The organism is Streptomyces sp. KMM 9044 (assembly GCF_024701375.2).
Taxonomy (GTDB): domain Bacteria; phylum Actinomycetota; class Actinomycetes; order Streptomycetales; family Streptomycetaceae; genus Streptomyces.
Window position 1 is genome coordinate 4304948 of sequence record NZ_CP113910.1, and the last position, 57671, is coordinate 4362618.

Annotated in this window: 50 protein-coding genes, 2 tRNA genes and 2 pseudogenes; 30 read left to right on the forward strand and 24 right to left on the reverse strand. The window is 70.1% G+C overall.

Annotated elements, in window-relative coordinates:
- Positions 1-83: 83 nt before the first annotated feature.
- From HUV60_RS19455 to HUV60_RS19470, 4 genes are all read right to left on the reverse strand, one after another.
- On the reverse strand, positions 84-1580 hold the full coding sequence (locus HUV60_RS19455) for a hypothetical protein (RefSeq protein ID WP_255239916.1): 1497 nt from the start codon (positions 1578-1580) through the stop codon (positions 84-86).
- A gap of 89 nt (positions 1581-1669) precedes the next feature.
- Entirely contained in the window at positions 1670-3646 is a 1977-nt protein-coding gene (locus HUV60_RS19460; RefSeq protein WP_331462050.1) for an AAA domain-containing protein, read from the reverse strand.
- A 148-nt stretch (positions 3647-3794) separates the two neighbouring features.
- Complete coding sequence (locus HUV60_RS19465; protein ID WP_257848532.1) at positions 3795-5450, reverse strand: serine/threonine-protein kinase; 1656 nt, start codon at positions 5448-5450, stop codon at positions 3795-3797.
- Between the two features lie 86 nt (positions 5451-5536).
- Positions 5537-5866, reverse strand: coding sequence for a transposase (locus tag HUV60_RS19470; RefSeq protein WP_257848533.1), 330 nt, complete (start codon positions 5864-5866; stop codon positions 5537-5539).
- A gap of 320 nt (positions 5867-6186) precedes the next feature.
- Here HUV60_RS19470 and HUV60_RS19475 point away from each other — a divergent pair, with 320 nt between their 5' ends.
- The 10 genes from HUV60_RS19475 (at position 6187) to HUV60_RS19520 (ending at position 14079) form a co-directional block, all read left to right on the forward strand.
- Entirely contained in the window at positions 6187-6840 is a 654-nt protein-coding gene (locus HUV60_RS19475) for an HAD family hydrolase (protein ID WP_257848534.1), read from the forward strand.
- 88 nt (positions 6841-6928) lie between these two features.
- Positions 6929-8131 carry a helix-turn-helix domain-containing protein gene (locus HUV60_RS19480; protein WP_257848535.1) on the forward strand — a complete coding sequence of 401 codons (1203 nt, stop codon included), beginning with the start codon at positions 6929-6931 and terminating at the stop codon, positions 8129-8131.
- Positions 8132-8325: 194 nt separating this feature from the next.
- Complete coding sequence (locus HUV60_RS19485; protein WP_257848536.1) at positions 8326-8772, forward strand: hypothetical protein; 447 nt, start codon at positions 8326-8328, stop codon at positions 8770-8772.
- Entirely contained in the window at positions 8769-8963 is a 195-nt protein-coding gene (locus HUV60_RS19490; protein ID WP_257848537.1) for a hypothetical protein, read from the forward strand. Before HUV60_RS19485 ends, HUV60_RS19490 begins: the two co-directional genes overlap by 4 nt.
- 65 nt (positions 8964-9028) lie before the next feature.
- Complete coding sequence (locus HUV60_RS19495) at positions 9029-9916, forward strand: glycosyltransferase family 8 protein (RefSeq protein ID WP_257848538.1); 888 nt, start codon at positions 9029-9031, stop codon at positions 9914-9916.
- Complete coding sequence (locus HUV60_RS19500; RefSeq protein WP_269441208.1) at positions 9913-10791, forward strand: phosphotransferase; 879 nt, start codon at positions 9913-9915, stop codon at positions 10789-10791. Before HUV60_RS19495 ends, HUV60_RS19500 begins: the two co-directional genes overlap by 4 nt.
- Positions 10791-11522 carry a glycosyltransferase gene (locus tag HUV60_RS19505; protein ID WP_257848539.1) on the forward strand — a complete coding sequence of 244 codons (732 nt, stop codon included), beginning with the start codon at positions 10791-10793 and terminating at the stop codon, positions 11520-11522. The genes HUV60_RS19500 and HUV60_RS19505 overlap by 1 nt, the downstream gene beginning before the upstream one ends.
- Positions 11519-12433, forward strand: coding sequence for a PIG-L deacetylase family protein (locus HUV60_RS19510; protein WP_257848541.1), 915 nt, complete (start codon positions 11519-11521; stop codon positions 12431-12433). Before HUV60_RS19505 ends, HUV60_RS19510 begins: the two co-directional genes overlap by 4 nt.
- Positions 12427-13041 carry a hypothetical protein gene (locus HUV60_RS19515; protein ID WP_257848543.1) on the forward strand — a complete coding sequence of 205 codons (615 nt, stop codon included), beginning with the start codon at positions 12427-12429 and terminating at the stop codon, positions 13039-13041. The genes HUV60_RS19510 and HUV60_RS19515 overlap by 7 nt, the downstream gene beginning before the upstream one ends.
- Positions 13042-13047: 6 nt before the next feature.
- Positions 13048-14079 carry a glycosyltransferase gene (locus HUV60_RS19520; protein WP_257848544.1) on the forward strand — a complete coding sequence of 344 codons (1032 nt, stop codon included), beginning with the start codon at positions 13048-13050 and terminating at the stop codon, positions 14077-14079.
- On the opposite strand, the gene HUV60_RS19525 is transcribed toward HUV60_RS19520, so the two are convergent.
- The 6 genes from HUV60_RS19525 to HUV60_RS19550 form a co-directional block, all read right to left on the reverse strand.
- Positions 14076-15161 carry a phosphotransferase gene (locus tag HUV60_RS19525; protein WP_257848545.1) on the reverse strand — a complete coding sequence of 362 codons (1086 nt, stop codon included), beginning with the start codon at positions 15159-15161 and terminating at the stop codon, positions 14076-14078. The genes HUV60_RS19520 and HUV60_RS19525 overlap by 4 nt on opposite strands.
- A gap of 106 nt (positions 15162-15267) precedes the next feature.
- A complete protein-coding gene (locus HUV60_RS19530) occupies positions 15268-16971 on the reverse strand; it encodes a relaxase/mobilization nuclease domain-containing protein (RefSeq protein ID WP_257848546.1) in 1704 nt (567 codons plus the stop codon).
- 4 nt (positions 16972-16975) lie between these two features.
- Positions 16976-17362: a MobC family plasmid mobilization relaxosome protein gene (locus HUV60_RS19535; RefSeq protein WP_257848547.1), complete on the reverse strand. Its 387-nt coding sequence runs from the start codon at positions 17360-17362 to the stop codon at positions 16976-16978.
- 295 nt (positions 17363-17657) lie between these two features.
- Positions 17658-18590, reverse strand: a complete 933-nt coding sequence (locus tag HUV60_RS19540; protein WP_257848548.1) for a DUF2637 domain-containing protein — start codon at positions 18588-18590, stop codon at positions 17658-17660.
- A 357-nt stretch (positions 18591-18947) separates the two neighbouring features.
- Positions 18948-20234, reverse strand: coding sequence for a DUF3631 domain-containing protein (locus HUV60_RS19545; protein WP_443047351.1), 1287 nt, complete (start codon positions 20232-20234; stop codon positions 18948-18950).
- A 233-nt stretch (positions 20235-20467) separates the two neighbouring features.
- Positions 20468-20662: a hypothetical protein gene (locus HUV60_RS19550; protein ID WP_189285151.1), complete on the reverse strand. Its 195-nt coding sequence runs from the start codon at positions 20660-20662 to the stop codon at positions 20468-20470.
- A 146-nt stretch (positions 20663-20808) separates the two neighbouring features.
- On the opposite strand from HUV60_RS19550, the gene HUV60_RS19555 reads away from it, so the two are divergent.
- Positions 20809-21474 (forward strand): helix-turn-helix domain-containing protein, encoded by a 666-nt coding sequence (locus HUV60_RS19555; protein WP_257848549.1) that lies wholly within the window; start codon positions 20809-20811, stop codon positions 21472-21474.
- Positions 21475-21814: 340 nt separating this feature from the next.
- Positions 21815-23152, forward strand: coding sequence for a site-specific integrase (locus tag HUV60_RS19560; RefSeq protein ID WP_257848550.1), 1338 nt, complete (start codon positions 21815-21817; stop codon positions 23150-23152).
- Between the two features lie 39 nt (positions 23153-23191).
- On the opposite strand, the gene HUV60_RS19565 is transcribed toward HUV60_RS19560, so the two are convergent.
- From HUV60_RS19565 to HUV60_RS19575, 3 genes are all read right to left on the reverse strand, one after another.
- Positions 23192-23989 carry a hypothetical protein gene (locus HUV60_RS19565; RefSeq protein ID WP_257848551.1) on the reverse strand — a complete coding sequence of 266 codons (798 nt, stop codon included), beginning with the start codon at positions 23987-23989 and terminating at the stop codon, positions 23192-23194.
- A gap of 1248 nt (positions 23990-25237) precedes the next feature.
- Positions 25238-25313, reverse strand: a tRNA-Arg gene (locus tag HUV60_RS19570).
- 180 nt (positions 25314-25493) lie between these two features.
- Positions 25494-26846 (reverse strand): M6 family metalloprotease domain-containing protein, encoded by a 1353-nt coding sequence (locus HUV60_RS19575; protein ID WP_257848552.1) that lies wholly within the window; start codon positions 26844-26846, stop codon positions 25494-25496.
- 271 nt (positions 26847-27117) lie between these two features.
- Between HUV60_RS19575 and HUV60_RS19580 the strand changes: the two genes are divergently transcribed.
- Positions 27118-27786, forward strand: coding sequence for a TetR/AcrR family transcriptional regulator (locus HUV60_RS19580; RefSeq protein WP_443047352.1), 669 nt, complete (start codon positions 27118-27120; stop codon positions 27784-27786).
- Positions 27787-27962: 176 nt separating this feature from the next.
- The gene (locus HUV60_RS19585; RefSeq protein WP_257848553.1) at positions 27963-29519 is read left to right on the forward strand and encodes an MFS transporter; all 1557 of its coding nucleotides are present in this window, start codon (positions 27963-27965) and stop codon (positions 29517-29519) included.
- A 90-nt stretch (positions 29520-29609) separates the two neighbouring features.
- On the opposite strand, the gene HUV60_RS19590 is transcribed toward HUV60_RS19585, so the two are convergent.
- Positions 29610-30155 (reverse strand): MarR family winged helix-turn-helix transcriptional regulator, encoded by a 546-nt coding sequence (locus HUV60_RS19590; protein WP_257848554.1) that lies wholly within the window; start codon positions 30153-30155, stop codon positions 29610-29612.
- A 139-nt stretch (positions 30156-30294) separates the two neighbouring features.
- Here HUV60_RS19590 and HUV60_RS19595 point away from each other — a divergent pair, with 139 nt between their 5' ends.
- On the forward strand, positions 30295-31080 hold the full coding sequence (locus tag HUV60_RS19595) for a dioxygenase family protein (RefSeq protein WP_257848555.1): 786 nt from the start codon (positions 30295-30297) through the stop codon (positions 31078-31080).
- A gap of 47 nt (positions 31081-31127) precedes the next feature.
- On the opposite strand, the pseudogene HUV60_RS19600 reads toward HUV60_RS19595, so the two are convergent.
- Positions 31128-31700, reverse strand: a pseudogene (locus tag HUV60_RS19600) (GNAT family N-acetyltransferase).
- A 203-nt stretch (positions 31701-31903) separates the two neighbouring features.
- On the opposite strand from HUV60_RS19600, the gene HUV60_RS19605 reads away from it, so the two are divergent.
- The 6 genes and pseudogenes from HUV60_RS19605 to HUV60_RS19630 all read left to right on the forward strand — a co-directional run bounded on the left by HUV60_RS19605 (position 31904) and on the right by HUV60_RS19630 (position 39265).
- Positions 31904-32902, forward strand: coding sequence for a sigma-70 family RNA polymerase sigma factor (locus HUV60_RS19605; protein WP_257848556.1), 999 nt, complete (start codon positions 31904-31906; stop codon positions 32900-32902).
- A 607-nt stretch (positions 32903-33509) separates the two neighbouring features.
- A pseudogene (locus HUV60_RS19610) lies at positions 33510-34150 on the forward strand (TetR/AcrR family transcriptional regulator).
- A 330-nt stretch (positions 34151-34480) separates the two neighbouring features.
- On the forward strand, positions 34481-35242 hold the full coding sequence (locus tag HUV60_RS19615; protein ID WP_257848557.1) for a DeoR/GlpR family DNA-binding transcription regulator: 762 nt from the start codon (positions 34481-34483) through the stop codon (positions 35240-35242).
- Complete coding sequence (gene pfkB, locus HUV60_RS19620; RefSeq protein ID WP_257848558.1) at positions 35239-36186, forward strand: 1-phosphofructokinase; 948 nt, start codon at positions 35239-35241, stop codon at positions 36184-36186. The genes HUV60_RS19615 and pfkB overlap by 4 nt, the downstream gene beginning before the upstream one ends.
- Before the next feature lie 190 nt (positions 36187-36376).
- Complete coding sequence (locus HUV60_RS19625; protein WP_257848559.1) at positions 36377-38668, forward strand: PTS fructose transporter subunit IIABC; 2292 nt, start codon at positions 36377-36379, stop codon at positions 38666-38668.
- A gap of 198 nt (positions 38669-38866) precedes the next feature.
- Positions 38867-39265 carry a hypothetical protein gene (locus HUV60_RS19630; RefSeq protein ID WP_257848560.1) on the forward strand — a complete coding sequence of 133 codons (399 nt, stop codon included), beginning with the start codon at positions 38867-38869 and terminating at the stop codon, positions 39263-39265.
- Between the two features lie 43 nt (positions 39266-39308).
- Here the strand turns inward: HUV60_RS19630 and HUV60_RS19635 are convergent, their stop codons facing one another.
- Together HUV60_RS19635 and HUV60_RS19640 are read right to left on the reverse strand one after the other, a co-directional pair.
- Positions 39309-40064 carry a DUF6227 family protein gene (locus tag HUV60_RS19635; protein WP_257848561.1) on the reverse strand — a complete coding sequence of 252 codons (756 nt, stop codon included), beginning with the start codon at positions 40062-40064 and terminating at the stop codon, positions 39309-39311.
- A 370-nt stretch (positions 40065-40434) separates the two neighbouring features.
- A complete protein-coding gene (locus HUV60_RS19640) occupies positions 40435-41460 on the reverse strand; it encodes a P1 family peptidase (protein WP_257848562.1) in 1026 nt (341 codons plus the stop codon).
- 175 nt (positions 41461-41635) lie between these two features.
- Here HUV60_RS19640 and HUV60_RS19645 point away from each other — a divergent pair, with 175 nt between their 5' ends.
- The gene (locus HUV60_RS19645) at positions 41636-41812 is read left to right on the forward strand and encodes a hypothetical protein (RefSeq protein WP_257848563.1); all 177 of its coding nucleotides are present in this window, start codon (positions 41636-41638) and stop codon (positions 41810-41812) included.
- 27 nt (positions 41813-41839) lie between these two features.
- Here the strand turns inward: HUV60_RS19645 and mscL are convergent, their stop codons facing one another.
- From mscL to HUV60_RS19675, 6 genes are all read right to left on the reverse strand, one after another.
- Positions 41840-42346 (reverse strand): large conductance mechanosensitive channel protein MscL, encoded by a 507-nt coding sequence (mscL, locus tag HUV60_RS19650; protein WP_257848564.1) that lies wholly within the window; start codon positions 42344-42346, stop codon positions 41840-41842.
- 141 nt (positions 42347-42487) lie between these two features.
- Entirely contained in the window at positions 42488-42991 is a 504-nt protein-coding gene (locus tag HUV60_RS19655) for a hypothetical protein (RefSeq protein ID WP_257848565.1), read from the reverse strand.
- Between the two features lie 279 nt (positions 42992-43270).
- On the reverse strand, positions 43271-44113 hold the full coding sequence (locus tag HUV60_RS19660) for an S-methyl-5'-thioadenosine phosphorylase (protein ID WP_257848566.1): 843 nt from the start codon (positions 44111-44113) through the stop codon (positions 43271-43273).
- Positions 44114-44218: 105 nt separating this feature from the next.
- Complete coding sequence (locus HUV60_RS19665; RefSeq protein ID WP_257848567.1) at positions 44219-44587, reverse strand: FmdB family zinc ribbon protein; 369 nt, start codon at positions 44585-44587, stop codon at positions 44219-44221.
- Positions 44588-44885: 298 nt separating this feature from the next.
- On the reverse strand, positions 44886-46178 hold the full coding sequence (locus HUV60_RS19670; RefSeq protein WP_257848568.1) for an MFS transporter: 1293 nt from the start codon (positions 46176-46178) through the stop codon (positions 44886-44888).
- A 310-nt stretch (positions 46179-46488) separates the two neighbouring features.
- Positions 46489-48039 carry a potassium/proton antiporter gene (locus HUV60_RS19675; protein ID WP_257848569.1) on the reverse strand — a complete coding sequence of 517 codons (1551 nt, stop codon included), beginning with the start codon at positions 48037-48039 and terminating at the stop codon, positions 46489-46491.
- A 246-nt stretch (positions 48040-48285) separates the two neighbouring features.
- Here HUV60_RS19675 and HUV60_RS19680 point away from each other — a divergent pair, with 246 nt between their 5' ends.
- Positions 48286-51162 (forward strand): penicillin acylase family protein, encoded by a 2877-nt coding sequence (locus HUV60_RS19680; protein ID WP_257848570.1) that lies wholly within the window; start codon positions 48286-48288, stop codon positions 51160-51162.
- A 76-nt stretch (positions 51163-51238) separates the two neighbouring features.
- Here the strand turns inward: HUV60_RS19680 and HUV60_RS19685 are convergent, their stop codons facing one another.
- Positions 51239-51856 carry a 5-formyltetrahydrofolate cyclo-ligase gene (locus HUV60_RS19685; RefSeq protein WP_257848571.1) on the reverse strand — a complete coding sequence of 206 codons (618 nt, stop codon included), beginning with the start codon at positions 51854-51856 and terminating at the stop codon, positions 51239-51241.
- Positions 51857-51948: 92 nt separating this feature from the next.
- On the opposite strand from HUV60_RS19685, the gene galU reads away from it, so the two are divergent.
- The 7 genes from galU to HUV60_RS19720 all read left to right on the forward strand — a co-directional run bounded on the left by galU (position 51949) and on the right by HUV60_RS19720 (position 57659).
- A complete protein-coding gene (gene galU, locus HUV60_RS19690) occupies positions 51949-52860 on the forward strand; it encodes a UTP--glucose-1-phosphate uridylyltransferase GalU (RefSeq protein ID WP_257848572.1) in 912 nt (303 codons plus the stop codon).
- Positions 52857-54179 (forward strand): molybdotransferase-like divisome protein Glp, encoded by a 1323-nt coding sequence (gene glp, locus HUV60_RS19695; RefSeq protein WP_257848573.1) that lies wholly within the window; start codon positions 52857-52859, stop codon positions 54177-54179. Before galU ends, glp begins: the two co-directional genes overlap by 4 nt.
- A gap of 84 nt (positions 54180-54263) precedes the next feature.
- A complete protein-coding gene (gene moaC, locus HUV60_RS19700) occupies positions 54264-54794 on the forward strand; it encodes a cyclic pyranopterin monophosphate synthase MoaC (protein WP_257848574.1) in 531 nt (176 codons plus the stop codon).
- On the forward strand, positions 54791-55336 hold the full coding sequence (locus HUV60_RS19705; protein ID WP_257848575.1) for a MogA/MoaB family molybdenum cofactor biosynthesis protein: 546 nt from the start codon (positions 54791-54793) through the stop codon (positions 55334-55336). Before moaC ends, HUV60_RS19705 begins: the two co-directional genes overlap by 4 nt.
- Before the next feature lie 17 nt (positions 55337-55353).
- Positions 55354-56004: a GNAT family N-acetyltransferase gene (locus HUV60_RS19710; RefSeq protein ID WP_257848576.1), complete on the forward strand. Its 651-nt coding sequence runs from the start codon at positions 55354-55356 to the stop codon at positions 56002-56004.
- A 191-nt stretch (positions 56005-56195) separates the two neighbouring features.
- Positions 56196-57500 (forward strand): divisome protein SepX/GlpR, encoded by a 1305-nt coding sequence (sepX, locus tag HUV60_RS19715; protein WP_257848577.1) that lies wholly within the window; start codon positions 56196-56198, stop codon positions 57498-57500.
- An 82-nt stretch (positions 57501-57582) separates the two neighbouring features.
- Positions 57583-57659, forward strand: a tRNA-Ala gene (locus HUV60_RS19720).
- Positions 57660-57671: the final 12 nt, after the last annotated feature.

Consider the following 57671-nt stretch of genomic DNA (forward strand, 5'->3'; position numbering starts at 1 on the left):
GGGTCGTCATATCGAATGAGCCCGGGAGCGGTGCACCCGCGTCGCACCCGCGGCAGGCGAATGCACCGCCTCGAGGTAGGGCCCTACGCAGGGTGATAGCCGCGCAGGCACAACGCCACGGCGCCCCGGAGGGCCACCGAATCATCGTGTCCCAGCTTGCCCTCGCTGTTGGCACTAAGGGACCGGTAGGCGCGGAGAATCACATCCTGTCCCGCTGCCGGCGTGACGGATTCGGCGTCCAGCACCGCGCAGTCGGCGTCGAGGACCACCCGCGCCGAGGTGCAGCCCTCTGGGGCGCTCACCCGATCGGCACGCTGAGCTGTGAGGTGATGGCCGAGGGGGGATCTCGTGCTCTCGTCCCAACGGGACGCCAGGCTCCGCCACCGATCGATCGCCGCCGAGAACTCCTGCCCCGGAGTCTCCGCCCACCACCCGGCAGCCGCGCGCGCGAGTTGTGCGATGACTCCCGGGTCGGACGTGAGCAGCCCGGGAAGTAGGCAATCCGCTGGTTCTTGTGAGTTCAGCACAGGGAGGCCACCCAAGACGGCCGTGCAGTTACTGTTGCCGTGCTCGGCCTTGTTGTCCGCTATGACGATGCGGCTCATCGTTCTGGCGGGCCGGTCGTTGAAACGTAGAGACCTGACAGAACCATGTGCAGTTTGTGAAGCAATGCGCTTCAGGTTAGCCAGCGCATCTCCGTTATCAGTCTGCGTGGTTCCCCAGAGCACGTCGATGCGCACACCTCGTTCCAACGCGGCTCTGAGCCGGGGCTCCCATGTTCTCACGCCTACCGAGTCGATCTCGGGGGTCATGATGAGGATGGAGGTCTCGGCTTGCTCGACGGCTCGGTGCATGGCTGTTAGGAAGTCGTCCGTGCTCTGAAGCAGGGTCGTGCTCCCCGGCAGCAGAGCGAGCTCAGCGCTCGGCGAAGTGGGACTGCGCTTCGGCTTAGCATTGGGCTGACGGGAGATCAGCCGTGAGATCTCGTCGTGCGAGAACTCACGCATCTCCTCGATCCGCTCCTCGGCTTCACGTAGTAGTGCGTCAGACAACAGCGGCTCCCAGGACCTAGGCAGGCCGGTCACATTGCGTGAAGGGAGATCAACGGCGACTGGCACGAACTCGTTGGCCTTGGTGCGCATCTGAGGCTCGGCTACCCATCGGATCCACTCGCCTGCCCGATGCGGCAACAGTCCTTGGGCCTGTCCAATGGACAAGCTGTTGCGGGGGTTGCGTACGGTCACCAGGGAACGCTCCAGGTCAGTAGGGCTCATCACGGACCTAAGGTCCCGCAGTGTCCGCACATTGAGCCTGGACTGCGTTTCGCGTTCCAGGAACCCGCACACGCGCTCCATGTAGAGGCTCGTGTGCGCCTTGCGTACGACTGTACTGTGCGGTCTGCCTCCTTCACTGAGGGTTTGCCGACCCTGTTCTGTGACAACGAGCCCCACCCCGAGATCCATCGCCACCCAACCGGCGCGGACGAGGGTGACCGCGCTCTCGATCAGGAGGCGATCGTGGACCTGGAACGTCTCACGCAACTGAGTCAGCGTGACCGGCTGGTCGGCTTCGGCGATCAAGCGGCATACGAGTTCCTCGAGTCTCGAATAAGGTCGCCCGACACCCACCTCATAAGTGACATGGAAGCGGCTTACCGGAACGAGCAGAATCACTGTGCACTCCCGTGGCGGTTGCCGAGCACTTCCCGAATAGTGGGTTCTTGATACCCTCGCAGATCAGCAGGGAGTCGCAACATTCGCCCGTCCGCCTCCCATGCTTCTAGTGTAGTCAGCACCTTTTTCCAGTGCCAAAGCTCTTTTTCTTGCTCATCCAGCTCGATCAGCTCTGTTTGCTTCTGGAAGAAATTCCAAGAACCGACAAGTACGAGCAGTCGTTCTGCTCTCGAGAGAAGAACATTGAGGCGAGGTGCATCCTGCAGGAACCCCATCCCCTGACCTCGGAGATGCCCGGGGGCCTGATTGTTTCGGACCAGGCTGACGGCGATGATGTCTGACTGATCACCTTGGAACGAGTCCACGGTGAAAGCACCTGAGCGAGGTCGCCCACCACCTCGTCGGGCCCGCTCCGCAAACCGTACCCCGGCAGGGAGCTGGCATGACGACAGATTGCGCTCCAAGTAGCCGACCTGCTGGCTGTAGGGCGAGAGCACCGTGACCTTGAGAGCCTCCTTCACAACAGCAGCCGGGTCGACATTCAGCTCTTCGAGGAAACGGAATAGCGCATGGGCTTCCGCCGGGTTGATGTACCGGGGTACCTGCTTGCCTCCGGTGGGTGCTCCCCACTCGCCCGCGCCCTCGCCTGCGGTACTCCAGGGGGTGTCGATCCACACGATCGCCTTTCCAGCGATCCCGGCGGGTGTGATGAACGGGTGGTCCAGTTCGCCGGTCTGACCCGACGTGCGTTTTGTCCTGTCGGCGTTGGTCAGCTCGCCGTCATAATATGCTTCCGAGATTAGTGTGCCGATGTCCGAGTGCATCCGGTGCTGTACCGCGAGCATGCCCGCCATGGCGGCGTCCTGCTCAGTCTTACCGGTCAATACAGGCTCATGCTCCCCTCGGCCGCCTTGTGCATAGGCGCAGTTCTCGAAGATCGTCTTGAAGACTTTGAGCCATTCCCGGGAGTAGGCGATGAATTCATCGCGATCGGCCTCGTCCCATTCCCGCCACATTCGCACGAACTCACGGTCCAGTAGACGTGCTCCGCCGTCGGGTAGAGAGTCCAGCGCATCGACGACCCGATCCAGGTGGTTAACTGCATCGAGGTAGTCCTTGTCGCGATACGGAGGAAGTTGCTTCTGATCGCCGATCAGTAGCCACCGGTGGCCTGCTTGAAGGGGGAGTGCCAGGTCGAATCCATGGACCTTCCCGGATTCCTCGACGATTGACCAGTCGAAGCTCAACTCCGACGAGAGCCCCTCCAGCTCTCCAGCACTCGTAGTGCAGAAGGTCAGGTTTGCTCCCCGCTTGACGAGCTGACGAAAGTCTGGGAGAAGGGTTCCTGGCTCGGGTACAGCCAGCTCGGCCTGCATGTCACGGCATGCGGTCAGCCAATCGCTCTGTACGGCGCTGCGGTCTGGCGCCATCAGAAGGCGACGGACCGCGCTGCTCAAGGTCTTGCCGACGACCTCGTCGACTGAGCCCTCCTGCTCCGTGGCTCCTTCTACTGACCTACGTCCCAGCCGAACCGCCAGCGGTTGGCGCTCCTCGCGGACGTCACGGAACGCTTCCTCCTTGACCTTCGACCACAGCACATCGACGGCTCCATGAGCTTGGGCCGTAATAAGGATCTGTGCGACTGGATCTTCGTCGAGAATCTGCCGCAGCAGCCAGGCCACCATGGTGGTCTTCCCTGTTCCGGGAGGCCCCTGGAGCGCGTAGATGGGGCGGACCCGGAGGATGTCCTGGATGACAGATCGTTTGGACTGATCGAGCTTGGCGGGATCGAGGGCAACCGGTGACTTTACGTCGCCCGTGTCCATAAAGACCTCGCCAGGGTTGGCCAGGCTGCGCAATAGGTATGTGTGACTGGGGAGTCGGTCAATGGCCTCCTTGCGCCGCTTGATTAGCTTGATCTGCCCCTCCATGCCGTGGCTGCGGAGGATTCCGTGATCAGGCACCTCCGTCATCTGCGCCGCTACGTGCTGCCGGGTCAGCTTGGCTCGTCTGCGGGCCACGTCAACTTGAGTGATGTTCCAGGTAGAGGAGAGCTCGTCCGGAGGTGAGCTCAAAGAGTCTTGGTTGAGGCTCGTCAGGACGACGAGTCCGGCGTCGGTCTTAGAAGAGTTTTCGCGTTCGCGCTGGAGGAACTCGACTAGCCCGCCGTCTACTTGGAGGAAGGTAGGAACTTCTCGTAGGCGCTCCAACTCTTCGATAGTGATCTCTTCCTTGCCGCTGTCGGTGACGGTGCGGTCCACGATGCGGTACGCGAAGAGCTCGGCGTCTCGAAAAAAGGAGCTCGATCTGGTTGGTTACCCGGACGAACGCGCAGAACTTTTCGAGCTCCGCCCGTTGCTTGGCTGCCTTGTCCACCTTGGGGAGGCGGCGCTCCCAACTCGATGCGTTCTGTAGCAACGTGGGCTCGGTCCGGCGAAGGTTCTGGAGGATGTTCAGCACAGTGACGCTGCCCGGCGGAAGAACGGACACGGCGTCATCGGACGCCCCACGCAGTTCTCCCACGCCAAGGACGCGGGCGTGTTTCCAGGTGGCTTCGGTTTCGCCGGCGCCCAAGTCTCGATCTCGGTACTGGCCTATACGAAGCTGCAGCCTGTCCCCGAGGAGCATGAAAAAATGCTGATTACGGACCGCGTACAGACGGGCCCCTTGGCTGTTTAGATCTTGCTGCACGAACCGGGTCAGAGCGGCGGTATGCATGGCGTCCCGCGGGTTGAACATCTCAGTTGGGCCAAGGCTGAGTTCCCTGCGCAGCCCCGCGGCCATTGCGGAGTCAGTCACCTGGGTGTTCTTAGGGTCGATCATCAAGACGTAGCTGTCGTCCCATTCATTGGGCGCTGACGATCGTCCTAGTCGGCTTACGATATCTTCGATGCGTACCGCGATATCCTCGTACCGTGTCATCCGGTCCAGCGGGGATTCCGCCACCAGGCGCAGAAGGAAGTCGCGCTCCAGGTCCGTCAGTAGATCTCTCGATTTGTCGATCTTGTTCAGGACTTGTTTGTAGCGCGCTTGGAGCGTTGGTGAATTGTTGTTGAGGTGCTCGATAGATAGCAGGCATCGTGCCGCTAGAATCCCAAAACCGAACCAGTCTCCGTCCGGGCCAAACACCTGGTGCGGGCCACCCATGGTCTCGGGCGGCGTGCCCCAGTGCGCCGACATCGGGCGCGCAGAGCCGGAGCCAACGCGCATGCTCCACTCGAATCCGCCGAGCCGCAGCGAGTCGGATCCCTGCGCAGGGTCAAGGAAGACACTTTCCGCCGAGACGCCAGTGTGCAGCACCTGCTGCTCGTGGAGGAGGTTGAGGCCGTCAGCGAGTCCCTTCAGGCCATTCCACAGGTCGCGACGCGACTCAACGTTCTCGTTGGTCAGCCAGTGATGGGAGCTGCGATTTTCGGCGAGTTCGACGGCGAGGCAGGAATATCCTGGCGCCTCGAGGGCCATTACTAGGATCCCGAGTTCTTTGTCGACGCCGGCCTCTCTGAGGACCAGCAAGGATCGCTCAGCTCCTGGGGAGCTACATGCTCGGTACAGGGTTCGTAGCTCGGCGTCCCACAACGCTCGATTCATATCCGAGACATCGGGATCGTCTTTACTGTGCGGCCAGATCTTTAGCAGAAATTCCTGCCCATATTCTCCAAGGGCGAGCCAGTTCTCTGCTTCTCCAGATTGGTTTTCCTCGCCGGGCCTTCCTCGGACGACCCTTTCGAGGAGCTCGTATCGGCTCTGCAGTACTCGAGTTCCCTTGCTCAGATTCACGCCAACTCCCGCGCCTCTGCGCACATCGATGTGCGGATGTATGAGGGTATCGGCCCTCAGTGCGGCAACGCAGGGGAACTGATCAACTACTGGCCGGTAAGGGGTGAGGCCCAGTCCAGTCCACCCTGGGCGCCGAGTTCATTTAGGACCACGCGGTGCAGTCGGCGCCACAGACCCGCCTTCGTCCACACGGTGAACCGGCAGTGCGCGGTGGCGGGCGCGACGCCGAACGTCTCGGTCGGGTGCCGCCAGGCACACCCGCTGATCAGGACGTACACCATCGCCGTGAACACGGCCCGCTCATCACGCGGAGCGGTCCCACCGCCCTGCGGGCGGGACGGGAACGGCGGCAACAACGGGGCGACCAGTCCCCACGGGCCATCAGGAACCAGCCACTGCGACAGATTGGCACCCACAAGCAGACATGCTGCTGCAGCTCGCAGACCCACCACGTGAGACATCCTCTTACTGGGGGTATTTCTCCGTGCTCGAGGAGGTTGGCGATCAGGGCGAGGCTGTCGGTGGCCTGGTCCAGGAGGCGGGCTCCGCCTATCTGATCGTCGGGTACGCGGATGAATGGCCTGCGGCTGCTACCGAGCGTCCCTCAGCCCAGGCGTTCCTTCAGGTCGGACCGCCAGATGCTCGCGCGAATCGGTGAGGAAGGCTTCGCCCGTCCGTGTGGTCAGTGCGCGGTAGCGTCGCCGAGAGAACCCATCAGGGAAGGAACGATCACCGGATGCCGCACAGGACTGATGTCGCCGACAGGCGCGGCCTGATCCTCGACTTCGCCGGGGTGCTTACTGCCAGCCCGATCGATGTCCACCGCGCCTGGTGCGTGTCGGAAGGGCTGGCTCCGGGCGCGTGGCGCAGCACTCTCAACGATCACCCTGAGGGCCGGCGTCTGTACGCGGCTCTGGAGATCGGGGAGATCGGGCAGGCCGAGTGGAACGAGGGCACGGCCGCGCTGTTGGGTGCGCACGTGGATCCGGTGAACCTGATGGGGCGGGCCTGGGCCCGGGTGCCTGTGGCCCGTCGGATGGTCGCGCTCGCGCGTTCCGCGCGTGCCGCCGGCCACCGGCTTGCCCTGCTGTCCAACAGCTTCGGCCTCGACCCGTTCAACCCGTACGAACACGTCGGCATCTGGGACCTGTTCGACGTGCACGTCGTCTCCGAGCTGGTTGGGATGGCCAAGCCCGATCCGGCGATCTACGAACTCGCCCTGGAGCGGATCGGACTGCCCCCCGAGCGGTGCGTGTTCGTGGACGATCACGCGGTGAACCTCCCGCCGGCCGCCGATCTGGGCATCGCCACGGTCCACGTCACGGACGAGGATGAAGCCGTGACCGAGCTGGAGGCCCTCCTCGGCGTCACAGCGGTGCTCGCTGCGTGAACCCAACTGCGTTCTGATCAAAGGCTGTCGGCTCCACTGCTCCAGCCAGTACTGTCCGTGTGGGGCCCATCACGCGGAGGTCTGAAGCATGCAGTGGTCGGAGTACACCACCTCTGAGCGCTTGAAGGCGCTGCGCGGCGGCATGACACAGGAGCAGTTGGCGGAGGCGGCCGGCGTGTCCGTCGGCGTGGTCTGCAAGCTCGAACGCGGCGGAACGGCTTCCCTGCCGTCCCTGCTGTCGATCGCCGACGCGCTCGGCACGGACATCGCCGTGCTTCTCGGTCAGCAGGCGCCACGGCGGTCCATGGACCGCGACGAGCGGGCCGCGTTACGCCTGGTCTCCGCAGCCACCCACGACGCGGCCATCGGCATCCCCGCTGATGTCGAGCCAGGCACCGTCGAAGAGCTCCGCGCCGTCGTCCGTCGCGCGGACGCCGCGTACTGGGGAGGCCGGTACACCGAACTCGGCACTCTCCTTGGGCGGCTCCTTCCCGAGGCGCGGGCCAGGTTCGACATGGCCAGCCTCGACGAGCGGGAGGCCGCCGCCGGCGTCTTCATCGACACCTTTCAGACGGCGGGCATGGCCGCTAACGTGCTCGGATCACGAGATCTGGCGTATGCGGCGCTGACGTACGGACGCCAGATCGCCGTGCAGGGCGGAGACGATCTCCGTGACGCGCACCTTGCCGCCACCACCGCGTGGGTCAACCTCCGCGACGGCCGGACCAAGCAGGGCTTCCTCCTTGCCGCAGCACAAGCCGACCGGATCGAGCCCAAGATGAGCGAGCACGACCCGGACCGGCTGAGCGTGTACGGGCAGCTCGTCACGAACGCCGCCGTCGCCGCGTCCCGAGGCGGTGCGAGCTCGGACAACGCCCGCGAATACCTCTCCCAGGCGCACGCCGTCGCCGCCCGAATCGGGGACGAACATGCCCGTGGCGCGCACGCCCAGCCGTACGGACCGATGTACGCCGCAACGCAGGCCATGAGTATCGCCGTTGCCCTCGGCGACACGGCTGGAGCGCTGCGGCTCATGGACACCGTTCGCCTGGACGACACGGTGCCCCTGGCCACTCGGGCCCGCTACGGCCTGGACGTAGCGCTCACCCAGGTCGAATGCCGTCGGTGGGAGGCCGCAGCCGACACCCTCCAGGCCGTCTGCGCGATGGCCCCAGGATGGGTGCGTCACCAGATGCTTCCCGGCGTCATCATCAGCAGGCTCGCCGGGGTGTCCATCAACCGACTGCGAGGACTGGCGAACTCCGCGGGCGTACCCCTCGGAGTGCGCTGACCTACGAGCCGAAGTACCACGGCCCGTGGTAGGTACGGGCGCGACATCAGCGCGACTGCTACGGGACGTGGCACACCTTCGGGCGACCCTGCTTCCGCTGCCACGCGGCGTGGCGGTCCGACCGGATACGGAGTCTCTCCACTGCGACGGGCCGTGCCTGGGCCCCGACTCCGCAGCCCAGCAGCCTTGTGGGCATGCCGACCAACCCGCCCGGCAGCCTCGGGCACGTACCCGTCGCCGTCTACTCCTGCGCCACCACCTCCACCGCCCTCGGTGAGAGCGAGGAGCGTGGCCGCTACTACGCCGACGACCGGCACTGGCACGTCGCCGGCGTCTGGTCCGACCCCGACCCGGCGCTGCCGCTCATGGAGCGGCCGGGCTGGCAGGCCGTCACGGCCGCCCTGTCCGCCGGAATGATCCGAGGTGTCGTCGTCAGCGGTCTGACGCATGTCGCCGCCGACGCCGCCCAGTTCGCGGCTCTCGGCGTTCTCCTCCGCGACCGGGGAGGGTTCCTCGCGGACGCGTCGAGCGGTACCCCGACCCGTCGAACCCCCGGCCAGGCCCGTCGTCGCCGCGACATCGCGGACGCCGCCTCCGGCTGGTTCACGCAGACAGGCACGTACGAGGAGGACGGCTCGTGAGCGCCCGGCGCGCCTGGGTCGGTGACCTCGTTCGGGACGGCGGCGGACGGCGGGCGATCGTCACCGACGTCCGCGCCGGCGGCACCGTGTGGGTGCTGCGGCCGCCGACCGGCGGTGGCCCCCACTGGGAGACCGACGACCCCGACAGCCTCGAAATCCTCGCCCGCTCCGAAGCCACGGACACGCCGTGAGCGACCGCGCTCGCTGCCGACCCTTCCGTCACGCCCGTGCACCACGCCCGAAAGGCGAAGTCGCCGTGTACGCGTTCGGCCTCTGTATCGACCAGCAGTACCTCGTCCCCGGCCTCGCCGCCCTCGCCGGCCTGGCCGACAGCCTCACCCCGGCGGCCCGCCGCGAAGCTGCCGTACGGGTGCTCACCCTCGACCTGGCCCCATCGCAGGCCCTCCTCCTCGCCCACCTCGCCAAGCGGGCCGGCTTCGGCTCCTTCGACCTCCGTCGATGCGCCCCTCTGCGCTCCTCGCGCATGGCAGACGCCTCGTACATCACCGTCACCACCTATCTGAGGTTCGAGTTCACGCCGAGCTTCGTCCGCCGCCCCTACCTGATCTACGTGGACGCCGACGTGCTCGTACGCGGAGACGTGAGCGAGCCGCTCGGCTCCCTCGCGTCGAACGAGACCGGCGCCGTGCGGGACGAGTTCAACCCGGCCGTCGGTGAGTGCCCGGCGCTGCCCGGAGCCGCCGAGCGCTGGCCCCACCTGCGCGGACGCCCGTACTTCAACGCGGGCATGCTCTGGACCCACACCGACCACATGCCCCGCATCCGCCGAGGCGTCGAGCAGGCCCTGATCCACGCCCGGCGCCACATCCTCCACAACGATCAGGACGGCCTGAACCTGTGGCTTCTGCGATCCGGCCGAGTGCGCCCGGTGGCCGGTGGTTTCAACCGGTTCGAGGTCGGCCGATTCCTGGAACGCGGGAACTGGGTGCGCCGGGTTGTCACGCGGTCGCCGAAGCCCGATCCGGCTGCCGCCCTCGTGCACTTCGTCGGTCCCAAGAAGCCGTGGCAGGCCGACTGCCCCGTCACGGAGGAAGTCGTCGAATACCGGCGGCACCTGGAAAGGGTCATGCGTCACGTCCGGCGTCTGGGTGCCATCGGGGTGGAACCGGGGGGTGCGCGGTGAGTGCGGGGGTACCGCCCGCTGTCTCGCGCGCTGCCCTCGCCCTGACTGGGGTACCGGCCCGTACCGCCCGCCGGCTGTCCGCACGTACGCGCACCGTCGTGTACCGGGCGGGCCTAGCCGACGGACGCGGTGTCGTGATCAAGCTGTACGCGGCGACCGCACGCCGCAACGCGATCACGGAGAGCGCTGCCATCCGGGCCGTGGCCGACCACGTCCCCGTACCGGCCCTCATCGGCTACGGGCACGTTCCAGGCCACGAGGCGACCGCCCTTGTCACCGCCGACCTCGGCCCCCTCACCCTCGGCAGCGCCATGCGCTCCGGCCGGATCTCCGACGAGCGAGCTCTGAAAGACCTGGCCGGCCTGCTCGGCCGCCTGCACCGGGCCCCCGTCCGGCCGTGGGCCCCGCGCCGGCCCCTCCACGAGCAGGTCACCTCACTGGGCCGCCGCTGCCCGCCCAGCAGCCTCGACCGCATCGCGCCCGCGCTGGCCGCCATCGCCGACGCCGTCCACACGGCGCCCGTGTGGTGCCACGGCGACCTACACGGCGACAACGTCGTGATCGCCGGTCCCCGGGCCATCCGCCACCTGGTCGACTTCACCGACGCCGCAGCCGGTCCCCGCGAATCCGACGTCGCCCAGACCCTCGTCATGACCGACGCCCTCTCGACTCTCCGGGCCCGCACGGTCACCGACGCTTACCCCCTTGCCCTCGATCACCACCTGTTGGGTGCCTGGGCCGTCTTCCACACCCTGCGCTCCTGGGCGCACTCGTCCCCTGGCGACGACCGCGTCTTGTGGTCCCGCCGCCTGGACGACCTCAGCCGACGGACCCCGCACCTCTTCCGTACGCGCCGCCCGGAAAGGACGCGCTGATGAGCACCCCCGCCCTGTCGGTAGTGATCCCGGCCTTCAACGAGGCCGCCTACCTGCCCCGCTACCTGCCCTCCGTCCTCGCCTCACTCACCCGCTGGGAGGAGATCACCGGCCGTACGGGAGAGGTGGTCGTCGTCGACAACGCCAGCACCGACGCCACCGCCGACATGGCCTCCTCCTTCGGCGTTCGCGTCGTCACCGAGTCCGTCCGCAACATCGGCCGGGTCCGCAACACAGGAGCGGCAGCCGCCCGCAGCGGCCGGCTCTTCTTCACCGACGCGGACGTGGCCCTGCCCCTGGAGGCGGTCACCGCTGCTGCTGCCGCCATGGACGCCGGGGCCGTCGGCGGCGCCATCCCGCCGCTCTACACCCCGGAACGGCTCGGCGCCCGCCTGCTGTGCGCGTACTGGGATCACTACCGCACCCGGCGCGGCGGGGCCCAGGGCGTCAACCAGTTCTGCACCGCCGACGCCTTCCACCACATCGGTGGGTACCGGGGCGACCTGTTCATGAGCGAGGACGTGGAGTTCTTCGCCCGCCTCACCGCCCACGGCCAGGCCACCGACCGGCCCGTGAACATCCTCGACGAGCTGCGCGTGCGCCCGTCGACCCGCCGCTACGACCAGTGGTCGAGCCTGCGGATGCTCTGGTGGCAGAACCCCGTGACCGCCCGCCTGCGCCTCCGGTCGCCCCGCATGTGGCGTCACTGGTACGAGACGACCGTGCGATGACGAAGGAGACTCCTGTGCAGCCCCAGTTCCTGGTCGACCTGCCGGTGCCGGACGGGCAGGGCATCTACACCTTCCCTGACGACCTCCACCGCGCCCACCAGACGCACACCCAGCAGCTCGCCGCCCGCCACCGGAACCACGACCACCGCGTCCTAGAGGTGACCGCACCCCACACCCGCGTCCCGTACTACATCGAGGCGCGCACCCCCGCCGGCCGCCCGGTCCTCGTCATCGAACCCCATCACGACGACTTCGCCCTGTCGGCCTCGGGAACCTTCCTCGCCCGCCCCCGACCGCTGACCGTGGTCAGCGTCTTCACCCGGTCCCGGAGCGTGCACCCCGCCCTGGAGGCCACGTACGCCGACGTCGACACCGTGTCCGAGCTGCGCGACCGGGAGGGTGCCGCCGCGCTCGCGCCGTTCGCCGCCCGCCGGCACCTCCTCGGCCACAAGGACGCCGAGCCGCCGTACAAGCCCTACGACCCCGAGCTGCTCGACCGGGTCACCGAGGAGCTGCGCCGGATTGCCGTGCTCCACCCCGACGCCGAGCTCCTCGCCCCCGCCGCCGTCACCCGCCACCCCGACCACCTCCTCGTCCACGAGGCGGCCGTCCGCCTCGGCTGCACCTGGTTCTGGGAGGACCTCGCGTTCTGGTCGACGTACGCGCTCGCTAGCTGCGACCAGCACCTGTTCCGTACCCGTACGGGGGCGACGATGTGGCCCGAGCTGGTCGATATCACCGACACCGTCCTGGACAAGGTCACCGTCCTGCGGATGCACGGCTCGCAGATGCACCCGGCTCGGAAGATGTACCGGCCGATCCGATACGCCTTCACCACGGCGGCCGACCTCGTCGACGGGCACGGCCTCTACGCCGAACGCTTCTACAGGACGGAGGAGTCGACGTGCTGATCATCGCCTTGGAGGGACCCTCCTACGCCGGCAAGTCCACGGCGATACGCCACCTCCGCAGCACCGCCCTCGGCTCGCGGGCGTTCGTCTCCGACTGCTACGTCAAGCACATCGCCCACCGCGCCGACATTCCTCCGGCCCGGACCGACTCGGCGGCTGCCCAACTCGCCTCCTTCGAGAGGTTCATGGAGATCGAGGCGACCCGCGTCGCCGAGGCCGCCGCGAGCGGCAGGCAGTTCGTCATCCTCGACCGGTCCGTGGACACCCTCCTCGCCCACGCGTACGCCCTGGACGCCCTGTTCGGGTACGGCGTCCACCACCAGCTCCGCGACCGCCTCAAGACGCCTTCCTTCCTGCGCCCCGACCACACCCTCTACCTCGACGTACCGGCCGAGGCGCTCCACCTCCGCCGGAAGACCGCCGGCCACACCGCCGCCGAGTCCGAGTACTTCCTCCACGAGCCCGGCTTCCTCCACCACGCCCGCGACTACTTCGTTCACGCACCCCGTCGGCCCGTGACACGAGAGCTCACGGTCCTGGCCGCTGACGTCGGCCCGGACGACGTCGCCCAGGCCGTGGAAGCCCTCGTCACCTTCTGGGCGAGGTGAAGGAAGATGCCCACCGCCCTGTTCGCCTGGCGCCGCACCCCGCCCCCGTTCCTCATCGGCGGCGCCGAGGTTACCCAGCAGCTCCTCGCCGAGGAACTTGCCGCCGCCGGCTGGCACGTCAACTATCTCGGCTCGCACGAGGCCCCCTGGAACGGAGCCACCCAGCTCCCCGCGATGCGCGCCCACCTGGATACGCATGGCGTCCCGTACGACGAGGCGGGCGGCGCCCTGCGCTACCGGTGGAACGGGGTCGAGTGTGCGGCGTTCATGCAGAACAACGTGGAGCACGCGCTGGGCAGCCTCCTGGGAGATCTCCGCCCCGATGCCGTGTTCACCTCGCAGGAGGGCTCGGCGCAGCTCGCCGCGCAGGCCAGACCGACCGCGCTCGTCGCTGGCCTCCTGCACTCCGTTTCCGCCACCGGCCTGGGGGTCCTCGCCGGCCGACCGCACTACGGCCTCGCCATGTCGGAGTTCGTCCGGGCACGCGCACCCCACACGCCTGGCACTCGCCTCGCCGTGATGTACCCGCCGTTCGCGCTGACCGGGGAGGACTCTGGCGAGGGCCGCACCGCGTCCGTACTCATGATCAATCCCATCCCCGCCAAGGGATCCGAGCTACTGCACCGACTCTTCCGGCTCATGCCGGAACAGCACTTCACCTTGGTCGAAGGCTGGTGGGATACGGCCGCCGACTTCGCCGCTTACCCGAACGTGACGTACGTGCCCCGCGTGTACGACATGGGGCCTCTGTACCGCAGCCATCGCCTGCTGCTGGTCCCATCCACCGTGGAAGACGCTTTCCCCCGCGTGATCGTCGAGGCCGGGCTCCACGGCGTCCCGAGCATCGGGACCGACCGGGGCGGCATCCCCGAAGCCATCGGCGACGCCGGAATCGTTCTGCCGAGCACAGCCGGCCCCGACAGGTGGGCAAGCGCGATCCGGGAGGCGGACCACGAGGCGCTGGGTATGAGGGCCCGGCGTGAGGCGGTCACGTTCACGCGACCGTGCCTGCCCGAGCTTCGGGAGCTGGGGATCTAGGCAGATCCGGTGAATGCCCGCTCCACCGCGTCGAGCCGCTCCGTCCACCAGTGAAGAAGCGCCTCGTCGGCGACGAACAGCTCGTCGCAGGAGTGGTCGCCCCGGTCGTAGTGGAACTCGAGCTGCCAGAAGTCCGTCATCCGCTTCCACCACAGTCGTCGCGCGGCGTCGAGCAATGCGGCCGGTTCCAACGGGATCACCGACCGGTAGCCGGCCACGAACGCCGACACCCGCTCCAGGTCGAAGACGCCCTCCACCCCGAACTGCACCTGCGCCGTACGAACGACTTCTTCCGCGTGCGGGCGGACTCCCAGCCGATCCCAGTCCAGGACGGCAACCAGTTCGCCGTCCGCCCAGAGGAGGTTCCGGTACTGGAAGTCACCGTGCGTCCAGCCATGCGGGCCCGCAGGGGTGTCTCCCTCGGGGCGCAGGTGGGCGTGCTTGTCGAGGAGGATCTTGCGCTCTTCGAGGGCAGTCTCCGCGGCCCTGTCGAAAGCGTCGCCTGCGCCCCGGGCCGACACGGCTCCGGCAAGCCGGTCAGCCTTCTGGACGGCTCGGCTGGCCTCGGTCACCTCAGCGGTGACCGAGGCCGGCACTGCGGGCATCCCGGCCTCATCGACAGCACGGCCGAGTGCCGTATGGAGTCCCGCGAGGTGTGTGCCGAGCTTGTACGTCTGCGTCAGCGACAGGTCGGTTCCGCGAACGTGTTCCCCTGCCGACCAGGGAAAGAGGCAGTAGACGCCACCGCGAACCTCGGCGATCACATCGCCGTGGACGGTGGGGAGCGGGGCACATACGGGAACGCCGTACGAAGCCAGGACGGGAAGGACCGCGAGGTTGCGACGCAGTCGATTGAGCGGCACGTCCGTGACCCGCTTGAGGGCGAACCTCCCGGCCCGGGTGTCCAGCCGCCAGTTCACGTTCATGAGGCCATCGGCCAGGTGCTGTCGGTCCAGTACTTCGTCGATGTCGTATGCCCGGATCAGCTCGGCAAGATCGTCTGCGGGGAGGTGCGTCCTGTCCGCCACGTTCGCGTCGGTCACCCTGGCGACGATACGGGAGTCGGCCGTGCAGACGCACAAGGATCATTGGTCTGTCTCGGTGGGACGCGCCCGTTCCCCGAAGGAACGAATCGGGTGTTCCCCGAGGGAACGCTTTCCCTGTTCCCTCGGGGAACACGAGGGTCGGTCAACGCCGCCGCACCTGCGGCTGCTGTACGGCGGTCGGTGTGGCCGCCGGCGGGCGGACCGGGGTGGCAGGGAGCCGTGTGGTGCTGCGGGCCATGGCTGCCTGGGCGAGAGGGCTGGGTGCATGGCGTTGCCCGAGGCGGTGGACGCGCCAGGTCAGGGCGCGGGCGGGGCTGCGGGCGTCGTCGAGGGTGCGTTGACCGAGGGCCTGATCAAGGAGGGTGGCCGGGTTGTGGCCGGCTGTCTCCGCGTCGGCGAGGGTCGTGGTGAGGGCGTCCCAAGCGGGGTCCTTCAGGATGCGGTCGGCGTGCTCGGGGACGGTCTGCTGGAGGTGGCGGGCGTAGCGCTGCTTGGTCTGGATGCCGGGGGTGCGGCGGGCGAGGTCGTCCAGGACCGGGACGGCGACCTGGGCGTACACCGTCTGGAGGTGGACGAGCGTCTGCTGGGCTGCTGCCTCCTGTTGGGCGTGCTGGTGGGCGCGGTGCCAGTGCCTCGCGAACGCCACGGCGATGAGGGCGGCGTCCAGCAGCATCGCCAGCCCGGCTCCGTCGCGAGTCGCGGCGGGGGTGCGCAGGATCGTCTGGACGCTGCGGCGCAAGGCGCGGGTGCTGTCGAGGTCGGCGGTGATGCGGGAGCGGGTGGCGCGCTCGAAGAGGGCGGCGGCGCGTTCGAGCTCGCTCCTCACGGCGGCCGGTGCGGTGAGGGGGAGCAGGTCGAGGGCTTCGCCGAGGGCGACGAGCTGGCCTTGGGCGATGGGGTCGTCTCCGTGGGTGAGGTGGTGGGGGATGCGTTCGGTGGCGGCGGTGGCCTGGTGCCAGGGGTCGGCCGGGCGGACGCTGGCCGGTTCGGGGGCGGTGGCGGTGAGGCGGTGGCGGACCTTGGGCAGGGAGAGGTCGCCGGCGAGGGTGGAGCCGGAGAACCACACCAGTTCGCCGTGCTTGTTGAGGTCGCCGGGCAGGGCGACGCTGTAGCCGAGGACGTCGCCGGACGGTCCGGTCTTGGGCCGCACTGCGACGCCGGTCGCTTCCAGCAGGGCGAAGAACTCGGTCTCGGTGGACGCGGCGGCCATCGCTCGCCGTACGCGCGTGCGCAGGATCTCGCGGGTGGTGGTGTCCTGGCCCTGGCGCTTGGCCTTGAAGTGCTCCTTGCTGGTGGGGCGTTTGGCGGCGGTGCCGTCGCCGGGGTTGAGGCGGCGCAGGCCGAGGTCAGTTTCGATCTTGCGGGCTTCGCGTTGGACGGCGCGGATGTCGTGGTCGCGGCGGGGGCGGCGGCTGTCCTGGCGTACGAGGGTGGCGGCGATGTGGATGTGGTCGTCTGCGTGGCGGACGGCGACCCAGCGGCAGGCTTCCTCGTCGCCTTCGGGGGCGATGCCGGCGGCGGCCACGATCCGGCGGGCGATGTCCGCCCACTGGGCGTCGGTCAGGATCGGGTCCTCGGGCGCGGCACGGACCGGGCAGTGCCACACCGTGGTCTCCGGGGCCTTGTCGCCGAGCATCTTCACGGGCTGGTCGAGCTGCGCGGCGAGCTGGTCCTCGACGTCCCTGGGGTTGCGGTGGGGGCTGCGACCCGGGTCGGGTGCGAAGCCGTTCCAGGACGCGACGAGGTGCGGGTCGGCGTGCTCGTTGGCACTGCCCGGACCGTAGAGGTAGCCGATGAGACGACGGGTGGCGCGGGCACCCTTGCCAAGGATGATCTTCGGAATCACGTGCTCAGCGCCCTGAGGTCACCTGAGCGATGGCCATGTCCACATCGGTGATCGACGCTTCGACCCGGCCCAGCAGCTTTTGCACGAGGTCCAGTGCGGGCCATGCGCCGTCCTTGTTGAGGTGCCATGCGAGCTGGTTGAGGTTGCCGCCGATCTTGCCGAGCTGCCCGTTGGCCGCCATCAGCGCCTTGACCATGGCCCGGTAATCGGCCACCGCGGCGGTGGGGTCATCCGCACGGGCGGCGGCCAGCGAAGTTTCGGCGACATATCCACCGACGGGCATGCGGCTGAGAGCGGCGGCGTTCGCGAGGAGGGCGAACTCGTCGTCGCTGTAGCGGGGGTGGACGCGCTTCTCGCGCAGCGTGGGTTCGCGAAGGCGGCGGCGCGGCATGGGCGGCTGTGGGGCTTTTCCCCGAGTCGGCTCCCCCGGGCCGGCCGACCCCGGTGCCCCCTCGGCGCCGGATGCCTCCGCCTCCCCTGGGGCGGAGGCCGGGTAAGGACTCCTTACCCGACAACTTGCTGCGCGGTTGAGGCCGGTGGTCGTCTCCTGCTGGGTGGTGGGGAGTTCGCGGTGTGGGTCCTGCATGGGGTCGGTTCTCCGTGAGGTGCTGGGTGCTTGGCTGTGTGAGGCCCCCGTGTCCCCGTGCTCGGTTGCACGGGTACACGGGATGCGCCGAAGGGCGGGGTCAGACGGTGCGCGCGGGGGAGGCGGCTTCGTCGAGTGACCCGGCTTCGAAGGCGTTGTCCGTGACGGGTTGGACTTGACGGGTGCGGTCGGCCTGCAGTTGGTCGCGCAGGAGCCGGGAGGGCTTCTGGCCGATCCGTAGTTCGGTACGCAGTCCCACGGCGGTGAGCTGTTCGTCGGGCCAGTCGGCGGTCAGGAGTCGGGCCCGGTCGAGGAGTTCGGGCGTGATGCCGGTGTGGTCGGTAGTCGACTTGGCGGCGGGGACCTGGCCGGTCGCTCGACGGCGGGTGGCTCCGGTCGACTCCGCCACGGTGGCCGACCGGGGAGGCCGGGCCGCGGGGGCCGACTCGTCTCCCTTGGCCGGCCCCAGGTCGGGTGCCTCGGTGGCCTTCACGGGGGTCGACTCGGTCAGCTGCTCGGGAACCGATTCGGCCCGGTCAGGCGTCGACTGCGGGACCTGTTCGCCGGCCGACTGGGCAGAGGCCGTTTCGGGGGAGTCGGCCGACTCGGTGTTGTGGTGCAGCACCTTGGCCACGAGGTCCGACCCGAAGTAGATCGACCCGACCGGGAGCGAGGTCGCCAGCAGCACGAGGGCCCAGTTCGCGTAGTTCAAGTCGGTCAGTCGGCCCCACTGGATCGAGTCGGTGTGCAGGGCCGGTACGAGGCCGTGCACGTAGTTCAGCAGGAGGCTCGCGATCGTGTAGGTCGCCAGGAACCGCAGCGCGAACTTCCGATCGGCACCGGTCAGCACGAGCGTGGCGATCAGGGCGAGGGCCATCAGCCCGTCGACCACGATCGGGTAGAGAAAGGCAGCGGTGGAGTCGGCGCCGATGGCGCGGGCCACGTCGGACAGCGCGTTCCACGAGACCCGGAAGGCCATGAGGACGACGGCCACCAGGCCGATGACGAGGGCGAAGCGTCCCGTGCGGTTCACGCGACGACCCCCAGCGGGTGCGGGTGCGGGTGCTCGGCGAGCTTCGTCAGGATCGCCGTGCTGTGTGAGGGTCTGGTCCCCGGCGGCCGAGGTGAGCGGCGCGATGCGGGCGCGGATGCTGCGTATCGCTGCCGGGGTGCTTGGGGCAGGGAAATGCAAGGGAGTGGTCTCCAGGTGGGGAAGGGCGTGGCTGCCGGGCTCGTCGGGGAGCGTGGCGGGTGACCTGTCGCGACCCGTCGCGTGCCTGGTCAGGGCGGGTACGGGTCGGGGCGGCGACATCGGGTCGACCCGTCACGGGCGGGTGACCCGTCCCGGCCCTGACCTGCACGGCGACGGGTCGGGACGGGTCGTGGCGGGTCAGGCGCCGGTCGTGGGTCCTGGCAGGAGCAGCGGCTCGGTGGCCGGTGCGGGCTCGGGGCAGTACCGGTTCCAGGCGTCGGCGAACTGCTCACGCGCGAAGCCCCTGGCTTGGAAGCCGTCGGGGAAGCGGTGGCTGGACGCGCTGATCCCGTAGTCCTTCAGCAGAAGCTGGAGGCCGCGTGGGGTCAGGCCCTTGTCCTTGTACTCCGGCCAGGGCGACTCGGTGTCCTCGTTGAGGATGCCGAGCAGGCGGCCGGTACGGAGCAGGGCCGGATTACCTTCGGCGGCGAAGACGCGGCGGATGTCGGCCAGGAGCCGGAGGTTCAGGGCGCTGTTGTCCTGGTCCTGCTCGGCCTCGTGCCTCGTCATCGCCAGGCAGGCGGCACGCGCGGCCTCGGGCCAGGCGCCGCCGGCGAGGTCGGCGACGGCGACCAGCGGCTCCCAGGTGTCGGCGGCCCGGTCCTCGACCGGCATCGTCGGGGTGAGGTCCATCGCGGTGGCATGCAGCGGTGCCAGCCACTCCACGAGTCGGTCTCGTACGGCGTGCAGGGTGGTGGTGTCCCGTACGGTGCGGAACTCGGCGACCTTCTCGCCCGGCCTGCGCCGTCGCATCCGGATCACGACCGAGCGGTCCATGATCGTGTCGGGCAGGTCGCCGATCCCGGCGAGGGCTGCCATGGCGAAGGTCGGGAACTTCGACACCTCGTGGTTCGGGCCGGAGACCCGCAGGGTGGGCCGGTTGCGCTGGTGGCCGGCGTTGAGCAGGCCGCGCATCTCCTCGTTCTTCTCCGCGACCTTCGCCGATCCGAAGAGGGTGTCGGCCTCGTCGACCAGCAGGGTCGGCGGGTTCTCGGTGATCGACCGGAACACGGCGGCGGCGGAGGCGTTGACCGTGATCAGTGGGTCGTGGACGGTCTCGGTGACCACGTCCAGGAGCCGAGACTTCCCGCACCGCTTCGCGGGGGCGACGACCGCGAGGCGCGGGGCGTGCTGCCACGCCGTCTGCAGGTGCGTGGCCGCCACCCACAGCGTGACGGCGTCCAGCGCCTCCGGCGAGGGGAGGATCACGAACTTCGCTATCTGCCGACGCAGTTCGTCCAGGAGAGCCGATCCGATGGTCGGCTCGGGGGCCTTCTCCTCCACGGGCTCGTCCTCCCGTACGTCCTCGGTGACGTCGGCGGCAGAAGGCCGACCGGTGTACTCACCGGGCTTGCCCGGGACAGCGGTCGGCGGCCATTCGCGCTTGTCGGGGGCGGAATAGGGCTGGGTTTCGGGATGTTCCACGGGGCAGCTCCTCGTCTGGCGGTGGCGGGCTCGCACGCCCGTGCCGCCGGGTTGGTTCTTCCAGGGCCGTTCGGGGTTGCTCGGGCCTCCGGCGTTCCACCGCCGGGGGCCCTTCTCCTTCTCGCGGGCAGCAGGCCGCCGCGAGGGACCACGAACCGTACGTCCACCCCCGGCGACAGTCCAGCGATTCTGTGTCAGCTCAGCGCAGAACCGTCTGCTACCTTTCTCCGCTCTCAAGCTGCCAGTCCCAACAGGTCGAGCAGGTCGGCCGTCACCACGCGGTACGCGTTTCCCAGCCGCAGGACCTTGCACGGGTACTCGCCCCGCTTCGCCAGCTCGTAGCCCTTGCTCCGCCCGAGACCCAGCGCGCGGTTGCCCGTGTCCAGGTCAACGGCCACCGGCAGGGCCAACAGCTCCTCCCGACTCATGCCCTTCGGGCCGGTTTCCACGATGTCGTCGCGCACGCGGCGCCCCCTCTCGTCACAGCCCTCGGCGAACACGACTCCCGCGTCCGGCTCCAGGCCAGCAAGAACCATGATGGGGAAGCTAATGTGTCTGCATGACATAACGCGATGTGGACGATGAAGCGGACGACTTCCCCGAGTGGGTGGACCGGGTCAAGGCCAACGTCGCCGGAGAAGTCCGGCGGAGAAGGAAGGAGATGGGGTGGAGCGCACAGGACCTGGCGGACCGCTGCGAGGAGCTGGGGCACCCCATCCCGCGGAACGTGATCGCCAACATGGAGTCCGGCCGCCGCGCCGTCCTCCCCCTGGTGGACGTCATCGTCCTGGCCGCCGCCCTGGAGACGTACCCGGCCCACCTGATCTTCCCCGTCGGCTACGTCGAGGAGACCCAGGAACTCCCCTTCCAGAGGCTGGTGCCCACCTGGGACGCCCTGCGGCGCTTCACCGGCGAGACAGAAGTGCCCGGGCATGACGCCGGCCTCGTCCCCGACTTCGAACGCCACGCCAGCCTCGTCCGCACCGCGCTCGCCGCCCTCGAAGAGGAGGAGAACGCTCGCTTCGCGGCCAAGCAGGCCACCAGCCGCGCCCAGCGGGAGGAAGCCGAACGCAAGCGGACCGCCTACGCCGACCAGGCCATCTCCGCCAAGTACAACCTCCGCCATCTCCGCCGCGAACTCCGCGAAGAGGGCGCCACTCCACCCGACCTGCCACGCGCGCTGAACGACGTCGACCCGCCCGAACCCGAAACCGACCCCACCCCGGAGGAACGTCTTTGAAGGGCTCCACGACTCTGTTGCTCAATTGCGGAGAGTGACGCCGGCCCGTCGACGGGGCGCGTGGAACGGGCCTCGCGAGGAGGCGGTCCGGCCCCTCTCGGATGCGGTGCGTGACCATCCCTCGAATTGAGCAGCAGAGTCCTCCACCCACCGCCGTTGCTACTGCCGCGACCCCAAGACCGGCAAGCCGCTCGGCAAGAACTGCCCCAAGCTCTCCAGCCGCAAGCACGGCTCCTACTCCATAAGCCAGGAGCTTCCCCCTCGTGAGGACGGCACCCGCCGCTCCTTCAGCCGCGCCGGCTACGAGACCCTCAAGGAGGCTCAGGCCGATCTCGACCACGTGCGGGCCCTCCTGGGGCTCGCCGAGTCCGACGACGCCGAGGCCCTGGCCCGGATCGCCGAGCTTCTGGAGACCGTGGCCGCCGAGAAGGCGCCGCTGCCGAACATCGAGTCGACCCGGCGCCGCCTCAGCCACGGCCTGGACCTGATCAGCAGGCTCACCGTCGGTGAGTGGCTGGACATGTGGCTGGCCGGCAAGAAGGGGCGGCAGAGCGCCATCAGCCGCGACGAGAGCAACATCCGCGTCCACCTCAAGCCGCGCATCGGTCACCTGCGACTCGACCGCCTTCGCGTCTCTCATCTCTCGGAGATGTTCGAGGCCATCGCGGAGGACAACGTCGAGATCGCCGAGGGCAACGCCGCCCGGCGCAAGGCGTTCGAAGAGCTGGCCCGGGTCCCGTGGAAGGGGCGCGAGCCGCGCGCTCGCCGCAAGGCGATGAAGGCGGCCATCGCCGACATGGAGCCGTACCGCCGCATCGTCGGGCCGGCGACGCGCCAGCGCGTCCGCTCCACCCTGCGCGCCGCTCTGAACTCCGCGATCGCGCAGCAGATGATCACCTTCAATCCGGCCGCTCACGTCGAACTGGAATCGGGCAAGCGGCCCAAGGCGCTCGTGTGGACCGAGGAACGGGTCTTGCACTGGCAGCGCACCGGCGAGAAGTCCTCGTCCGTCATGGTCTGGACGCCGGAGCACACCGGCCTCTTCCTCGACCACGCGGCGGACGACCGCCTGTACGCCCTGTTCCACCTGATCGCGTTCCGCGGGCTCCGGCGTGGGGAGGCGTGTGGGCAGAAGTGGACCGACACCCACCTGGACGCGGGTCTCATCACCGTCGCCAAGCAGCTCGTCGTCGACGGCTGGGAGGTCTACGAGGACGACCCCAAGACCGACGCGGGTGCGCGCACCATCGCCCTGGACGCTGACACGGTCGAGGTCCTGCGCCGGCACCGCGCTCGGCAGGACGAGGAGCGTGAGAAGTGGGGGACCGCCTGGGTGGAGACCGGCCGCGTCTTCACGCGCGAGAACGGGGAACTGCTCCACCCCGCCAACGTCACCCGCCGCTTCATCGAGCTGTACGAGGAGATCGGCCTTCCGCCGGTCCGGCTCCACGATCTGCGTCACGGCGCGGCGACCCTCGCCCATGCGGCCGGCGCCGATCTGAAGGACATCCAGGAGATGCTCGGCCACTCCTCGATCACCATCACAGCGGACACGTACACGAGTCTGCTTCCCGAGGCGGATCTTGCGATCGCCGAGGCTGCGGCCCGTCTCGTCCCGCGTGCACGCGCCCCTCGCGACGTGCCGGATGGTGCTGATCGTTCCACGAATAGGAGGTAAGGACACCCTCACCACGCGACACGGCCCGGTGAGCAGCGGCTAACCGTCCGGCTCACGTTCCGCATTACCTGCCCCGACCGACTTCGCTGACCCGGCCCGGAGCCTCTGGATCCGCCGACCCACCCCGTACCCGACCCACACTCCGACCGCCACCGGAAGCCAGCCGCGCGCGACGTCCGGCTGCTCCGCGGTCGGCGCCGGTGCACGCTGCTCGCTTCGGTATCTCCGCACCCAGCGCAGTTCCTGGCCCGAGTCCCAAAAGTCGCGCACCGCCGCAGCTACGGCCACTACCAGCGCGAGGCCCTGCACGAACCCGTCTGCGATGAGGTCGATGACGATGGCACAGAACGACAGAAGAAGCGCGTTGCAGCCCATATAGAATGCCGCCGACCGCGCCAGCATGCCGAATTGGGTTTTCTCGCCCCGGAAGAAGAACCGCCCGGCGATGAGGGAGAAACCGCCCAGAAACAGGAGCCCCAAACTGATGCCTGAAAGGTCCGCTGCCGGAGAATTCGGCCTCCGCTCGATGAAGAGGACAGACCAGGTGGCGACCGCGATGGCCCCCATCAGCGCCGAACTTTCCATCCGCCGCTTCGCGGATTCACCGAAGGCGGCGTGAACCTGTTCCTGCAGCTCGCGGCTTTCTCTTCCATGCGACAGTGTTGCCCGACTTACCAGCGTCGCCTGGTGGATCTTGTTCGGGCGCACGCCGTATAGATTCAGGCAAAGAACGATGGCGGCCAGCCACATCAGCCCGACGACGGCCATGCATCCCACGAGCACCCAACCCATCACGGGGTGTCCCCCGACCGAGAACCACTCCGCGGCGAAGCGCATGACCGTCGCCCCTCAATCCTTGGGGCAGGGAGGTCTCCGGCAGACTCCCCCTGGGACCAGCTCCCTGTGGGGGAGGCAGGGCTGAGTGTCCGACGCGGCATACTCGCGCACTCTCTCTGAAACATCACCTGGCTCAGTTCCAGCCCTTCCCAGAAAGTGTTTCGCTCTCTCTGTGTGGCCATCCATGAGTGCCGCGAAAGCCAAGTCGCAGGAAAGTGCCGCATGTTGTATCAGAAGTGGAGCCGCGCCAGGGTCATGTCTACTTCCCTCGCCTTCTGAGAGGGTGTTCGGGTACGCGGCAACGAATTGCCTATCCGCATGAACTACGACGTCCTCAATCCAGTCGAGAAGCCTCTCGCCGGAATCCAGAAGACGCTCCACCTTGTATTCGCTGGCGAGCGCTTGGCGATGTTCCAGGGCGACGTTCAGGGCCTTCCCCGGGGTGACGTCGCTGGCTTTAGGCAACGTGTTCATTCGGCTCACCTGGGCTCGCAGGGGCCGGCAGGGAATCCATCCACCTCCAGGGTAGATCCGAGGCCGGAGGTGGGCGCGCTGAGGCTCGCAGCACCCGACAGGCCCCATTCTCAAGATCGAAAAACCCTGTGCGGCCGCTGGCGGCCTGTCGGGCATCCGGAGATCCCGTCACCCCGGCGCCCCCGAGATCGGCCGCGCACACCCCTGCTCCGCGGGTCGCTTTTCCGGGGGTTCGCCGGAAGATCACCCTTCGGGCGGATTGCGTGTCTCGCCGATGGCGCGCAGCACCAGCGGCCGGGACATCGCCGGGGCGGCTCGCGACCGTTGCCCGGGGTGTACGCGCCGCGCAGGGCCGCCCGCAGCTGCTCCAGTGCCGCGGCCTCCGCGTCCCTCGCCTTCAGCACCTCGGCGACGGCGTCCTCAATGGTCGCCTGCGGGCTCCCTTCCGATGCGCCATGGTCAACACCTTGACCGGCCTCCTCCGGGGCGCCCTGGCCGGGCGGGTCCGTACTGGCGGCCTCCGTAGTGGAAAACTAGGGACACGAGCCTGCTCCCCAAAGCGGATCTCGCGATCGCCGAGGCCGCTGCCCGTCTCGTCCCGCGTGCGCGCGCCCCTCGCGACGTGCCGGATGATGCTGATCGGTTGGGGGAAATTTCGGGGGCTGCCGCCCCATCCGCTCACGCAGCGCTCACGCAAACGGCCCCGGACGAGACGTCCGAGGCCGAGTAGGGCCCCTCCCTGGGGGATAAACCCCAGTTCAGAGCGGTACTACATGGTGCCCCCGGCAGGATTCGAACCTGCGACACCCGCTTTAGGAGAGCGGTGCTCTATCCCCTGAGCTACGAAGGCAGAGGCAGAACCTCTGTTGGAGCGCGCCTGCGTCAGTGTAGCGGGTGGAGGTCCGGTGCCGGAGTGGGCGGGGGTGAGGGGGCGTGGGCGGGTGCATCAGGAGGGGGAATGCCCGCGCACCGCGAGCGCCTGACCGGCCGAACTCTGCGGACCGAACTCTGCCGGCCGAAAGGTTCCGGCTCAGGTCCGGGTGATCCGCACCCGGTACACCGGCACGTCCGAGTCCGAGACGGCCCCCGCGGCCGGTGCCGCGTCCGCACCGGAGTCCGGGCCCGGGTCCGGACCCTTCGTCCCCAGCACCGTCACCCGGATTCCCGCCTCGCGGTCGACGAAGGTCTCGCCGGGAGCGAAGGGGGCGTCGGAGAGTTCCGCGTGGACGTTGGGGCTGCGCGTGCAACCGCCGCTCTCCGGACGGGAGTCGAAGACCGTGATCGGTCCCATGCCGGTGTCGACGTCCGCGTCGACCTTGTAGACGAGGAGGCCGGGCCGGCACACCGCCTCGTCGTTGCCGGCTCGGGTGCGGAACTCGACGGCGTATCCGGAACGCGCGTCCAGCGGGAGGAAGACGAGCTTGGGGCCGCCCCGCTCGGCCAGCGGCGTCAGGGCGTACTCCTGTGTGCCCGTGCCCGCCGCGCAGTGCACCTGGGGGGCGTCCAGCCAGCCCAGTTTCCACTTGTGCCAGCCGAGCAGGTCGTTGTTGGCGCCCCAGTCCTCGCTCATGATGTCCCAGTGGCCCACGGCACCGCCGCCCTCGGCGGTGTAGAGGTCGGGCAGGCCGAAGATGTGGCCGTTCTCGTGCGGGAGGACGCGGTAGCCGGTGCGGTCCAGGGAGCCGGAACCGTCGTCCTGGCGGGAGTAGACGAACGACGCGTTGGCGACGGGGACGCCGTCCGCGGTCGGGGCCTCCGTGTTGCCGGCGAAGGTGACGGACAGGACCGTCTCCAGGGCGGAGGGGCCCGCGTTCGGGGTCATCAGTACGTTCACCAGGTCGTACGCACGGAAGTCGACCTTCGGGTCCGCCGCGGCCACGAGGTCGTCGACCAGCTCGCGGTAGCCGGGGTCGAAGGGGGTGCCTCGCTCTATGCCGTACTCCTGGAACGACTTGGGCATCCGCAGCCAGGCCGGGACCGGCATCTCGGGGCGGTAGTCGAGGCGGCCGTACGAGCTGGTCCGGAACCACCGCTGGGTCTGCGGGAAGAACTCCCGGTAACGGTCGAGGGCCCTGCCCTCGCCGGGGGCGTCCGAGAAGTCGACCGTGAGGGTGAGGGCGCGGACGGTGCCGGTGGAGCGGGCGTACCCGGCGATCGTGGGGATTCCCTCCGACATCTGGACCTCGTGGGCGCTGCCGATCATGCAGGGGCCGTGCGCGGAGGAGCGGGACAGGGCGCTCGGTCCGGCGCCGGGAGCCGAGAGGTAAGGGGAGAGGTGGCCGTTGCCGGCCGAGGGGGCGACGGCGAGGGTCAGGGCGGTCAGGGACGCCAGAGCGGCCAGCCGGCGCGGGGATATCCGGCTGCTGGTCGACTGCGGCTGCATGCGGGGAACCTCCGCTTCACACGGCAGCCCCCGGTCTTTGGCTGCACCCTCTTGATCACCCTCCGTCGAGGGGTGCGTGGGCGCGCGCTGGAGGGGCCGATCGTGCGAGAGCTCCGACAGACACGCGGGGAATGTGACTCAGGTCACCACAGAAGCTGCCATTGGAGGGAAATAACCGGGGACTGCTTCCCCGTTTAGACCCTGTGTTCGCGTGAAACGGGGACTTCTTCCCCGGATCGCGACAGCGGCGCCAACAGCAGGACCAGCAGCAGTGACAGTGACCCAGGAGGGCATCGTGCAGACCGTCGCTTCCGCGTCGCGCAAGGTGTCCCGGCCCCGCGCCGACGCCCTGCGCAACCGGGAGCGGATCGTCACCGCCGCCCGGGAGATGTTCGTCGAGTGCGGTGCCGACGTGCCGTTCGACGAGATCGCCCGCCGGGCCGGCGTGGGCAATGCCACGGTGTACCGCAACTTCCCCGACCGCGAAGCGCTGGCGCGCGAGGTCGTGTGCTCCGTGATGGACCGTACGTCGGAGGTGGCCGAGCAACTGCTCGCCGGGGCCGGGAATGCCTTCGGGGCGCTGGAGCGATTCGCGCACGCCGCCGCCGAGGAGCGGCTCAGTGCGCTGTGCCCGATGCTCTCCGCCGCCTTCGATCAGCACCCCCCCGATCTGGAGGCCGCGCGTGTACGTCTCGAGGCGCTCGTCGCACGGATGATGGGCCGCGCCAAGGCGTCCGGTCAGCTCCGTGACGACGTGGACCTCGGTGATCTGCTGGTCGGCATCGCCCAGCTCAGCCGGCCGCCGGCCGGCACGGGATGCGCGAACGCCGACCGGTTCGTCCACCGCCATCTTCAGCTGTTCCTGGACGGAATGCGGGCCCCGGCCCGCAGTTCCCTGCCGGGCGAGGCCGTCACCGTGGAGGACCTGCGCGCGAACTGAACGATCCGCTGAACGACCTGAACAGTCCGAACGATCCCTGACCGAGATCTGACCACCCCGACAGACATCCCAGCGGCCGTCCCGTGGGCGAGTCGTTCCCTGACGACACCGTTTTTTCGTTGAGAACCCTGAATTCTTCCGTCCTGAAGTCCCGAAGTCCCGAAGTGGGTACCCCCATGTCTGAAACAGCCTCGAAGGCTCCCGGTAAACCGGATGCCAACGGCGTACCGGATACCAACCGCTGGAAGGCGCTCGTCTTCATCGCGCTCGCCCAGCTGATGGTCGTCCTGGACGCCACCATCGTGAACATCGCCCTGCCCTCCGCCCAGCAGGACCTGGGCATCTCCGACGGCAACCGGCAGTGGGTCGTCACCGCCTACGCCCTCGCCTTCGGCGGACTGCTGCTCTTCGGCGGGCGGATAGCCGACCTGTGGGGCCGCAAGCGGGCCTTCGTGCTCGGTCTGGGCGGCTTCGCGGCGGCCTCCGCGCTGGGCGGCGCCGCCACCAACGAGGCCATGATGTTCGGTGCCCGCGCCCTGCAGGGCGTGTTCGGCGCGCTGCTCGCGCCGGCCGCGCTGTCCCTGCTCGCGGTGATGTTCACCGACGGCAAGGAGCGCGCCAAGGCGTTCGGCATCTACGGTGCGATCGCCGGCGGCGGTGGCGCCGTCGGCCTGATACTCGGTGGCTTCCTCACCGAGTACCTGAACTGGCGCTGGACGTTCTTCGTGAACATCCCGTTCGCCGTCGTCGCCGCGATCGGCGCGTACTTCGTCATCCGTGAGCCGCAGGGCAGCCGCAACCGTTCGCCGCTGGACATCCCCGGCGTGGTGCTGTCCACCCTCGGTCTGGTCGCGCTCGTCTACGGCTTCACCCGCGCCGAGTCCGAGGGCTGGGGCGACTCGCTGACGGTCGGCATGTTCGTCGCGTCGGCCGTCCTGCTCCTGGCATTCGTCGTGGTCGAGTCCAGGGTCAAGGCGCCGCTGCTGCCGCTGCGCGTGGTCACCGAACGCAACCGCGGCGGGGTCTACCTCTCGCTGGGGCTGGCGATCATCGCGATGTTCGGCCTGTTCCTCTTCCTCACGTACTACCTGCAGATCGTGCAGAACTACTCGCCGGTGAAGACCGGGTTCGCGTTCCTGCCCATGATCGTGGGCATGATCACGGGTTCCACCCAGATCGGCGCCCGGCTGATGACCCGGGTCGCGCCCCGGCTGCTGATGGGCCCCGGGTTCCTGGTCGCCGCGCTCGGCATGCTGATACTGACCCGGCTGGGGGTCGGCACCTCCTACACCGCCGTGCTGCTGCCCGGCATGCTGCTGCTCGGCCTCGGCATGGGCACGGCGTTCATGCCGGCCATGTCGCTGGCCACCCAGGGCGTCGAGCCCCGGGACTCCGGTGTCGCCTCCGCGATGGTCAACACCTCGCAGCAGGTGGGCGGCGCGATCGGTACGGCCCTGCTGAACACGATCGCGGCCTCGGCCACCACGTCCTACGTCGCCGATCACCTCGGCGGCGCCACGAGCCGGTCCCAGCAGCGGCTGGTGCAGCTCGAGGGCATGGTGCAGGGCTACACCAGCGCGATCTGGTTCGCCGTCGGAATCCTCGTCGCGGCCGCGGCCATCGCCCTGACCTTCGTCAACGCCGGCCGTCCGGGGACCACGGTCACCGGCTCCTCCGGTGAGGGTGCCGGGGCAGCCCAGGAGGAGATGCCGGTGCCGGCCATCGCCCACTGACCGGCACGCCTTCGGGTCACCGGTCACCCGTACGGCCGGGGAGGGGACGCCTCGTCCGTACGGCTTCCAGGGCCTGCCCCGGCTTCGCGCTCAGCGGAGCCAGGGCAGGTCCGCACCCGCTTCGCTGGGCTGGAGTCCCTCGGCGACGATCTGCATGATCTCGCCGAGGGACTTCTGCTGTTCGGGGGTGAGCCGGTCGAAGAGCGCCTGCCGTACGGCCTCCACGTGCCCCGGCGCGTTGCGGCGCAGCACCTCGTAACCGTCGTCAGTCAGGACGGCGAACTGGCCCCGCTTGTCGGACGGGCACTCCTCGCGGCGCACCCAGCCGTTCTTCTCCAGGCGGGCCACGGCGTGCGAGAGCCGGGAGCGGGTGATCTTCGCCAGCATCGCGAGCTCGGTCATCCGCAGCCGCCGCTCCGGTGCCTCGGCGAGCTTGACCAGCAGGCCGTAGTAGAGGTGAGGCATGCCCGCGTCCCGCTGGAGCTGGCGGTCGAGGTGATCCTCCAGGAGGGTGCTGGCCTCGATGTACGAGCGCCAGACGCGCTGTTCCCCGGCGCTGAGCCAACGGGGTTCGTCGGTGTCTGCCGGTCCGGGTTCCGGGCCCGGCGCCGCTGCGGAAGTGGGTGCCGTCGTCATGAGGTCCACTCTACGACCCTTCTTATTTAATATTAAATAAAATCGCGGTAGGGTCCAGGTTGGAGGTTGACTTTTCAAGTAAAACCTTCGGTCGCCCCACCAGCCGGATCCGTACCGATCGCCGGAAGGAGTCGCAGCCATGACCGCCGCCACTCGGGAACGCATGCCCGCGCTGTACCTCAGTCACGGCGCCCCGCCCCTGGCCGACGACCCCGTCTGGCCCGGCGAGCTGGCCGCCTGGTCCGCCGGACTGCCCCGCCCGAAGGCGATCCTCGTCGTCTCCGCCCACTGGGAGGAGGCCCCGCTCGCCCTCGGTGCCACCGCGACGGTTCCGCTCGTCTACGACTTCTGGGGCTTCCCCGAGCACTACTACCAGGTGAAGTACGGTGCCCCCGGCGCTCCCGTGCTCGCCGCCTCCGTACGCAAACTGCTGCGTGCCCCCGGCGTCCCGGTGCAGGACGTTCCCGACCGGGGGCTGGACCACGGTGCCTACGTCCCGCTGGTCGAGATGTTCCCCGAGGCCGACATCCCGGTGCTCCAGGTCTCCATGCCGACCCTGGATCCGGTGAAGCTGATGGACATCGGACGCAGGCTCGCGCCGCTGCGCGACGAGGGCGTGCTGATCATCGGCTCCGGATTCTTCACCCACAACCTGGCCGCGCTGCGGCAGGGCGGCATCCCCAGGTGGTCGGCCGAGTTCGACGACTGGGGGCGCCGCGCGCTGAACACCGGTGACGTGGACGGACTGCTCGACTTCGCCCGCAGGTCCCCGGCGGGCATGCTCGCCCACCCGCGCACCGAACACTTCGCACCGCTCTTCGTCACCATGGGCGCGGCCGACGCCGCCGGCGACCTGGACACGCAGCGGTCGGTGATCGACGGGTTCTGGCTGGGGATGGCCAAGCGATCGGTGCAGTTCGGCTGAACTCTTTGAGGGGTACCGGCCTCCCGGGGCCCGGTGACCGCCGGCGGCTACAGCTCCTTCTCGTACCAGGCCACGTCCCAGGAGCGGTCGAACTTGCGTCCCACCTCGCGGAACGTGCCCGTGGGCCGGAAGCCGAAGCGCTGGTGCAGCCGCGTGGAGGCCTCGTTCGGCTGGGCGATGCCCGCGTAGGCGCGGTGCAGGTCCTCGCCCGCCAGGGCCTCGAACAGGGCTGTGTAGAGCAGGCTGCCGATTCCGCGGCCCCCGGTGTCCGGGGTGACGTAGACCGTCGTCTCCACCGATGTCGCGTAGGCGGGCTTCGCCCGGAAGGGGCCGGAGGTGGCGTGGCCGAGGATCCGCTCGGTGTTCGCGGCAGTGGCCGTTGCCGCGCCAACGGCCACAGGCGTGGCCGTGACCGCAGGCGTGGCCGTGGCAACCGTCAGGCGGTACGGGCCGTCTACAGGGTGGGAGAGCAGCCATGGGCGGCACTCGTCAGGGGTGAGGGCCGCGGTGTCGAAGGTGATGGGCGTCTCGCGCACCTACTGGTTGTACAGATCGGTGAGCGCTGCCAGATCGCCCTCGGCCCCTGGCCCGACCTGGACCTTCGCGTAATCCGACGACATCTTGACCCCCTGCGGCCCGACAGGATACTGCATGATCAGAAAATTCGGGGGACGGGTGGGGGAATTCTGTCCTGATTCCAGTCGTTGTTTCCAGCAGATGCCGGGCACCCGGGCAGAGTCCGAAGTGAGAGACCGGGACCCTGCCGTATATGCCAGGCCTCCGCAGAACCGCCCGCTGACCTCATCATCGTAAGGGAGCAAGCATGGCAACCCGTGCCGTCGCCCGTCGTAAGTCCGCCTCCGGCGAGACGGCCGACTCGGCAAGCAGTGTTCGCGCCCATCGTGGCGAGATCGCCGACCGCGACCTGGTCGGCATGTACCTCGACGAGATCGCGCGCACGCCGCTGCTCGACGCCGCCAAGGAGGTCGAGCTGTCCCAGATCATCGAAGCGGGTGTGTTCGCGCGGCAGATCCTCGACGGCGCCGAGGAGAACAAGCCGGGTGCCACCACCGAGGAACTCCAGGCGCTGTACGACGCGAGCGAGCGGGCCAAGGACGTCTTCATCCGCTCCAACCTCCGCCTGGTCGTCGCGGTGGCCCGCCGCTACCCGCGCAGCGGCCTGCCCCTGCTCGACCTGATCCAGGAGGGTAACGCCGGCCTGGTGCGCGCGGTCGAGAAGTTCGACTACCGCAAGGGCTTCAAGTTCTCGACCTACGCCACCTGGTGGATCCGTCAGGCCATCACACGGTCGATAGCCGACCAGTCCCGCACCATCCGTCTGCCCGTCCACCTGGTGGAGGAACTGGGCCGGATCCGGCGCGTGCAGCGCGAGTTCAACCGTGAGCACGGGCGGGACCCGGAGCCCGTGGAGATCGCCGCCGAGCTCGGTTCCACACCGGAGCGCGTGACGGACGTGCTCGACTGGGCCCGCGACCCGGTCTCGCTGAACATGTCGGTGGACGACGAGGGCGAGACCCAGTTCGGCGACCTCCTCGAGGACACCTCCGCGGTGTCGCCGGAGCAGTCGGTGCTGACGCTGCTGCGCAGTGAGGAACTGGACGACCTCATCGGCCGCCTCGACCAGCGCACGGCCTCGATCATCAAGATGCGCTACGGCATCGAGGACGGCAGGGAGCGCACCCTGACGGAGGTCGGCAAACAGCACGGCCTGACCCGCGAGCGGATCCGGCAGATAGAGAAGCACGCGCTGATGGAACTGAAGAAGCTGGCCCGCGGCACCGGGTTCGACGCGGCGGCGTAGAGTCGGCGCCGGGTCGGCCCGGTTCAGGTGCAGGGCCCTTGGGGCGCCCGGTGGTGAAATACGGCGCAAATATGACGTCCTGTCACTGCTTCGATCCGCTGGACCAGGGAACAAGAATGCAGAGCCCGGAAGTTGTGGGGCCGGGGTATGCCGGAAGTCCGGATACCCCGGGACCCCGGGCACCGTCCCCTGGACGACCCTCCCGAGCCACGTCCCGTCGCACCACCCCCCCGGCGCCGGGACTTCCCAAGCCGGGTCCGGCACCCCCCCCCGGGTGCCGGACCCGGCTTTCCCCTGTGCGGGACGGGAGAGCGGGCCACCCCGAACCTGAACCCCGGGGTGGCCCGCCAGATGGCAGACTGTGTCACATGGGCATAGCCTGCCGGGCGTGAGCAGCAACATCGTCCCGCCGTCTCCTCCGGGCTCACTGACCGAGGACTCTGCTGCGCAATTACCCGGCGTGATGACGCCGTGCCGATACGGCCTTCAGAGCGCGTCGCAGATGCAGGCAGGCCGGGCGCGGCCGAGCCCTGAAAGCACGGCACGTGATCGCTCGCCGAATTGAGCAGCAGAGTCACCCACCGAGCGGCGCAAAGCCGAAACCCGTATGGAGATCGCCCACGCGGCGGCCGGTCTCTTCGTCCGCCAGGGCCTGAAGGCCACCCGTACCGAGGACATCGCGCAGGCGGCGGGCATCGCCCCGCGCACCTTCTACCGGTATTTCGCCGCCAAGGAGGAAGCCGTCGCCCCGCTCTACGAGGCCGTCGCCCGGCGCTGGGTGGAGGCGGTGCGGGCTGCGCCGCCCGGGACGTCCGTACCACAGGCCCTGGAGGACGCCACGCGGTCCATGCTGAGGCCGGGTGCGGGAGTGTCGGCGGATTCCTGGGTGTGGGTGCGCACCCTGGTCCGCCTGGCCCACTCGAATCCCTCCCTGCGCAGGGTGTGGGCGGAGGTCTGCCAGACATCGGAGCGCGCACTGGCGGAGGTGCTGGCGGCGTGGGCGCCGGCCGCCCCGGCGGCCGACAGCGATGCCGGGCACGCCGAGCGGACCGTCGGCGCCCCCGACGCCGCCGCGGACGCGCGGCTGCGTTTCGCCGCCGCCGTCGCGATGGCCGCCCTCCGCGCGGCCGTGGTGGGCTGGGCGGGGGCGACGGTCCGGGCGAGGGCCCGCAGGGGCCGGCGGAGCTGGCCGTGGCCAACCTCGCGGCCCTGCGTCACTTCCCGTGGGGCGACCTGACGGCCTCCTGACGGCCTCCTGACGGCCTCCTGGCGGCTGCAGGGCGTCCGAACCGGGGCTGCCGCCCGGTCCCCGCCCCCTCCCGTCACCCGTGTTGCCCGCGCGGCCCGCGTCGCCGGAGGAGGCGGGCTCGCCGATGGCGGGGAGGGGCGTCCGCACCCGTGTCCTGTCTGAACTCCGGCTGTGCTGGCCGTGGAGAAGAAGGAGGAAACGGACACACCGTATGCCCGTTCACGCCCGTTCGTGCCTGGTTGGGTCTGTTCCCGTTTACTTATTGGGCGATCCGGCATAATCTTCGAGAGGAAACCACACGTTCGGGCATGGTTCGGAGGTGAGTGGGCATGTACGCACCAGAGCGGCAGCAGGAGATCCTGCGGCTGGCCCGGGACAGCGGCCGGGTGGATGTGGTCTCGCTGGCCGAGCAGTTCCAGGTGACGGCGGAGACGATCCGCAGGGATCTGAAGTCCCTCGATCGAGCGGGAGTCGTCCGCAGGGTGCACGGCGGGGCGATCCCGGTCGGGCGCCTCGACTTCGAGCCCGACCTCGCCGAGCGCGAGACCACGGCCGCGGGTGAGAAGGACCGTATCGCCAGGGCCGCCCTCGCGGAACTTCCGAACGACGGCACGACGATCGTCGACGCCGGCTCGACGGTGGCCCTGCTCGCCGCCGCCCTGCCTGCGGAGTCCTCACTCACCGTCGTCACCCACAGCCTGCCCATCGCGGCCCGGCTCGCGGACCATCCCGGTGTCCAGCTGCACCTGGTCGGAGGCCGCGTACGGCACCGCACCCGGGCCGCCGTGGACGCCTGGGCGCTGCGCGCGTACGGAGAGATCCGCGCGGACGTGCTGTTCGTCGCGGCCAACGGCTTCTCCGCCGAACACGGTCTGACCACGCCCGACCTCGCCGAGGCGGCGGTGAAGCGCGCGGCCATGGCGGCCGCCCGCCGGGTGGTGCTGCTCGCCGACTCCTCCAAGCACGGCCAGGAGCACTTCGCCCGCTTCGGCGCCCTGAACGACGTGGACCTGCTGATCACCGACAGCGGGCTGAGCCCCGAAGACGCCCTCGCGATCGAGCGCGGCGGCACGGAAGTAGTGCGTGCATGATCCTCACCGTCACTCCCAACCCGTCCCTGGACCGTACGTACGAGATTCCCGCGCTGGAGCGCGGCGAGGTCAACCGGGCCACCGGCGAGCGCGTGGACCCGGGCGGCAAGGGCGTCAACGTCTCCCGTGCCGTCGCTGCGGCCGGCCGGCGCACCGTGGCCGTGCTGCCGCTGGGCGGCGCGCCGGGCGCCGTGGTCGCCGGACTGCTGGACGCGCAGGGCATCGAGGTCGCTCCGGTGCCGGTGGCCGGAGCCACCCGTTCCAACATCTCGCTCGCCGAGGCGGACGGCGTCCTGACGAAGATCAACGCGCCCGGCCCGGAGCTGACCGAGGCCGAGCAGGAACTGCTCCTGGAAACGGTCCGCCGGCAGTCACGTGGCGCCGACTGGATCGCCTGCTGCGGAAGCCTGCCGCGGGGCCTCGCACCCTCCTGGTACGCCGATCTGGTCGCGCGGGCGCACTCCGCGGGCGCACGTATCGCCCTGGACACCTCCGGACCGGCGCTGGCCGCGGCGCTGCGCGAGCGGCCCGACGTGGTGAAGCCGAACGCCGAGGAACTCGCCGAGGCCGTCGGGTGCCCGCTGACCACCGTGGGCGACGCGGTGAAGGCGGCCGAGGAACTGCGCGGGATGGGCGCCCGTGCCGTGCTCGCCAGCCTGGGCGCAGACGGGCAGGTACTCGTCGACGAGCACGGCGCCTGGTTCGGCTCCGCCCGGGTGGACGTGGTCCGCAGCAATGTGGGAGCGGGCGACTCCTCGCTCGCAGGCTTCCTCATCGCCGGCGGGCACGGACCGGAGGCGCTCGCCTCGGCGCTCGCCCACGGAGCGGCCGCCGTCCAGACTCCCGGCAGCGTGATGCCCACGCCGGGCGACCTGGACCCGGCTGCGGTCACGGTCACGGTCACGGTGCCGGTGGACCGCGTACTGAAGGAGCCGGTGACATGAGCACCGATGTTCATGAGGCCCCGTCAGCCCTTACCGCCCCCTCGGTCACCTCCATTCCCCACACCCCCAATACCTCCACTACCCCCACCACCCCCACCACTGTCCCCACAATCCCCCACCGAACCACCGTCCCCGTTCACCCTTCCGCCCACCTCATGTCAAGGGCGATACGCGTGCGAAGGAGCCCGCGATGAGCGAGATGATCACCGCGGATCTGGTCGACCTCGACCTGTCCGCCGACACCAAGGAAGCGGCGGCGCAAGCCCTCGCCGAGCGGATGGTGACCCTGGGCCGGGTGACCGACCTGGGGGGCTTCCTCGCCGATGTGGCCGCCCGTGAGGCCCAGATGCCCACCGGCCTCGACGGCGGCATCGGCATCCCGCACTGCCGCAGCGAGCACGTCACCGAGCCGACGCTGGGCTTCGGGCGCAGCGCCGCCGGGATCGACTTCGGTGCTGCGGACGGGCCCGCCGACCTGATCTTCCTGATCGCCGCTCCGGCTGGCGCGGACGACGCGCATCTGACGATCCTCTCCTCGCTGGCCCGGAAACTGATGAACGCAGAGTTCACCGACGGGCTCCGCGCGGTCGGCGACGCCGAGCGCGCCGCTGCGCTCATCCGCGGGGACGATCAGCCGGCCCCCGCCGGGACCGCGGCCGCCGCCGCTGACGCGGTGGACACGGCTGACGCGTCCGGCCCGGGGGCCTCCGACAGCCCCGCAGGGTCCACGGACTCCACGGACTCCACGGACTCCACGGACTCCACGGACTCCACGGACTCCACGGACTCCACGGACTCCACGGACTCCACGGACTCCACGGACTCCACGGACTCCACGGACTCCACGGACTCCACGGACTCCACGGACTCCGTGGCGGCGCCGGTGGCGGCCTCCGCCGGCGCCGCCACGGGCACCACGGGCGACGGCACCCGGGACGCGGGGACGTCCGGTGCGGGTGCGTCCGGCGAGAGCGCGCGCCTCTTCCGGATCGTCGCCGTCACCTCTTGTCCCACCGGCATCGCCCATACGTACATGGCGGCGGAGTCGCTGGAGAACGCCGGCCGGGAAGCGGGCGTCGAGATCGCGGTCGAGCCGCAGGGCTCGGCAGGCTTCACCCGGCTCGACCCGGCCGTGATCGCGGCGGCGGACGGTGTGATCTTCGCCCACGACGTGCCCGTCCGGGAGAAGGAACGCTTCGCGGGCAAGCCGACCGTCGACACCGGCGTCAAGGCGGGCATCAACCGTCCCGCCGAGCTGATCGACGAGGTCCGCGGCAAGGCCGAGCGCGGCGAGGCCACCGCGGCTGCCGCACCCGGTGACAGCCCCGTGGACCGCGCCGGCGAACCTGGTGAGGGCTACGGCACCAAGCTGCGCAAGTGGCTCATGTCCGGCGTCAGTTACATGGTCCCGTTCGTCGCGGCGGGCGGTCTCCTCATCGCCCTCGGCTTCGCGATCGGCGGCTATGAGATCAACGAGGCGCCGTCGGTGACGGAATACTTCGCGTGGGCCCAGGCCGACAGCTGGGGCGCCCTGCTCTTCCAGATCGGCGGTGTCGCCTTCGGGTTCCTCGTCCCGGTCCTGGCCGGCTACATCGCGTACGGCATGGCCGACCGGCCCGGACTTGTGCCCGGCTTCGTCGGCGGTGCGATCTCCCTCACCGTCAACGCCGGTTTCCTCGGCGGCCTCGTGTCCGGTCTGATCGCCGGTGCGGTCGTGCTGGCGATCCAGCGGGTGCGCATCCCGGTGGCGCTGCGCGGCATCATGCCGGTGGTGGTGATCCCGCTGGTCTCCTCGGCGGTGGTCGGCTTCCTGATGTTCGTGGTGATCGGAAAGCCGATCGCCGAGGCGCAGAAGGCCATGACGGACTGGCTGAACGGTCTCACCGGCACCAACGCCATCCTGCTGGGCACCCTGCTCGGCCTGATGATGTGCTTCGACCTCGGCGGCCCTGTCAACAAGGTCGCGTACACCTTCGCCACGGCCGGTATCGCGGTCGCGAGCCCCAGCGACTCGGCGATGAAGATCATGGCCGCGGTGATGGCGGCCGGCATGGTTCCGCCGCTGGCGATGGCCCTGGCCACCACGGTCCGCGGCAAGCTCTTCAACCGGACCGAGCGGGAGAACGGCAAGGCCGCCTGGGTCCTGGGAGCCTCCTTCATCTCCGAGGGCGCGATCCCGTTCGCGGCGGCCGACCCGCTGCGCGTGATCCCCGCCTCGATGGTGGGCGGCGCCGTCACCGGTGCCCTGTCGATGGCCTTCGGCGCCACCCTGCGCGCGCCGCACGGCGGCATCTTCGTGGTCCCGCTGATCGGCAACCCGCTGCTCTACCTGATCGCCATCGCGGCGGGCGTCTGTGTCACGGCGGCCCTGGTGATCGTCCTGAAGGGCCTGCGCAAGCCGGTTCCGGGAGCGGACGGCGCGCCCGGCGGCGAGAGCTCGGCGGCCCCGGTGGCGGAATCGAAGCAGCCGGTCGCCGCGTGACGCGGGAACGGGCGGCACGGAAGCGGGGGCAGCGCGGAAGCGGGTAACGGCCGCGGACAGCGGACGGGGCGGCAGGGTTGGCGAAACGCCCCAATGTGAACAGGTGAGGCTTTCGCAGCCAAATGGCTCAACTGCGATATAGATCACGTTCCTCACGGTCCGGGACCAAAGTCCCGGACCGTGAGGTGTACTGGGCGCATGCCTGAGCGCGACTCGATCTTGAGAGTGACGGGCGCCACCGTCCTCACCCTGGTGGCCGCGGCCTGCACGGCGGGCCTGGCCGGTGTCCTGCGCCGGGACCACAGGCGGGTGCGGGGAGGTGGCGTCGGCTTGCGGGTGCGGACGCTGGCCCGAGCGGGAGCACAGTGGGTGCCCGGAGGGGTGGGAGGGCGGGGCGGGGACGTCGGCCCTCGCCCGCATCGGAAGCCGAAGCCGGGGCGCGGCGTTCCGGGGCCGCAGGAGGCGCGGGCACTCCGGACGATTCCGCGTCAGCGGCGGACGGGCTCGTCGGCGGAGCAGGTGCGGCTCACCCAGGCCGAACGCGAGGCGTTCGCCGCCCTGGTCCGGCGCTTCACCGGTGGCCGGGAAACACGATGACGGCGGATCACGGGTCACGGGCCGGGGGGCCGGGTCCTGGTGGTCAGCGCACCTGTGCCGCGCGACGCTCCATCGCCTCACGGGCGGCGTCCTCGGTGAGGTACACCTCGCACATGTGCCGCCCGTCGGGAGTGGCCGTGTGCTCCACCTCCCAGAGGGAGACCTCCGCACCGTCCCGCAGCAGGAACGCGTGCTCGTACAGCGAGAAGGACGGTCCCGGGCGACCGGGGCCGCCCACGGTGGACGGGCGGCCGAAGGCCTGGGTGATCTGGTGGGCGGACGCGGTGGTCAGCAGCGCGGCCGTCCCGGGACCCGGACGGTCCGTGTTCTCCGCCCGGCGCAGTAGGCGGCGCGCGTGGTCCGCCGAACCGTCGGGGACGTAGACGGGCCGGGGCGCGGGAATCTGGGACAGCTGCATCACCACCGGCAGTTCGAAGTCCGGGGTCTCCGGCGGCAGCGGCAGCCGGGCTGTGGCGACGCCCAGCTCCTCCTCGTCCATGTACACCTCGTGCTGCGGCTCGCCGCCCGGAGTCGTGTTGTGGGCCAGTTCCCAGAGCGTGAGCGCCGAGCCGTCGGCGAGCAGCCAGGCGTGCCGGTACGTCTCGCGGTGCAGACCGGCGCTGTGGTGCGCGGAGTGCAGCGAACTGTCGTGGGCCAGCGCGCAGTCGAGCAGGCGTACTGCCTCGTCGGGCAGTTCGAAGGAGTTCAGGGCACGGCCGAGCAGTCGCGCGAGATGCTCCTCAGGAGACTCGGGCGAGTCGGCTGGTTCGTGCGCTGCCGTCTCGTGCGGAACGCTCAAGGTTCCTCCCGGCGTCGCTGCATGTCACCTAGTGGGTGCATACCGTAGCCCCTCGGGCGGACATCATGTCCGGGAACTGAGAAAACGTACGGCATCGCAACGGACGGACCGCGCGAAGAATTCCCGTCCGTCCCCGCCGGGCACCCGTACTCCCTGTTCAGACGCCACCCCTGCCGCTCGCCGCCGACCCGTCGGCCGCCGGTCACGCACTCTGCTCAGCGGTCGGCTTTCTCCGCTCATCGGACATCCCGCCGACCCGCCCGACTCCCCTACGCTTCCCCGGCCGGCGCGCCACACGCCTCCCCGCCCGGTTCGTCATACGACTTTCCGTACGCCTGTCCGAACGGTCGTCCGTGCCGCCTCCCTTCCCCTATCCGTACAACTCCTCGTGCGACGGCCAGGTTCCGCCCGGCCCGTCCACCGACTCGGCTGCGCGCAGGGCCCGTACGATCGCCCGGGTGACCAAGTCGGCGCCCGCAGCGAGGATCTCGTTCAGGGCGAGCGGGTTCGCGGCGTCGAGCGGGCGGGCGCCTGTGGCGAGGGTGAACACCGTGTCCCCGTCGTTGAGCAGGTGCACCGGCCGCACCGCCCGCGCGATGCCGTCGTGCGCGGTGCCCGCCAGCTTCTGCGCCTGCGCCTTGGACAGGTCCGCGTCGGTGGCGACCACCGCGAGCGTGGTGTTGAGCGGCTGCGGCCCGTTCTGCTCCGCGATGCCGGAGAGCCGCCGGACCGCCGCCGCGTGCACCTCCGCGTCCGGATGACGCACCCGGCCGCCCTGGAAGAACTCCCCGTACAGGATTCCGGTTTCCGGGTCCAGCGCCGACCCCGCCGCGTTGGCCACCACCAGCGCGGCCACCGTGATCCCCGAGTCCAGCACCGTGCTCGCGGTGCCGATTCCGCCCTTCACCGCTCCGACGACGGCCCCCGTACCGGCGCCCACGCACCCCTCCGGCACCCGCGCCCCCGGCGAGGTCGCCGCGGCCGACTCGACCGCCGCACGCCCGGTGGACGCGTCCGGCCGGGCCCCGAAGTCCCCGCCCCGGCCCAGGTCGAAGACGCACGCGGCCGGTACCACCGGCACCACATGCGCGGGATCCGGGCCGACGCGCACCCCGCGCCCCTGCTCCTCCAGCCAGGCCATCACCCCTGACGCCGCGTCCAGTCCGTAGGCGCTGCCACCGGTCAGGACGAGAGCCTCGACCCGCTGCACGAGGTTGCGGGGATCGAGCGCGTCGGTCTCCTTCGTACCGGGACCGCCGCCGCGCACATCCACGGCGGCCACGGCCCCGCCCTCGGGCGCGAGCACCACCGTGGTGCCGGTGAGCAGGCCGTCGCCGGTACGGGTCGCGTGTCCCACCCGCACACCGGCCACATCGGTCAGAGCGTCAACAGTCATGGCGTCAGTCTCGCGCGGTCGCCGTCGGAGCGGGGAGCCGCCACCGGGAGCAACCGGGGAGAAGGCACCGGGGAGAAGGCACCGGCGAGAAGGCACCGGCGAGAAGGTACCGGCGGGGAGCCGAGGGAGAAGCCGCCGGCCGGGGAAGGTTCCACCGGGGCCGTACTCTGGGCGTATGAGCACTGTCCCCGATCCCCGGCCGCGCGAGCCGGAACCCGAGCTGGTCTTCGACGATCCGCTGGACCAGCCGTCCGCAGACGACACCGACCGGGGGTGGGGCGACCGCCCGTCCGGCGACAGCGCGTCGGATCTGAAGCGCTTCCTCGACGAGAAACCGCCCCACCACATCTGACCCGGGTGCCGTGCGGGCCGGTGCCGGCTATCGCTCGCCGTACCCCGGGCCGTCACCACGTCCCGCGCCCTCGTCGCGCCGCGGGCCGCGCTGTGCCACCAGCTCGTCGCGGATCTCCTTGAGTACTTCGAGCTCGGATATCTCGATGATCTCCTGCGTGTCCTCCTTCGCCTTCCTGCGGGCCTCGACCCGGGCCAGGTACCGGGCCATGGGCATCACCATCAGGAAGTAGACGACCGCGGCCGTGACCACGAACTGGAGCGTCGCGCCGAGGACCGAACCCCACAGAATCCTGACGCCCGTCGCGGCGTCGCCGGTGCCCGTGCAGGGGCCCTTCAGGCACGAGCTGTAGGTGTCCAGGTTCTGCGTGCCGAAAGCGCCGACCAGCGGATTGATCATCCCTTTCACCACCGCGTTGACGATGTTGGTGAAGGCGGCGCCGATGACCACGGCCACAGCCAGGTCGATGACGTTCCCCCGCATCAGGAAGGCCTTGAAGCCCTGCCAGATGCTGGTTTCGTTCTTCTCGCTCACCCCGGGGCTTCCTTTCGTATGTGTGACGCCGGGAACCAAACGCTCCGCAACCTACGTCAGAGCTCCGCCGAACCGTGCGGTTGGGTCCCTTGAACGAGGCACTCGACACGGGCCCCGCGCCATCGGCCGAGAAGGGCCGGCTCACCACAGGGTCACCGCCAGTTGTGAGGTGGTGCTCGCGCCGGCGAGGCCGGCCGCGGTGGCGCGCGGAACCGACAGCACCACCAGCGCCCCGCCCGTGCCCGTGTCCTCCAGTGGTTTCGGCACCTCGGCGACCCGCGCCCCACGGGCGACCACCCGGGCCCCACCGTCCGTCCCCCGCTCCCCGGCAGCGACGACATCGACCCGGTCGCCCGGCCTCAGCAGCCGCACGGTGGCCGCGTCGGCGATCCGCACCGGCGCCGTGACCCGCGCTCCCGCGCGCTGCGCCCGTACGGCACGGTCTCCCGTGGACGCCGGCCCGGCGTGGGTGCTCGAAGCGCCGTCGGGATGCCCGCGCGGCCGGTCCGCGTCCCGGGGGCCCGCCGCCACCAGCGCCACCGCCGTGACGACGAGCCCGACCGCCGCTGCCCGCCTCCGGTGCCGGACCAGCCGAGCCGACCGAAGAAGCCCGCCCCGTACCCGCACCGGCGCGAAGTGCGGCACCTCGCAACGCGGCGGGACACCGGCTCCGGGCGGGTGCGGGACAACGGCGGGGCGGGAGAAAGGGGGCGCGGGGGAGGGAGACGGAGAAACGGAGGGGAGGGACGGAGGAAACTGCACGGGACCACCACCTGCGACGAGGGAACGGCTTGCGGACCCCACGATGGGGCTTCCCGCCGTTCTCCGTCGGAGCCTGTGGACAGACCACAGCCTGTGGAAAACTTCCTCACCCGAACGTGCGCCGCGCCGCGAGCCCCGCGACGGCTGCCCCCCCCGTCGGCCCTACGGCAGAGCGAACCCCGGATCCACCCCGCCCAGCGCCGAGGCGCACGGGCAGTCCCGTCCCTCCGTCGCCGGCAGCGCCGCCACCGTGTCGAAAAGCACGTTCCGCAACCGGTCCACGTTGTCCGCGAACACCCGCAGCACCTCGTCGTGCGAGACGCCCTCGCCGGTCTCGGCACCGGCGTCGAGGTCGGTGACCAGGGCCAGGGACGTGTAGCAGAGCTCCAGTTCACGGGCGAGCGCCGTCTCGGGGTGGCCGGTCATGCCCACCACCGACCAGCCCTGCGCCTGGTGCCACAACGACTCGGCGCGGGTGGAGAACCGAGGTCCCTCGACCACGACCAGCGTGCCGCCGTCCACCGGCTCCCAGTCCCGCCCGCGCGCCGACTTCAGGGCGGCTGCCCGGCCGACAGGGCAGTAGGGGTCGGCCAACGACACGTGCGCGACGTTCGGGACGGTGCCGTCGGGCCGGGGCAGCCCGTCGAAGTAGGTGTTCGCCCGGGACTTCGTACGATCCACGAGCTGGTCCGGGACCAGCAGTGTCCCCGGCCCGTACGCGGGCCGCAGCCCGCCCACCGCGCACGGCCCGAGCACCTGGCGCGCGCCGACCGACCTGAGCGCCCACAGGTTGGCCCGGTAGTTGATCCGATGGGGCGGCAGATGGTGACCGCGCCCGTGCCGGGGGAGGAAAGCGACCCGCCGGCCGGCCAGTTCACCGAGGAAGAGGGAGTCACTGGGCGCCCCGTACGGGGTGTCCACCTGAACCTCGGTCACGTCGTCGAGGAAGGAGTAGAAACCGGAGCCGCCGATCACGCCGATCTCGACGTTCGCCTTGTTCGCCATGCTCCGCACCCTAACCGGCCCCGGAAACGCCGAGGACCCCGTCGTCGTACGACGACGGGGTCCCGCAGGGGAATTCGGCCTCAGGCGGCGCGCAAGGATCCGGCCTCAGGCGGCTGTGCTGCCGGCGGTGCTGCTGCCGGCACTGCCGGATCCGGACGACGAGCCGGAGCCCGGGTTCGAGCCGGAGCCCGAGGAGGACGAAGCAGAGGAGGACGAGGAGGGCTCGGAGGACGAAGACGAAGACGAACCCGTCGACGAACCGGCCGTCTTCGACGCCGTGGCGCTGCTCGACGAGGAACCGCGGCTGTCGTTGCGGTAGAAACCGGAGCCCTTGAAGACGATGCCGACCGCCGAGAACACCTTCTTCAGGCGACCCTGGCAGTTCGGGCACTCGGTAAGAGCGTCATCGGTGAACTTCTGCACCGCCTCGAGGCCCTCGCCGCACTCGGTGCACTGGTACTGATAGGTGGGCACTGTCTTCCTCCTGGCACTCTCACTCGATGAGTGCTAACGATCGTCAATGGTAACCCGTGCCGCAAGTGGTCGGCGTAACGCACGTCACCCCGCCGCGGTGGCGGCGGGAGCGTGACCGCCGTGAGGACGGGCCTTCGCGTGTGCCCGGCCCGTGCTCCGCGCGGACCCCGGACGCGTCCTCGAGCGTGTCTTCGCAGGCGGGAGCCATCTCCGGGGAGCCGCCACCACCCCACGCGTGCGCGCGGGCGGGCCTGGAAAGGGGCCTGCCCGGCGCCCTTCGCGACGGCCTGCCGATGCGTCACATCTCACTGACCCCGACGGGGTCGCGCCGGGCCGCGCCGCGCGTGACCTCGCGGGTCGTCCGGGGCGGCGCCAGCCGTGACCGCAGGGCCAGCAGCGTCACCAGGGCGAGCACGGTGCCGCCCATCGGCACCAGGAACCCGGCGCCGGTCCAGAGGCTGTCCTCCAGTTGCCCGGAGACCGTGACCGCGGTCGCCTGGCCGAGGGCCACCGCGCCGGTCAGCCAGGTGAAGGCCTCGGTACGGGAACCGGCCGGGACCAGGTCGTCGACCAGCGTGTACCCGGTGATCAGGGCGGGTGCGATGCACATGCCGACCAGGAGACCGAGACCGGCGAGGAGCAGCGCGGAGTGGGCGGTCCACAGGGCGGAGGCGGTCACCGCGAGCGCCGCGTACCCGATGACCAGGCGCCGCTGGGGGGCGGTCTTCCAGGCGATGGCGCCGCAGGCGATGCCGGAGAGCATGTTTCCCGCGGCGAAGACGCCGTACAGGATGCCGTTCAGCCCGGGTTCGCCGATCGACTCGGTGTACGCGGCCAGCGACACCTGCATGCCGCCGAAGACGGACCCGATGCCCAGGAAGATGACGATCAGGACGCGCACCCCGGGGACGCGCAGCGCAAAAGCGTGCTCCACGCGCGCGTGCCCGCGGGCGGCCACCTCGGGCTGTGTGCCCTTCTGAGCGGCGAACAGCAGACCGCCGGTCAGGGTCAGCGCGGCCTCGGCCACCAGGCCCGCCGCCGGGTCCACGGCCGTGCACAGGGCGGTGGCCAGCAGCGGCCCGACGACGAAGGTCAGCTCGTCGGTGACGGACTCGAAGGCCGCCGCCGTGGTCATCAGCGGGGAGTTCTTGAGCTTGACGCCCCAGCGGGCGCGCACCATGGGCCCGACCTGGGGCACCGAGGCGCCGGTGGGCACGGCGGCGGCGAACAACGTCCACAGCGGGGCGCCGTTCAGCGCCAGCGCGGTCAGGGTCAGCCCGGACAGGGTGTGTACCAGGACACCGGGGACGAGGACGGCGCGCTGTCCGTGGCGGTCGGCGAGCCGGCCGCTGTAGGGCGCGAACACGGCCATGGCGACGCCGGTGACCGCCGCGACGGCGCCGGCCGCGCCGTACGAACCGGTGGTGTGCTGCACCAGCAGCACGATGGAGAGGGTGAGCATCGCGAACGGCTGGCGTGCCGCGAAGCCGGGGAGCAGGAACGTCCAGGCGCCGCGCGTGCGCAGCAGTCGGCCGTATCCCGGACGGGAGGTGGCCGCAGGGTCCTTCGACGTGGTGACCGTGGATGCCACGGCCCGTGCCTTTCTGCCGCCTGGTGGCGCGGGGGTCCCTGGTGTCGGGCGCGCCGAGAGCTGTCCTCTTGCGCTGACTGCGGTAGATGCCGGTGCCACAGCTCAGGGCGTGCCGGCCGCCATACGGTCGCGCCAGCTCTGCGTCAGGCAGAGTTGGTTCGATCTGGGTATCGCTTGCATGGTACAGGCGGTCCCAGGTATACACAGGCGCCAGGCGCTTGTGATCCTGTGAAAGTGGGCGCAGGAGTGCTGCGGCCCTGTGAATGACGGGTTGTGCCCGACCCGCGCGAACGACGCCGGAAGTGACGTTTCAGCCCCCGCCTCCGCTCCTCCGGTCGCCCCCGGGCCTCGCCCCGTCCGCCCCCAGCCAGCCGGCCAGTTTGCCGCCGCGGCCCACCGCGCGGAGCCGGCGTTCGACCGCGTCCCGGACCGGGTCGGTGGCGACGACGAGCAGTTCGTCCCCGCGCCGCAGGATCGTCGTCGGTCCCGGAACGAACGAGGTGCCCCCACGCACGACGAGCGTGACAGCAGCCCCCTCCGGCAGCCGCAGCTCGCCGACCTCCACGCCGTGCATTCTCGATCCCTCCGGGACGTCGACCGACAGCAGATGTCCGCGCAGCCGCTCCAGGGGCGCCGACTCGATGCCCAGGTCGGCGGCCTCCGCGCTCTCGCCGAGCCGCAGCGTGCGGGCCAGCCACGGCAGCGTCGGTCCCTGGACGAGGGTGTAGACGACGACAAGGATGAAGACGATGTTGAAGATCGACCGGCTGCCGGGAACGCCCTGGACCATCGGAATCGTCGCCAGGATGATGGGCACGGCGCCGCGCAGCCCGGCCCAGGACATCAGCGCCTGCTCCTGCCAGGGCACCCGGAACGGCACCAGGCACAGCACGACGCTCAGCGGGCGGGCCACCATGGTCAGCACCAGCCCGATGATCAGTGCGGGCACGATGTCGTCACCCAGCTCGTGCGGGGAGACCAGCAGGCCGAGCAGGACGAACATGCCGATCTGGGCGAGCCAGCCGAGCCCTTCGGCGAACCCGCGCGTGGCGGGCCAGTGCGGCAGCCCGGCGTTGCCCAGCACCATCGAGGCGAGGTAGACGGCGAGGAAGCCGCTGCCGTGGGCCATGGCGCCCGCCGCGTAGGCGGTGGTGGCGATGGCCATGACGGCGATGGGGTAGAGACCCGAGGCGGGCAGTGCCACGTGCCTGAGCCCCAGGGAGCCCAGCCGGCCCACGGCGAGTCCGATGACGGCGCCGATGGCCAGCTCCAGGGCGATCTCGCCGAGCAGGACGTACCAGTGCTCGATCGGGCCTGCCGTGGAGAAGGCGAGCACCAGGATGACCACGGGGGCGTCGTTGAAGCCGGACTCGGCCTCCAGCGTGCCCGTCACCCGTCCGGGGAGCGGGATGCGCCGCAGTACGGAGAAGACGGCCGCCGCGTCGGTCGAGGACACCACCGCGCCGATGATCAGCGCCTGCCGCCACTCCAGCCCGATCAGGAAGTGCGCGGCCGACGCGGTGACACCGACGCTCGCCGCGACGCCGACGGTCGCGAGGACGGCGGAGGCGGGCAGGACGGGTCGGATCTCCGTCCACTTGGTGCCCAGACCGCCCTCGGCCAGGATCACGACCAGGGCCCCGTACCCGATGACCTGAGTCAGCTCGGCGTTGTCGAAGTGGATGCCGCCGATGCCGTCCTGGCCCATGGCGATACCGATGCCCAGGTACACGAGCAGGCTGGGGAGCCCGCTGCGCGAGGAGATCCGGACCGCCACGACGGCGACGAGCAGGACCAGCGAGCAGACGAGCAGGAGCTGGTTGAGGTGGTGGACAGTCGTGGCCGTTCCCTTCCCTGGCACCCGCGCGGTGCGCCGGGCTCCGGTCCGGGGCCCGGGTTGACCGGCACGTTCACGGCGAACTACTTCGTTACCTTACCTAACTCTTGACGCTTTCTTGACGTGCGCTCCTGGCATCATCGAACGCCCGTCCAGGGTGGTATCCGACTCCGCGTCAAGTGGCGCAGGGCCCTGCGCCTATCGTTGCTCCAGCGCTCAGTTAAAAGCACAGCCCGCCCTGCCGCTCGCGTAAGGACAGCAAGGACAGCGATGCCCCCCAATACCACCGCCTCCACGGGTCAGCAGCCCGGCACGTCCGGCAGGAGAAAGGGGCGCAAAGCCCGTCTGATCGTCTTCGTCCTGGTGCTGGCGCTGATCGGCGGTGCCGTCTACGGGGCGTACTGGTCGGTCGGCACCGTGCGTGCCTCCTTCCCGCAGACCAAGGGCTCGATCACCCTCGAGGGCCTGTCGGGCACCGTCGACGTGCAGCGTGACGACCACGGGATCCCGCAGATCTACGCCTCCTCCGACGAGGACCTGTTCATGGCACAGGGCTACGTCCAGGCGCAGGACCGGTTCTACGAGATGGACGTCCGCCGGCACATGACCTCCGGACGCCTGTCGGAGATGTTCGGCGAGAGCCAGGTCGAGACCGACGAGTTCCTGCGCACCCTGGGCTGGGACCGGATCGCCCGGGAGGAGTACGAGAAGACGCTTTCCCCGGCGACGAAGAAGTACCTCGACGCCTACGCCAAGGGCGTCAACGCCTACCTGAAGGGCAAGGACGGTGCCGCGATCTCCCTGGAGTACGCGGCCCTGGGCTTCACCAACGACTACAAGCCCGGCGCCTGGACACCGGTGGACTCCCTGGCCTGGCTGAAGGCGATGGCCTGGGACCTGCGCGGCAACATGCAGGACGAGATCGACCGCGCCCTGATGACCAGCCGCCTCGGCCCGGAGCAGATCGCCGACCTGTACCCGGCGTACCCGTACAGCCGGAACAAGCCGGTGGTGCAGGAGGGCCAGTACGACGAGCTCACCGGCACCTACGAGTCGGGCAGCGGCGGGAGCGGCACGGGCGACGGCACCGGGACCGGGACCGGGGACGGCACGGGCACCGGTGCCGGCACGGTGGACCCCGGAACCGGCACGGTGGACCCCGGAACCGGCACGGTGGACCCCGGCACCGGCGTGGAGGGCGCGTCCGGGGCGGGAGGCACCGCGGACGGCGCCGCGGGCACCGCGGGCAGCCTGGAGAGCCAGCTGACGGGTCTCCAGCAGGTCCTGCAGGACCTCCCGACCGCCGTCGGTGTCAACGGCGACGGCATCGGCTCCAACTCCTGGGTCGTCTCCGGGGAGCACACCATCACCGGTGAGCCCCTGCTGGCCAACGACCCGCACCTGTCGCCCGCACTGCCGTCCGTCTGGTACCAGATGGGCCTGCACTGCCGCAGCGTCTCCGCCGAGTGCCAGTACGACGTCTCCGGCTACACCTTCGCGGGCCTGCCCGGTGTCATAATCGGCCACAACCAGGACATCGCCTGGGGCCTGACCAACTCCGGGGTCGACGTCACCGACCTCTACCTGGAGAAGATCACCGGCGAGGGCTACCAGTACGACGGCAAGGTGGTGCCTTTCACGACCCGCGAGGAGACCATCAAGGTCGCCGGCGGCGCCTCGCAGAAGATCGTCGTCCGGGAGACCAACAACGGTCCGCTGCTCTCCGACCGGTCCAAGGACCTGGTGCGGACCGGCAAGAAGGCCACTGTCGAATCCGCCGCACCCGACCGGGGAGACGGCTACGGCGTCTCCCTGCGCTGGACCGCGCTGGACGCCGGCCGCACGATGGACTCCGTCTTCGCGATCAACCGCGCGAAGGACTGGGACGGCTTCCGCGAGGCGGCCGCCCTGTTCGAGGTGCCCTCGCAGAACCTCGTCTACGCGGACACCGAGGGCCACATCGGCTACACCCTGCCCGGAAGGATCCCCACCCGCGCGGAGGACCACGACGGCTCCATCCCCGCGCCGGGCTGGAACCCCGACTACGAATGGACCGGCTGGATCGAGCAGGACGAACTGCCCTACGAGTTCGACCCCGACCGCGGTTACATCGTCACCGCCAACCAGGCCGTCGTCGACCCCGACACGTACCCGTACACCCTGACCACCGACTGGGGCTACGGCGCCCGCAGCCAGCGGATCGACGACCTGATCCAGTCGAAGATCAAGGACGGGGGCAAGATCTCCACCGACGACATGCGGCAGATGCAGCTCGACAACAGCAGCGGCATAGCCAAACTGCTCGTGCCCGAGCTGCTCAAGATCGACGTCGACGACCCGGACGTGCGCGAGGCGCAGAAGCTGCTGGAGGGCTGGGACTACACCCAGAACGCCGACTCGGCGGCGGCCGCCTACTTCAACTCCGTCTGGCGCAACATCCTCAAGCTCGCCTTCGGCCACAAGCTGCCCAAGGAACTGCGGGTCAAGGGTCAGTGCCTGTGGGTCGACCCGGTCAACCCGACCGGGCCCGCCGAGGAGCGCGTCAAGGTCCGCGAGTGCGGTCTGCGCGAGGCGGACCAGGCCCAGCCCGACGGCGGCGACCGCTGGTTCGAGGTGGTCCGCACGCTGATGGAGGACGAGGACAGCGACTGGTGGACGACCCCGAAGTCGGGCACCCGCCCCCCCGCGGGGAACCGTGACGAGCTGTTCGGGCGCGCCCTGATCGACGCGCGGTGGGAACTCACCGCCAAGCTCGGCAAGGACATCGACACCTGGAGCTGGGGCCGGCTGCACCGCCTGTTCCTGAAGAACCAGACCCTGGGCACCTCCGGCCCCGGCTTCGTGCAGTACGCCCTCAACCGGGGCCCCTGGAAGCTCGGTGGCGGCGAGGCCACGGTCAACGCCACCGGCTGGAACGCCGCCGGCGGCTACGGGGTGGTGTGGGTGCCGTCGATGCGGATGGTGGTCAACCTCGGCGACCTCGACAAGTCGCGGTGGATCAACCTCACCGGCGCCTCCGGACACGCCTACAGCGCCCACTACGTCGACCAGACCGACGCGTGGGCAGAGGGCGAACTGCTCGAGTGGTCCTTCTCGGAGAAGGCGGTCGAGGAGAGCACCGAGGACACCCTGCTGCTCAAGCCGTGAGCAACGGCCACCGCTGACACGAGAAGCGGCCTCCACACACGCGTGGAGGCCGCTTCTCGTGTCAGCGTGCACCGGCTCAGCCGAACCGCCGTACCCCCGAGGGCGTCACCACCGCGTGCACCGGATGGTCGTGCGGCTCCTCGGGAACCCGCTCGACGACCTCCGTGCCGTACAGCAGCACCACCAGCGCCGGGTGCGCGCCCGTGCGTTCCAGCCGGGCCAGCACCCGGTCGTACGAGCCCCCGCCGCGTCCCAGCCGCATCCCGCGCGCGTCGACGGCCAGGCCCGGCAGCAGCACCACGTCCGCCCCGGTGACGGCGTCCGGGCCGAGGCGCTCCCCGGACGGTTCCAGCAGCGTCAGCCGTCCGCCGCCGTGCCGCACGTGTGCGAGGGATTCCTCGCCGGTGTACGCGCCCCAGTCCAGGTCGTTGTCGGGGAGCAGGGCCGGCAGCAGCACGCGTACGCCCCGCGCGCGCAGGGCGTCGAGGAGCGCGAGCGTGCCGGGTTCACTCCCGACGGAGACGTAGGCCGCCACCGTGCGCGCGTGCGCCAGTTCGGGCAGCCCGAGCGCACGGTCGGCCAGCGCGGTCGCGCACTCCCATACGTCACCCGCCGTCAACCTTCCCCTTGCCAGGAGGATTTCCTGTCGCAACGCCCGCTTGGCATAATCGTTCGCGCGTTCGTTCTGTCTCAACTCTGTCCCCGTACCGTTCCAATATGCTCATATGAGATTTAAGTGTGCGGAGCTCCATATTCCCTGCGAAGGCAGCGGATATGGTGGCGGGCATGATTCAGTCGCACCCTCGGATCACCAAGGCTGTCATCCCCGCAGCGGGCCTCGGCACCCGGTTCCTGCCGGCCACCAAAGCCACTCCCAAGGAGATGTTGCCGGTCGTCGACAAGCCGGCGATCCAGTACGTGGTCGAAGAGGCCGCCGCCGCCGGTCTCGACGACGTCCTCATGGTGACGGGACGCAACAAGCGCCCCCTGGAGGACCATTTCGACCGCAACTACGAACTGGAGTCCGCCCTCAACAGGAAGGGTGACGCCGCCCGCCTCGCCAAGGTCCAGGAATCCAGTGACCTCGCGACGATGCACTACGTCCGTCAGGGCGACCCCAAGGGCCTCGGCCACGCCGTCCTGTGCGCCGCCCCGCACGTCGGCGACGAACCTTTCGCCGTCCTCCTGGGCGACGACCTGATCGACCCGCGCGACCTCCTGCTCCAGCGCATGATCGAGGTCCAGGAGCAGCACGGCGGCAGCGTCGTCGCGCTCATGGAGGTCGCCCCGGAACAGATCCACCTCTACGGCTCCGCCGCCGTCGAGGCCACCGCCGACTTCGACGTGGTCCGGGTCAGCGGCCTGGTCGAGAAGCCCGAACCGGCCGACGCGCCCTCCAACTACGCCATCATCGGCCGCTACGTCCTCGACCCGCACGTCTTCGAGATACTGCGGAAGACCGAGCCGGGCCGCGGCGGCGAGATCCAGCTCACCGACGCTCTCCAGCAGCTCGCCGCCGACGAAAAGGTCGGCGGCCCGGTGCACGGCGTGGTCTTCGAGGGACGCCGTTATGACACCGGCGACCGGGGCGACTACCTGCGTGCCATTGTCCGGCTCGCGTGCGAACGTGAAGACCTGGGACCGGACTTCCGGACCTGGCTCCGCCGTTATGTCACCGAGGAGATGCAGCAGCCTTGAGCACCGCCGCGCCCCGCACCGCAGGCCCGGACCACCTCTGGTCGGTGGACGAGCACCTGGACGACATCCTCGCCGCCGTCCGCCCCCTGGAACCCATCGAGCTGAACCTCCTCGACGCCCAGGGCTGCGTCCTGGTCGACGACGTCACGGTGCCGCTGTCCCTGCCGCCGTTCGACAACAGCTCCATGGACGGGTACGCGGTACGGGTCGTGGATGTCGCGGGCGCGAGCGAGCAGTACCCGGCGGCCCTCGAGGTCGTCGGTGACGTCGCGGCAGGCCAGGCCGACCTGCTCCAGGTCGGTCCCGGCCAGGCCGTGCGCATCATGACCGGCGCCCCGCTCCCGCCCGGCGCCGAGACCGTCGTCCCCGTCGAGTGGACCGACGGCGGGCTCGGCGAGGGCCCGGTCGCCGCGATGCGGGCCCGCAGTTCGGCCCCCGAGGGGGACACCGGGCAGGTGCTCGTGTACCGCCCGGCCGAGGCACGCGCGCACGTGCGTGCCAAGGGCAGCGACGTACGGGCCGGAGACCGCGCACTGGAGGCCGGCACCGTCCTCGGCCCGCCGCAGATCTCCCTCCTGGCCGCGATCGGCCGCGGCACGGTACGCGTGCGCCCGCGCCCGCGCGTGGTGGTGATGTCCACCGGCAGTGAACTCGTCCAGCCGGAGAGGAAGCTGAGTGCCGGTCAGATCTACGACTCCAACAGCTTCTCCCTCACCGCCTGCGCCCGCGACGCCGGCGCCATCGCCTACCGCGTGGGGGCCGTCTCCGACGACGTCGACACCCTGCGGGACACCATCGAGGACCAGCTGGTGCGCGCCGACCTGATGGTCACCACCGGCGGGGTGAGCGTCGGGGCGTACGACGTCGTCAGGGAGGCGCTGTCGTCCGTCGGCGACGAGGACGAGCCGGGCAGCGGCATCGACTTCCGCAAGCTCGCCATGCAGCCCGGCAAGCCCCAGGGCTTCGGCTCCATCGGACCCGACCACACCCCGCTGCTGGCCCTCCCCGGCAACCCGGTCTCCTCGTACGTCTCCTTCGAGCTGTTCGCCCGCCCCGCCATCCGCACCCTGATGGGCCTCAAGGACGTCCACCGGCCGAGAAAGCGCGCCACCCTCACCGCGGGCGGTGCGCTGAGCTCCCCGAAGGGCCGCCGCCAGTTCCTGCGCGGACGGTACGCCGACGGCGAGGTGGCCCCGGTCGGCGGTGCCGGATCCCACCTGGTGGCCGCCCTCGCCCAGGCGAACGCGCTGATCGTCGTCCCCGAGGAGACCGAGTCCGTCGTCTCCGGCGCCGACGTCGAGGTGATCCTGCTCGGCTGACCCGAACGGGTTGGCGGTACCGTGTCGCGCACAGCAGGCCCGTGCGCCGCACCGCGGCGGGCCCGGACCGGGAGCGCCACACTCATGACCGTGCCTTCCCCGGGGGAGACCCCCGGACCCACCGACCAGCGCCGCCTGACCGACCAGAGCCGTCTGACGCACCTCGACGAGGCGGGCGCCGCCCGTATGGTCGACGTCTCCGGCAAGGACGTCACCGCGCGCACCGCCCGCGCCACCGGCCGGGTCCTGGTCTCCCCCCGCGTGATCGAACTGCTGCGAGGCGAGGGGGTCCCCAAGGGAGACGCCCTGGCCACCGCGCGGATCGCGGGCATCATGGGCGCCAAACGCACCCCCGACCTGATCCCGCTGTGCCACCCCGTGGCGGTGTCCGGTGCGAAACTGGACCTGTCGGTCGCGGACGACGCCGTGGAGATCACGGCCACCGTGAGGACGACGGACCGCACGGGCGTCGAGATGGAGGCGCTCACCGCGGTCTCCGTCGCCGCGCTCACCGTGATCGACATGGTCAAGGCGGTCGACAAGAAGGCGGTCATCACGGACGTGCGGGTGGAGGAGAAGACGGGCGGCAAGTCGGGCGACTGGAGCAGGGCATGACACTCGACGCATCCGTCGGGGGCGCACTGCTCGCGCCGTACAGCGCGCTGGTGGTCACCGCCTCCAACCGGGCCGCCGCCCGCGTCTACGAGGACACGGGCGGCCCGCTGGTCGCCGAGGGTCTGCGGCGCTTCGGCTTCGCCGTCGACGGCCCCCGGGTGGTCCGGGACGGCGACCCGGTCCAGACCGCGCTGCGCGCGGGCACCGAGGCGGGGTACGACGTCATCGTGACCACCGGCGGCACCGGCATCTCGCCCACCGACCGCACCCCCGAGGCGACCCGCGCGGTGATCGTCCACGAGGTGCCCGGTATCGCGGAGGCCATCCGGGCGTACGGCCGGGACAAGGTGCCGACGGCCGCCCTCTCCCGGGGTGTCGCGGGGGTCGCGGAGAGCGGGACCCTGATCGTCAACCTGCCGGGGTCCCGCGGCGGAGTGAAGGACGGCCTCGCAGTACTGGAGCCGCTGCTGAAACACGCGGTCGACCAACTGCGCGGCGGTGACCATCCCGGGCCGGGGGCCAGTGGCGGGGGTGCGAGCTGAACGGCCCGGCCTGGCCCGTGGAGCTGACGGCCGGCGATGTCGTCCTGAGGCCCATAAAGCTGCGCGACCAGCGGGCCTGGCGCGAGGTCAACCGCCGCAACCGTGACTGGCTGCGGCCCTGGGAGGCGACCATCCCGCCGCCCGCCCCCGCAGGCCCGGTCGTGCACCGGCCGACCTACCGCCAGATGGCCCGTCACCTGAGGGCCGAGGCGCACGCGGGCCGGATGCTGCCGTTCGTCATCGAGTACCAGGGGTGTCTGGTAGGCCAGTTGACGGTCGCCGGGATCACCTGGGGCTCGATGTGCTCGGGCCACGTCGGCTACTGGGTGGACGAGGCGGTGGCCGGCCGCGGAGTCATGCCGACGGCCGTGGCGATGGCCGTGGACCACTGTTTCCGTACGGTCGGGCTGCACCGCGTCGAGGTGTGCATTCGCCCCGAGAACGTGCCCAGCCGACGGGTCGTGGAGAAACTCGGATTCCGTGAGGAAGGACTACGCCCGCGTTATCTGCACATCGACGGAGCCTGGCGCGACCATCTCGTCTTCGCGCTCACAGCGGAAGAAGTGCCCGAGGGGTTGCTCGGCCGCTGGCAGCGGGAACGCTCCCGGCGTGAGCGGCCGGAGGACGGGTGGCGTAACCCCGGAATCCCGCACGGCCCTGGTAATTGAATAAACGTTCGAATTAGGCCATCCGGTGACCGCCTGGCGACCCTCCGAAGTCGGTGGAGGCGGAGAATTTCATGTCTCGAGTGGTCTGCTGATCACATCGATCCAAAAAAGTTCGAGATATCAGCCGGATCGTGCGACACACCGACTCAATTGGCGGATGGCCCCACCTGAACCCCTCTACCGTGTGAGGCGTGAGCAGCAGCGGCCTCATCTACGCAGTCATCGTCGGGGCCTGGGCCGCCTACTTGGTGCCGATGTGGCTCCGTAGGCAGGACGAGCTGAACGAAGCCCGTCCGACGGAACGCTTCAGCACGGCCATCCGTCTGTTGTCCGGACGGGCGGGCATGGAGCGCCGGTACGCCAGGGACCTGCGGGCGCGCTCCACCGACGAGGAGGAGCAGGGAGCCCACGACCCGGACGCGGTCACCGATTCGGTGGACGTCCGGGCCTTCGCCGTGTCCCAGACCCGCCCGCAGGTGCAGGCGCCCGTACGGGAGCAGCAGCCCGCGCAGCGGCCGGACCGGCGCGGCCCCGGCCACGGACCCGGCCCCGGAGCCCGTCCCGCACGCGAGCGCGTCCCGTCCGCCCGTCGCGAACAGGCCCCCCGGAGGGCACGGCCCGCCGGACCCGGCGGGTCCCCTGCCCGGCAGTCCGCGGCGGCGCAGGCCGCCGCGGCACGCGCCCGGCGCTCGAAGGTGCTCGCACGCCGTCGACGCACCACCACCCTGCTCTTCGTCGTCTTCACCCTCGGCGCGGTCGTCGCGGCGGTCGGCGGCCTCGCGTTCCTGTGGGCGCCCGGGGTGCCGGCCGTGCTGCTGAGCGTCTACATCGCGTACCTGCGCTCCCAGGAGCACCGCCGGTTCGCGTACCAGATGGACCGCCGCCAGGCCGAGGCCGCGGCGCAGCGGCTGCGTGGGCGCGAACGCCGTCCGCGCCACCGCCCGTCCGCCGTCGACACGGACACCGACGAACCGGAGGGCCCGGGGCAGGGCTTCGAGGCGGGCGTGAACCACGCCACCGACCCCGGTCTCTCCGCGCTGGCCGCCGACCGGCGGGCCCTCGTGGAGCAGACCGACCACGCCGAGTGGGTCGACCAGCAGCGCGAGCGCCAGCGGCGCCCCGGCCAGGGCGGCGACAGCTGGGACCCGGTCCCGGTCCCGCTGCCCACGTACGTGACCGCCCCGGTCGCCCCGCGCGCCACCAGCGGCGTGGACCTCGGCGCCCCGGACACCTGGAGTTCGGCCCGCTCGGGTTCCATGGCCCCGGGCCCGGAGGAGGCCGACGCGTCCGACGACGCGGACCCGGAGGGCGCGGGGACCGGCGAGGACGGCCACCCGGACGACCCCGGCCGCACCGGCGCCCTTCCCCCCGCGCGAAGGCGCTCGCGCGAGGGGGGCCCCACGGAGGTCTCGGCCCGCCGGGCCCGCGAGCGCGGACGCACCCCGCTGTTCGACCAGTACGAGGACGGCGACCGCCCTCGCGCAGCCAACGAATGACCTCCCGAAACCGCAGGTACCCCCCGTCGGCAACGGATTTCCGAGCACCCCGATCGGGGTGCTAAGGTTTCTCTCGTTGCAAGGGCCTGTGGCGCAGTCTGGTAGCGCACCTCGTTCGCATCGAGGGGGTCTGGGGTTCAAATCCCCACAGGTCCACCATGGGCCGTTCGT

Bases quoted from the DNA above. Each gene is read 5' to 3' on its own strand.
- HUV60_RS19460 (WP_331462050.1), bottom strand. From the start codon at position 3,646: ATGACGGAGGTGCCTGATCACGGAATCCTCCGCAGCCACGGCATGGAG.
- HUV60_RS19475 (WP_257848534.1), top strand. From the start codon at position 6,187: ATGCCGCACAGGACTGATGTCGCCGACAGGCGCGGCCTGATCCTCGAC.
- HUV60_RS19480 (WP_257848535.1), top strand. From the start codon at position 6,929: ATGCAGTGGTCGGAGTACACCACCTCTGAGCGCTTGAAGGCGCTGCGC.
- HUV60_RS19485 (WP_257848536.1), top strand. From the start codon at position 8,326: ATGCCGACCAACCCGCCCGGCAGCCTCGGGCACGTACCCGTCGCCGTC.
- HUV60_RS19505 (WP_257848539.1), top strand. From the start codon at position 10,791: ATGAGCACCCCCGCCCTGTCGGTAGTGATCCCGGCCTTCAACGAGGCC.
- HUV60_RS19510 (WP_257848541.1), top strand. From the start codon at position 11,519: ATGACGAAGGAGACTCCTGTGCAGCCCCAGTTCCTGGTCGACCTGCCG.
- HUV60_RS19520 (WP_257848544.1), top strand. From the start codon at position 13,048: ATGCCCACCGCCCTGTTCGCCTGGCGCCGCACCCCGCCCCCGTTCCTC.
- HUV60_RS19535 (WP_257848547.1), bottom strand. From the start codon at position 17,362: ATGCCGCGCCGCCGCCTTCGCGAACCCACGCTGCGCGAGAAGCGCGTC.
- HUV60_RS19550 (WP_189285151.1), bottom strand. From the start codon at position 20,662: ATGAGTCGGGAGGAGCTGTTGGCCCTGCCGGTGGCCGTTGACCTGGAC.
- HUV60_RS19565 (WP_257848551.1), bottom strand. From the start codon at position 23,989: ATGCGCTTCGCCGCGGAGTGGTTCTCGGTCGGGGGACACCCCGTGATG.
- HUV60_RS19575 (WP_257848552.1), bottom strand. From the start codon at position 26,846: ATGCAGCCGCAGTCGACCAGCAGCCGGATATCCCCGCGCCGGCTGGCC.
- HUV60_RS19585 (WP_257848553.1), top strand. From the start codon at position 27,963: ATGTCTGAAACAGCCTCGAAGGCTCCCGGTAAACCGGATGCCAACGGC.
- HUV60_RS19590 (WP_257848554.1), bottom strand. From the start codon at position 30,155: ATGACGACGGCACCCACTTCCGCAGCGGCGCCGGGCCCGGAACCCGGA.
- HUV60_RS19595 (WP_257848555.1), top strand. From the start codon at position 30,295: ATGACCGCCGCCACTCGGGAACGCATGCCCGCGCTGTACCTCAGTCAC.
- HUV60_RS19605 (WP_257848556.1), top strand. From the start codon at position 31,904: ATGGCAACCCGTGCCGTCGCCCGTCGTAAGTCCGCCTCCGGCGAGACG.
- HUV60_RS19615 (WP_257848557.1), top strand. From the start codon at position 34,481: ATGTACGCACCAGAGCGGCAGCAGGAGATCCTGCGGCTGGCCCGGGAC.
- pfkB (WP_257848558.1), top strand. From the start codon at position 35,239: ATGATCCTCACCGTCACTCCCAACCCGTCCCTGGACCGTACGTACGAG.
- HUV60_RS19625 (WP_257848559.1), top strand. From the start codon at position 36,377: ATGAGCGAGATGATCACCGCGGATCTGGTCGACCTCGACCTGTCCGCC.
- HUV60_RS19630 (WP_257848560.1), top strand. From the start codon at position 38,867: ATGCCTGAGCGCGACTCGATCTTGAGAGTGACGGGCGCCACCGTCCTC.
- HUV60_RS19640 (WP_257848562.1), bottom strand. From the start codon at position 41,460: ATGACTGTTGACGCTCTGACCGATGTGGCCGGTGTGCGGGTGGGACAC.
- HUV60_RS19645 (WP_257848563.1), top strand. From the start codon at position 41,636: ATGAGCACTGTCCCCGATCCCCGGCCGCGCGAGCCGGAACCCGAGCTG.
- HUV60_RS19660 (WP_257848566.1), bottom strand. From the start codon at position 44,113: ATGGCGAACAAGGCGAACGTCGAGATCGGCGTGATCGGCGGCTCCGGT.
- HUV60_RS19680 (WP_257848570.1), top strand. From the start codon at position 48,286: ATGCCCCCCAATACCACCGCCTCCACGGGTCAGCAGCCCGGCACGTCC.
- galU (WP_257848572.1), top strand. From the start codon at position 51,949: ATGATTCAGTCGCACCCTCGGATCACCAAGGCTGTCATCCCCGCAGCG.
- moaC (WP_257848574.1), top strand. From the start codon at position 54,264: ATGACCGTGCCTTCCCCGGGGGAGACCCCCGGACCCACCGACCAGCGC.
- HUV60_RS19705 (WP_257848575.1), top strand. From the start codon at position 54,791: ATGACACTCGACGCATCCGTCGGGGGCGCACTGCTCGCGCCGTACAGC.